Annotated in this window: 49 protein-coding genes and 1 tRNA gene (1 of these 50 cut by a window edge); 26 read left to right on the top strand and 24 right to left on the bottom strand. The window is 37.5% G+C overall.

What is annotated here, in order from left to right:
- Positions 1-30 precede the first annotated feature (30 nt).
- The 3 genes from KO521_RS16660 to cobA all read right to left on the bottom strand — a co-directional run bounded on the left by KO521_RS16660 (position 31) and on the right by cobA (position 3,261).
- Positions 31-750, bottom strand: coding sequence for a Crp/Fnr family transcriptional regulator (locus KO521_RS16660; protein WP_215941042.1), 720 nt, complete (start codon positions 748-750; stop codon positions 31-33).
- Between the two features lie 40 nt (positions 751-790).
- Positions 791-2,212: an MFS transporter gene (locus KO521_RS16655; RefSeq protein ID WP_215941041.1), complete on the bottom strand. Its 1,422-nt coding sequence runs from the start codon at positions 2,210-2,212 to the stop codon at positions 791-793.
- Positions 2,213-2,487: 275 nt separating this feature from the next.
- On the bottom strand, positions 2,488-3,261 hold the full coding sequence (gene cobA / locus KO521_RS16650) for a uroporphyrinogen-III C-methyltransferase (RefSeq protein WP_215941040.1): 774 nt from the start codon (positions 3,259-3,261) through the stop codon (positions 2,488-2,490).
- Positions 3,262-3,385: 124 nt separating this feature from the next.
- Here cobA and nirB point away from each other — a divergent pair, with 124 nt between their 5' ends.
- The 5 genes from nirB (at position 3,386) to KO521_RS16625 (ending at position 9,469) form a co-directional block, all read left to right on the top strand.
- Positions 3,386-5,902 carry a nitrite reductase large subunit NirB gene (nirB, locus tag KO521_RS16645; protein ID WP_215941039.1) on the top strand — a complete coding sequence of 839 codons (2,517 nt, stop codon included), beginning with the start codon at positions 3,386-3,388 and terminating at the stop codon, positions 5,900-5,902.
- A gap of 39 nt (positions 5,903-5,941) precedes the next feature.
- Positions 5,942-6,322 carry a nitrite reductase small subunit NirD gene (nirD, locus tag KO521_RS16640; RefSeq protein WP_215941038.1) on the top strand — a complete coding sequence of 127 codons (381 nt, stop codon included), beginning with the start codon at positions 5,942-5,944 and terminating at the stop codon, positions 6,320-6,322.
- Between the two features lie 99 nt (positions 6,323-6,421).
- A complete protein-coding gene (locus tag KO521_RS16635) occupies positions 6,422-7,012 on the top strand; it encodes a DUF4202 domain-containing protein (protein WP_215941037.1) in 591 nt (196 codons plus the stop codon).
- A gap of 29 nt (positions 7,013-7,041) precedes the next feature.
- Positions 7,042-8,895 carry an ATP-binding protein gene (locus KO521_RS16630; RefSeq protein ID WP_215941036.1) on the top strand — a complete coding sequence of 618 codons (1,854 nt, stop codon included), beginning with the start codon at positions 7,042-7,044 and terminating at the stop codon, positions 8,893-8,895.
- Positions 8,882-9,469 (top strand): precorrin-2 dehydrogenase/sirohydrochlorin ferrochelatase family protein, encoded by a 588-nt coding sequence (locus KO521_RS16625; RefSeq protein WP_215941035.1) that lies wholly within the window; start codon positions 8,882-8,884, stop codon positions 9,467-9,469. The genes KO521_RS16630 and KO521_RS16625 overlap by 14 nt, the downstream gene beginning before the upstream one ends.
- A gap of 33 nt (positions 9,470-9,502) precedes the next feature.
- Here KO521_RS16625 and KO521_RS16620 read toward each other — a convergent pair whose 3' ends face one another.
- The 12 genes from KO521_RS16620 to mce form a co-directional block, all read right to left on the bottom strand.
- Complete coding sequence (locus tag KO521_RS16620) at positions 9,503-10,504, bottom strand: LLM class flavin-dependent oxidoreductase (RefSeq protein ID WP_215941034.1); 1,002 nt, start codon at positions 10,502-10,504, stop codon at positions 9,503-9,505.
- Between the two features lie 210 nt (positions 10,505-10,714).
- Positions 10,715-11,740 carry a Gfo/Idh/MocA family protein gene (locus tag KO521_RS16615; RefSeq protein ID WP_215941033.1) on the bottom strand — a complete coding sequence of 342 codons (1,026 nt, stop codon included), beginning with the start codon at positions 11,738-11,740 and terminating at the stop codon, positions 10,715-10,717.
- Between the two features lie 9 nt (positions 11,741-11,749).
- A complete protein-coding gene (locus KO521_RS16610) occupies positions 11,750-13,018 on the bottom strand; it encodes an MFS transporter (protein WP_215941032.1) in 1,269 nt (422 codons plus the stop codon).
- Positions 13,019-13,022: 4 nt separating this feature from the next.
- Positions 13,023-14,408 carry a four-carbon acid sugar kinase family protein gene (locus KO521_RS16605; RefSeq protein WP_215941031.1) on the bottom strand — a complete coding sequence of 462 codons (1,386 nt, stop codon included), beginning with the start codon at positions 14,406-14,408 and terminating at the stop codon, positions 13,023-13,025.
- 6 nt (positions 14,409-14,414) lie between these two features.
- Positions 14,415-15,053, bottom strand: coding sequence for a cyclase family protein (locus KO521_RS16600; RefSeq protein ID WP_215941030.1), 639 nt, complete (start codon positions 15,051-15,053; stop codon positions 14,415-14,417).
- Positions 15,054-15,057: 4 nt separating this feature from the next.
- The gene (locus tag KO521_RS16595; RefSeq protein ID WP_215941029.1) at positions 15,058-16,137 is read right to left on the bottom strand and encodes an isocitrate/isopropylmalate dehydrogenase family protein; all 1,080 of its coding nucleotides are present in this window, start codon (positions 16,135-16,137) and stop codon (positions 15,058-15,060) included.
- 336 nt (positions 16,138-16,473) lie between these two features.
- Positions 16,474-17,499 (bottom strand): LacI family DNA-binding transcriptional regulator, encoded by a 1,026-nt coding sequence (locus tag KO521_RS16590; protein ID WP_215941028.1) that lies wholly within the window; start codon positions 17,497-17,499, stop codon positions 16,474-16,476.
- Positions 17,500-17,665: 166 nt separating this feature from the next.
- Positions 17,666-20,167: a heavy metal translocating P-type ATPase gene (locus KO521_RS16585; protein WP_215941027.1), complete on the bottom strand. Its 2,502-nt coding sequence runs from the start codon at positions 20,165-20,167 to the stop codon at positions 17,666-17,668.
- A 70-nt stretch (positions 20,168-20,237) separates the two neighbouring features.
- The gene (locus KO521_RS16580) at positions 20,238-20,795 is read right to left on the bottom strand and encodes a helix-turn-helix domain-containing protein (protein ID WP_215941026.1); all 558 of its coding nucleotides are present in this window, start codon (positions 20,793-20,795) and stop codon (positions 20,238-20,240) included.
- A 146-nt stretch (positions 20,796-20,941) separates the two neighbouring features.
- On the bottom strand, positions 20,942-21,520 hold the full coding sequence (locus KO521_RS16575; RefSeq protein WP_215941025.1) for a hypothetical protein: 579 nt from the start codon (positions 21,518-21,520) through the stop codon (positions 20,942-20,944).
- Positions 21,521-21,852: 332 nt separating this feature from the next.
- Positions 21,853-21,926: transfer RNA gene (locus KO521_RS16570), tRNA-Ile, on the bottom strand.
- Between the two features lie 110 nt (positions 21,927-22,036).
- Positions 22,037-22,441, bottom strand: a complete 405-nt coding sequence (gene mce, locus KO521_RS16565; protein WP_215941024.1) for a methylmalonyl-CoA epimerase — start codon at positions 22,439-22,441, stop codon at positions 22,037-22,039.
- Positions 22,442-22,512: 71 nt separating this feature from the next.
- Here mce and rbfA point away from each other — a divergent pair, with 71 nt between their 5' ends.
- Both rbfA and KO521_RS16555 read left to right on the top strand, forming a co-directional pair.
- A complete protein-coding gene (gene rbfA, locus KO521_RS16560; protein ID WP_215941023.1) occupies positions 22,513-22,905 on the top strand; it encodes a 30S ribosome-binding factor RbfA in 393 nt (130 codons plus the stop codon).
- A gap of 2 nt (positions 22,906-22,907) precedes the next feature.
- Positions 22,908-24,101, top strand: a complete 1,194-nt coding sequence (locus tag KO521_RS16555; RefSeq protein WP_215941022.1) for an ABC transporter permease — start codon at positions 22,908-22,910, stop codon at positions 24,099-24,101.
- 3 nt (positions 24,102-24,104) lie between these two features.
- On the opposite strand, the gene dusB is transcribed toward KO521_RS16555, so the two are convergent.
- Complete coding sequence (gene dusB / locus KO521_RS16550; RefSeq protein ID WP_215941021.1) at positions 24,105-25,109, bottom strand: tRNA dihydrouridine synthase DusB; 1,005 nt, start codon at positions 25,107-25,109, stop codon at positions 24,105-24,107.
- Between the two features lie 67 nt (positions 25,110-25,176).
- Here dusB and KO521_RS16545 point away from each other — a divergent pair, with 67 nt between their 5' ends.
- Together KO521_RS16545 and KO521_RS16540 are read left to right on the top strand one after the other, a co-directional pair.
- Positions 25,177-25,944, top strand: coding sequence for a prolipoprotein diacylglyceryl transferase family protein (locus tag KO521_RS16545; protein WP_252730091.1), 768 nt, complete (start codon positions 25,177-25,179; stop codon positions 25,942-25,944).
- On the top strand, positions 25,916-27,310 hold the full coding sequence (locus KO521_RS16540) for a radical SAM protein (RefSeq protein ID WP_215941020.1): 1,395 nt from the start codon (positions 25,916-25,918) through the stop codon (positions 27,308-27,310). Before KO521_RS16545 ends, KO521_RS16540 begins: the two co-directional genes overlap by 29 nt.
- A gap of 198 nt (positions 27,311-27,508) precedes the next feature.
- Here KO521_RS16540 and KO521_RS16535 read toward each other — a convergent pair whose 3' ends face one another.
- Together KO521_RS16535 and KO521_RS16530 are read right to left on the bottom strand one after the other, a co-directional pair.
- A complete protein-coding gene (locus KO521_RS16535) occupies positions 27,509-29,908 on the bottom strand; it encodes an outer membrane beta-barrel protein (protein ID WP_215941019.1) in 2,400 nt (799 codons plus the stop codon).
- 114 nt (positions 29,909-30,022) lie between these two features.
- Complete coding sequence (locus KO521_RS16530) at positions 30,023-30,394, bottom strand: hypothetical protein (RefSeq protein WP_215941018.1); 372 nt, start codon at positions 30,392-30,394, stop codon at positions 30,023-30,025.
- Positions 30,395-30,755: 361 nt separating this feature from the next.
- On the opposite strand from KO521_RS16530, the gene KO521_RS20650 reads away from it, so the two are divergent.
- Together KO521_RS20650 and lepA are read left to right on the top strand one after the other, a co-directional pair.
- On the top strand, positions 30,756-31,691 hold the full coding sequence (locus KO521_RS20650; RefSeq protein ID WP_215941017.1) for a helix-turn-helix domain-containing protein: 936 nt from the start codon (positions 30,756-30,758) through the stop codon (positions 31,689-31,691).
- Positions 31,692-31,792: 101 nt separating this feature from the next.
- The gene (gene lepA / locus KO521_RS16520) at positions 31,793-33,589 is read left to right on the top strand and encodes a translation elongation factor 4 (protein WP_215941016.1); all 1,797 of its coding nucleotides are present in this window, start codon (positions 31,793-31,795) and stop codon (positions 33,587-33,589) included.
- 53 nt (positions 33,590-33,642) lie between these two features.
- Here the strand turns inward: lepA and KO521_RS16515 are convergent, their stop codons facing one another.
- Positions 33,643-34,008, bottom strand: coding sequence for a hypothetical protein (locus tag KO521_RS16515; RefSeq protein ID WP_215941015.1), 366 nt, complete (start codon positions 34,006-34,008; stop codon positions 33,643-33,645).
- A gap of 254 nt (positions 34,009-34,262) precedes the next feature.
- Here KO521_RS16515 and KO521_RS16510 point away from each other — a divergent pair, with 254 nt between their 5' ends.
- Positions 34,263-34,496, top strand: a complete 234-nt coding sequence (locus KO521_RS16510) for a GTP-binding protein LepA (RefSeq protein ID WP_215941014.1) — start codon at positions 34,263-34,265, stop codon at positions 34,494-34,496.
- A 76-nt stretch (positions 34,497-34,572) separates the two neighbouring features.
- Here the strand turns inward: KO521_RS16510 and KO521_RS16505 are convergent, their stop codons facing one another.
- The gene (locus tag KO521_RS16505; RefSeq protein ID WP_215941013.1) at positions 34,573-36,441 is read right to left on the bottom strand and encodes a cation:proton antiporter; all 1,869 of its coding nucleotides are present in this window, start codon (positions 36,439-36,441) and stop codon (positions 34,573-34,575) included.
- Between the two features lie 112 nt (positions 36,442-36,553).
- Here KO521_RS16505 and KO521_RS16500 point away from each other — a divergent pair, with 112 nt between their 5' ends.
- The 3 genes from KO521_RS16500 to KO521_RS16490 are packed head-to-tail and all read left to right on the top strand — an operon-like array spanning position 36,554 to position 41,991.
- On the top strand, positions 36,554-37,417 hold the full coding sequence (locus KO521_RS16500; RefSeq protein ID WP_215941565.1) for a universal stress protein: 864 nt from the start codon (positions 36,554-36,556) through the stop codon (positions 37,415-37,417).
- Complete coding sequence (locus KO521_RS16495; protein WP_215941012.1) at positions 37,414-39,648, top strand: SulP family inorganic anion transporter; 2,235 nt, start codon at positions 37,414-37,416, stop codon at positions 39,646-39,648. The genes KO521_RS16500 and KO521_RS16495 overlap by 4 nt, the downstream gene beginning before the upstream one ends.
- Positions 39,649-39,681: 33 nt before the next feature.
- Positions 39,682-41,991 carry a type IA DNA topoisomerase gene (locus tag KO521_RS16490; RefSeq protein ID WP_215941011.1) on the top strand — a complete coding sequence of 770 codons (2,310 nt, stop codon included), beginning with the start codon at positions 39,682-39,684 and terminating at the stop codon, positions 41,989-41,991.
- 166 nt (positions 41,992-42,157) lie between these two features.
- On the opposite strand, the gene KO521_RS16485 is transcribed toward KO521_RS16490, so the two are convergent.
- Positions 42,158-42,961, bottom strand: a complete 804-nt coding sequence (locus tag KO521_RS16485; RefSeq protein ID WP_215941010.1) for a hypothetical protein — start codon at positions 42,959-42,961, stop codon at positions 42,158-42,160.
- A 174-nt stretch (positions 42,962-43,135) separates the two neighbouring features.
- Between KO521_RS16485 and KO521_RS16480 the strand changes: the two genes are divergently transcribed.
- From KO521_RS16480 to gloA2, 6 genes are all read left to right on the top strand, one after another.
- Positions 43,136-43,996 (top strand): MBL fold metallo-hydrolase, encoded by an 861-nt coding sequence (locus KO521_RS16480; RefSeq protein WP_215941009.1) that lies wholly within the window; start codon positions 43,136-43,138, stop codon positions 43,994-43,996.
- 382 nt (positions 43,997-44,378) lie between these two features.
- A complete protein-coding gene (locus KO521_RS16475) occupies positions 44,379-46,010 on the top strand; it encodes a S8 family peptidase (protein ID WP_215941008.1) in 1,632 nt (543 codons plus the stop codon).
- A gap of 6 nt (positions 46,011-46,016) precedes the next feature.
- Positions 46,017-47,879, top strand: coding sequence for a M1 family metallopeptidase (locus KO521_RS16470; protein ID WP_215941007.1), 1,863 nt, complete (start codon positions 46,017-46,019; stop codon positions 47,877-47,879).
- A gap of 85 nt (positions 47,880-47,964) precedes the next feature.
- Positions 47,965-48,354: a ribonuclease P protein component gene (gene rnpA / locus KO521_RS16465; protein ID WP_215941006.1), complete on the top strand. Its 390-nt coding sequence runs from the start codon at positions 47,965-47,967 to the stop codon at positions 48,352-48,354.
- Positions 48,355-48,410: 56 nt separating this feature from the next.
- Positions 48,411-50,042, top strand: coding sequence for a S41 family peptidase (locus tag KO521_RS16460; protein WP_215941005.1), 1,632 nt, complete (start codon positions 48,411-48,413; stop codon positions 50,040-50,042).
- A 17-nt stretch (positions 50,043-50,059) separates the two neighbouring features.
- Positions 50,060-50,446: an SMU1112c/YaeR family gloxylase I-like metalloprotein gene (gene gloA2 / locus KO521_RS16455; RefSeq protein WP_252730090.1), complete on the top strand. Its 387-nt coding sequence runs from the start codon at positions 50,060-50,062 to the stop codon at positions 50,444-50,446.
- A 7-nt stretch (positions 50,447-50,453) separates the two neighbouring features.
- On the opposite strand, the gene KO521_RS16450 is transcribed toward gloA2, so the two are convergent.
- Together KO521_RS16450 and KO521_RS16445 are read right to left on the bottom strand one after the other, a co-directional pair.
- Positions 50,454-51,248, bottom strand: coding sequence for a 3-keto-disaccharide hydrolase (locus tag KO521_RS16450; protein WP_215941004.1), 795 nt, complete (start codon positions 51,246-51,248; stop codon positions 50,454-50,456).
- Positions 51,249-51,287: 39 nt separating this feature from the next.
- Complete coding sequence (locus KO521_RS16445; protein ID WP_215941003.1) at positions 51,288-52,394, bottom strand: acyltransferase family protein; 1,107 nt, start codon at positions 52,392-52,394, stop codon at positions 51,288-51,290.
- Positions 52,395-52,487: 93 nt separating this feature from the next.
- Here KO521_RS16445 and KO521_RS16440 point away from each other — a divergent pair, with 93 nt between their 5' ends.
- Positions 52,488-53,354, top strand: coding sequence for a fructosamine kinase family protein (locus tag KO521_RS16440; protein WP_215941002.1), 867 nt, complete (start codon positions 52,488-52,490; stop codon positions 53,352-53,354).
- Positions 53,355-53,744: 390 nt separating this feature from the next.
- Positions 53,745-53,996 carry a hypothetical protein gene (locus KO521_RS16435; RefSeq protein ID WP_215941001.1) on the top strand — a complete coding sequence of 84 codons (252 nt, stop codon included), beginning with the start codon at positions 53,745-53,747 and terminating at the stop codon, positions 53,994-53,996.
- 131 nt (positions 53,997-54,127) lie between these two features.
- Here KO521_RS16435 and KO521_RS16430 read toward each other — a convergent pair whose 3' ends face one another.
- The gene (locus KO521_RS16430; RefSeq protein ID WP_215941000.1) at positions 54,128-55,324 is read right to left on the bottom strand and encodes a C40 family peptidase; all 1,197 of its coding nucleotides are present in this window, start codon (positions 55,322-55,324) and stop codon (positions 54,128-54,130) included.
- Positions 55,325-55,381: 57 nt separating this feature from the next.
- On the opposite strand from KO521_RS16430, the gene dcm reads away from it, so the two are divergent.
- The 3 genes from dcm to KO521_RS16415 all read left to right on the top strand — a co-directional run.
- The gene (gene dcm / locus KO521_RS16425) at positions 55,382-56,608 is read left to right on the top strand and encodes a DNA (cytosine-5-)-methyltransferase (RefSeq protein WP_215940999.1); all 1,227 of its coding nucleotides are present in this window, start codon (positions 55,382-55,384) and stop codon (positions 56,606-56,608) included.
- A 32-nt stretch (positions 56,609-56,640) separates the two neighbouring features.
- Complete coding sequence (locus tag KO521_RS16420) at positions 56,641-57,255, top strand: hypothetical protein (RefSeq protein WP_215940998.1); 615 nt, start codon at positions 56,641-56,643, stop codon at positions 57,253-57,255.
- 259 nt (positions 57,256-57,514) lie between these two features.
- Positions 57,515-57,671 carry the 5' end (the start) of a hypothetical protein gene (locus KO521_RS16415; protein WP_215940997.1) on the top strand. The gene runs 218 nt beyond the window's last position, so the window shows 157 of its 375 coding nt (coding positions 1-157); it begins with the start codon at positions 57,515-57,517; its stop codon lies off the right edge, out of view.

The raw sequence follows: 57,671 nt of genomic DNA, 5'->3' as shown, positions 1-57,671 counted from the left end.
CAGAAGCTAACAGAGCCAGCACAAAAAGTACTAGCTGTCTAAATAAAAGTTGTGTTCTGAAATTTCCTTTTGAAGCGATTCTAATTGCACTATGCCAATACGTTTGCCACGCGCCACAATTAGATTATCTTTTTTTAATGCGGAAAAAGCACGTATTACCTGTTCCTCAGTAGTTCCTGCATAATCAGCATATTCACGCCTACTCAGAATTAAAGAAATAAAACCATTGGTCTGGCCAAACTTTCTGTATACGTAGAGCAACGTATCTATAACTCTTTCGCGTACCGTCATTTGAGAAAGGGACTTTACTTTTACCTCGCTTTTACTCAACTCATTTGCGTAGAAAAGCATTAAATCGTAAGTAAATAATGGATCTGTTTTCAGGACCTCTTGCAATCTATCTTTTGCAAAATAACAAAGCGTGCAATCTTCCAGGGCTATCGCACTAATAGGGTATGATTCATCTGTAGTAAAACCCCGATGCCCAATAATTTCACCTTCTTTGGCAAAGCGAACAATTTGCTCTTTTCCGTGAAGACCTGTTCGTAATACCTTTACACTTCCTTTAAGAACAAAGAAGAGTCCGGTGACCGGTGCACCCTCCATTATAAATTGTTGTCCTTTTTTACACCTGATCTCTTTTCTATGTTCCGTAAAAGTTGATACGACTGGCGACTGGAAGTTTTTCTTTATTAAACACTCCATATTAAAGCAAGTCGCACAAGCAGTGCTAACCATGCTTTTGTTCATAGGATTTTTATTTGTCAAAGTAGAAATCACGCTATCTTTTTTACTTATCTCCTAAAACATATTTAGGTGTATTGGATTTATTCATTTCCAAAGCAGTAGCCTGCTCGTCCTCCGTAGAAAATTTGATGGCCAAGGATAGTCCGGCTGCAAGAATCACACAAATACCAATAACAAAATAGCCGGCAGATACGGCCGTAGATGCAGCGGAAGCTTGAGCAATTCTAACCGCTTCCTCACCTAGAGTGCTATTCAGAGAAATAGCCTGTGTTTCTGCTAAAGCGGATTTTGACTTAAGAAACATAGCGGCTATAAACGCCCCTACATTACCACCGGCCCCCACAATACCTGAGATGGAACCAATTGCTTTTTTATTAATAAACGGTACTACTGAAAAGGTAGCCCCTTCCGCCATTTGTACGGATAAACTAAAGGCTATCAAAAAGAAGATACCCAAACCTATACTTGTTGTGGTGGAAAAAACGGTAAGCATACAACCTTCTACAGCAAGAATCAAAGCAAGGAACATAACTCTTCCTCTGAGTCCTTTTAGCTTTCCAAATCTATCTCCAAAGAAACCACCAAGGGTTCTTGCAAAAATGTTCATCAAAGCAAATGACAATACTAAATTACCAGCTGTAGTACGCGTTAGCCCAAAAGTATTTTGTAAATAGTCGTCCATTGTACCATATACGGTAAGCTCCATTCCAAATGAAGCAGCATATATAATGAACAAAATCCACACTCTATAATCCTTTAAAACACTTACAAAACTTTCTTCGTCCTTCTTAAGAGTTGGCATTTTACCTTCTTTCTTAAGTTGAGCAAAATTACCCTCAGGTGTATCTTGCGTGAAAAAATAATACACTACTCCCATAAGCATTGCAATAACACCAGCTATCATCATAGAATAACGCCAAGCAACCTCATCTGCAACACCAAAACTAACAACAGCAGCAGCTATCAAAGGCATACCCAGACGGTTAGCTCCTCCCCCTAAGTTTCCCCATCCAGCGGAAGTGGCATTAGCAGTTCCCACTATATTAGGGGCGAACATAATTGATGTATGGAATTGAGTGATGACAAATGAAGCCCCAATAAACCCAATGAACAGGCGACAAATTAAAAACTGAGTAGGAGTCTGTACAAAACCAAGCAGTATAACCGGGATAGCGCCGATGATAAGTAAATAGGTATAGCACAACCTAGGACCATATTTATCACATAACTTTCCGATTAGCAAACGAGCAAACACTGTTCCGGTAACCGCTAGGATAATAGAATTCCATTTTTGATCTGGTGTAAGACCTAAGTCTTTAACCACGTCGGGCATGAAAGGTACAATACCAAACCAAGCAAAAAAGCAAATAAAGAATGCTACTGATGTAATCCAAAAAGTACGGATGGGCATACTTTTCAAATTCGTTAAATTTAACGTAGTCGATTTTTTAGATTGTGTTTCCATAATACTGATGTTTGAAGTTTAAGGATATTCAAAACTACGTATTAATATACGTATTACTACGTATTTCTTATTAAATCAGGATTTTACTACGTGTTTTTGCGAGTATAGGAACCTACAAGAAGAAAAAATTAGGAATTCTAAAAAAGGATAGACAGAATTTGATAAATTCGAATTTCAATAAAAAGAGAACGCTCTATATAATACATATTAAAAGCATCTCATAGAGCGGTTTTATTTTATGCCACTATAAATACGTGTTGAAGAAAGTATAAGTTTTAGAGACTGGAATGTAATACACGCTGCACTTCTTCTTCAAAGAATGAAGGGTGTTCTGTCACCACATCCCCTATCACAATAATACCAGGTTTAGAGGTATCAATAGAATCAAATCCCGAACCAAGACTTCCTAGGGTGCCTACATTACAAGATTCGTTCTGCATGGTGCCATTTTGAATTACCGCTATAGGTGTTAAAGAGCCCCTGTATTTAGAGACTTCAGCAGCTATTTCAGCCAGTTTCCTTACTCCCATCAATATAACCATTGTTGCAGATGACTGCGAAGCGAATTTCAAATCTTCAGAGAACGAACCATCTCTCTTCGTAGCGGTCATAACCCAAAAACTACTACTTACTCCTCTACGCGTCATAGGTATGCCTTGATTAGCAGGAACCGCTATTGCACTAGACACTCCGGGAACAACAGTAACAGGAATACCAAAAGATTCCACATAAGCTATTTCTTCATGAGCCCTCCCAAATACAAATGGGTCCCCTCCTTTTAACCGCACTACATGACCATGTTCGAATGCTTTTTCTGCAATTAATATGTTAATATCATCTTGATTGAAAGAATGTATTCCACACCGTTTTCCTACGTATATTTTTGGAATACTTGCACGAACCTCTAATAGTAGGTTTTCATCTATCAGGGCATCGTACAATACTACATCTGCGGCCTTCAAAGCTTTCAAACCCCTAACCGTAATAAGGTCCGAACTACCAGGACCTGCACCAATTAATGTAACCTTTGGCTCTTTCATTGTTTTCATAACTTACATTTTTAGGGGGTTGTTTTAGTAATTCCACAACAAAACTACGTAATTATTTCGATAAAAAGAGAAGTTATATACGTATTTATACGTAATATTGCTAAGTAGTTTAAAATCGAAGCCTATGAAAACTATTATTGTTGTCGGAAACGGCATGGTCGGATATAAGTTCTGTGAAAAAATCACAGCAAAAGAAGAATCTAAGAATTTTAAGATAATTGTTTTTGGCGAAGAGCCAAGACCAGCTTATGATCGTGTTCATTTAAGTGAATTTTTTGAAAATCAAGATGCCAAAGCCTTAGAGATGGCTCCTGCGGATTGGTATTCTGAAAATAATATTGATTTAATTGTTGGTGAGCGCGTTTCTGACATCAATAGAACAGACAAAAAAATAATTACAGCTAAAGATCGTGAGTTTTCATATGACTACTTAGTACTAGCTACTGGTTCTTCAGCTTTTGTCCCACCTATTAAAGGGGTCGAGAAAGAAGGTGTTTTTGTATATAGAACCATAGAAGATTTAGAAGGTATGCTTGCCTATGCCGCTAAAATCAAAGAAAAGAACCCTAATGCAAAAGCAGCTGTTCTTGGTGGTGGTTTATTGGGGCTAGAAGCAGGGAAGGCCGTTATGGATATGGGCTTAGAACCTCATATTGTGGAATTTGCCCCCAAACTTATGCCAAGACAATTAGATTCTAGGAGTAGCCAAGTACTACAACTTAAATTAGAATCTATTGGATTAAATATTCATTTAAGTAAAGCTACCAACCAAATATTAGGTGATAAAGCTATAACAGGAATGGAGTTTGGCGAAGATGATGTTTTAGATGTTGAAATGTTAGTTGTATCTGCCGGTATTCGCCCTAGAGACGAATTAGGAAAGTATTCTGGTTTAGAAATGGGTAATCGTGGCGGTATTGTTGTAGATAACAAAATGCAAACTTCAGACCCAAATATATATGCCATAGGAGAAATTGCTCTTTATAACCAAATGATATATGGTTTAGTTGCTCCTGGTTATGATATGGCAGGCGTTGCTGTAGATCAAATATTGGGATATACGGAAACCCTAATGCCAGACGAAATAGATATGTCTACCAAACTAAAACTTATTGGGGTAGATGTGGCTAGTTTTGGAGAACCTTTTATGCCTGCATCAAAAGGACATTCTATAATTTTCGAAAACAAGACACAACACTTATATAAAAGAATTAACGTAAGCCTAGATGGCAAAAAACTATTAGGTGGTATTCTAGTTGGTGATGCAACCGATTATAGTATGTTACACCAGATATTCTTAAATGGAATGGCTATTCCCGAAGATCCGGCACAATTGATTCTACCGGCAATAGAAGGAGGTGCGTCATTTGGTGATGTAATGGATTTACCGGACGAGGCACAAATCTGTTCATGTGAGAATGTTACAAAAGGCCAAATCTGTGGCACTATAGAAAGCGGAGAGTCTAATGACCTTGCCGATGTTGTTAGTTGTACTAAAGCGGGAACTGGTTGTGGCGGTTGTAAACCAATGGTAAAAGACCTTACTGAGGCAACTTTAAAATCTTTGGGGATTGAAGTTAAAGACTCTATTTGTGAACACTTTGATTTCAATAGACAGGATTTGTATAAAATAATTCAAGTAAAAGAATATAAAACTTTTAATGACGTACTGGATAACCACGGTAATGGTGGTCATGGTTGCGAACTATGTAAACCTGTAGTTGCCTCATTAATGGCAAGTATAAATGCGGATACCGCTAATAAAGAATATGCAATACAGGATTCTAACGATAGGTATTTGGCAAACATTCAACGTAATGGTACGTATTCTGTAGTTCCACGTGTTCCTGGTGGAGAAATTACACCAGATAAGTTGATCGCTTTAGGGGAAATTGCCAAAAAATATGACTTATATACCAAAGTAACCGGTGGTGTTCGTATTGATCTATTCGGTGCAACCCTAAATCAATTACCATTGATCTGGAAAGAATTAATTGCTCACGGCTTTGAAAGCGGACATGCGTACGGAAAATCTTTGCGTACCGTAAAAACCTGTGTTGGTTCAACATGGTGCCGTTACGGAATGGCAGAAAGTGTAAGTTTTGGTATTGAACTAGAAAATAGATACAGAGGTATACGCGCACCGCATAAAATTAAAGGTGGTGTTTCCGGTTGTATTCGTGAATGTGCAGAAGCAAGGGGTAAGGATTTTGGTTTAATTGCTGTTGAAGGTGGTTGGAACTTATACCTTGGTGGAAATGGTGGAGCAACACCACGACACGCAGAATTATTTGCGGAACAAATTGATAATGAAACTGTCATTAAATATATAGATCGTTATCTGATGTTGTACATGCGTACCGCAAAACCTTTGCAGAGAACCGCTGCATGGCAAGAACGTTTAGAGGGTGGTCTAGATTATTTAAAAGAAGTGATAATTGAAGACAAATTAGGCATTGCCGAAGACTTAGACCATGAAATGCAAACATTGGTCAATAAGTTTGAATGTGAATGGACACAAGCTATTAACAACCCTGAAACGATGAAACGTTTCAATCACTTCGTTAATAGCGAAGAAGACGATGATAATTTAGTGTTTGTTCCATTAAGAGAACAGAAAATGCCTGAAAAGTGGGTCTAACTAAGTTTTAAAGTAACCTATTTCTAAATTAGAATTAAAATGATAAATATAGTTTCCGATAAATATAAGACCGTTAAACCAGAAGATGTAAAAGTTTGGTTTAAAGCTGCTAGCACAGATTTATTCCCTATAGATGGTGGTGCATGTGTTAAGTACAAAGATTTACAAATCGCAGTATTTAATTTTACTAGATTAAACAAATGGTACGCCTGCCAAAATCTTTCTCCTGAAAAACAAGAGATGGTTTTAAGTAGAGGAATGATAGGTGACCACAAAGGAATCCCTATGGTTGCTTGTCCATTACACAAAAAGACATTTTCATTGGAAAATGGAGAAAATTTAAATGGCGATTTGGATGCAATTGCAACCTATCCCGTTAAAGTAGAAAATGGCTTTGTATGTATTGGATTTTCAGAATAATCGGTATTTAAGCTTGATCTTCAAAAAAGATTGCATTAGCTATAGCCAAGAATCTGTACAGGTCTTAAGGTATTTGTATCTTAGGCCAAAATTAGACCTATGGCAACTCCCGATAAACTAGCATTGGCCTTTCAACAATTTGACAAAGCGAACGAGCAAGACCCTAATACAGAAAACCTTAACGGAAAGGCATATCCTAAAGAGCTGCTCTATGCTTCTAGAATGACAGAAAAACTGAATGATTTTGCACCTAATGCATCTGAAGCTCTGCAATTAACCGCTAGATGTCAACATATCTGCCGTTGGGAAATTCCAAGGAATTCATACGAAATGAATCGTGCAGGATACCTAAAATGGCGTCAAGATCTAAAAAAGTTCCATGCAGAGAAAGCCGCTTCCATTTTAGAGGAAGTTGGTTATGAAAAAGAAACCATTGATAAGGTGGCTTTCTTGCTTGAGAAAAAACAATTAAAGAAAAACGAAGACACCCAGACACTGGAAGATGTAATCTGTTTGGTGTTTTTAGAGCATTATTTTGAGCCTTTTGCTTCCGACCATGAAGAGGCCAAGGTTATTGATATACTTCAAAAAACTTGGCGTAAAATGTCCGAAGCGGGACATGAGGCTGCATTAAAATTACCCCTTTCTAAAAATTCACTTGATTTGGTCTCTAAGGCTTTAGCAGGTTAATTTAAGGGCAGTAACTTATTACGTGTAACATGCCAAAAGACAAAACCCAATTACCACTTGATTCCGAAACTTTCCTTAGCATCAGAAAGTGGTACCTGTGGGCGTTAGCGGGTATTGCCGTAACCATTATTGTTTCCCAAATTTTAATTCAATATCACCTTGACTCCCAATTAAGTGATTCCCGAGTAATTAATGTTGCGGGTTTTCAAAGAGCTTATAGCCAAAAATTGACCAAAGAATTGTTACTCATTAAAAGTGAGTTTCCCAATGGTGAAATTGAGACAAAGGTAGAAGCGCTCTCAAAGACCATTGAAATATGGAAACACTCCCATAAAGCACTGCAAAATGGAGATATAGCCAAGGGACTTCCCAAAGAAGATGATAGCGAAATCCTAAACCTATTTCACAAACTTGAGCCTCATCATTCTGCTATGGTAAAAGCAGCTGAATTCATAATTTTTTCCTATCATAACAACGGTCTTTCCGAAAAAAATCTAGATCAACATGTTGCTGTGGTTTTGAAAAATGAAGATCGGTTTCTACATCTGATGGACGATATCGTAAATCTATATGATGAGCGCAGCAAATCGAAACTTAAGAATCTAAAACAAAAAGAATACGTACTTCTTGGTATTTCCCTCCTTATATTGCTACTAGAGATTGTGTTCATCTTCAAGCCTCTTTCTTTACAAATAAGGAAGACCATTGGGGAGCTGATGCAGAATCAAGAAAATTCAGATGCCCGTGCGCAGGAAGTACAACAACTGTATTCGGAAAAAGAAAAATCCCTACAAGAATTACAAGAGTTGAATTTTGTAATAGACAATGCTGCCCTATTCGCAAGTGCCAGAAAAGACGGTAGCGTTGTTTTTATAAGTAAAAAATTTCTCGACTTGTTAGGTATTACTGAAAATCAGCTAAATAAACCCTTGGCAGAAATTTTAACATCGGACTCCGGCCAACAAGAATACCTTAGAGAAGTCCTAAAAAGTAATAGAAAAAACGTAATCCGTACGGAGGAAATTAAAATTACCACCGTAGAAGGAAAAGATTTCTATCTGGATATGTCCATAGTGCCTATGCATCAATCCAGTAGGCAGCAGAGTATTCTAATTCTGTGTTCGGACATTACGGAACGGAAGGAGAACAGCATAAAGGTTGAGCAACTTACGCAACAGAATTTTGAGGCTCGTATGCTTCAGAAAAAAGTCCAAGCCAGCCAAATTGTAGAAGGTCAAGAAGAAGAGCGCAAACGTATTGCCAAAGATATTCACGATGGTATTGGCCAAATGTTGACTGCGTTAAAATTCAATATTGAGTCTATTGATCCCGAGAACCAAGAAAAAACGAAAGAAAAAATAGCGTATCTAAAATCGTTAACATCGGATTTAATCAAGGGTGTACGTACGGCTACTTTTAATTTGACCCCACCTGAACTTAGTGACCATGGTATTTTTCCGGCGCTTCAAAAAATGACTGCCGAGCTTTCAAAATTGACAGGTAAAACAATTCTTTTCGACAATAAGACAGACGAGCATATTAGGTTTGATTCGTTAGCCGAAACCAATGTTTACAGAGTTGTACAAGAAGCGGTAAACAACGCCATTAAATATGCCGAAGCCAGTTATATATTGGTCACCATTAATTATAAAAATGATATCCTAAGTATTGTTATTGATGATGATGGTAAGGGTTTTGACGATTCTATTTTAGGGAAAGTTCCTAAAAATAATAGCGAAGGCGGTATGGGGCTCTTCTTTATGAAAGAGCGAATAGATTATATAAATGGACGGTTATTCATAAACTCCATTCTAGGGGAAGGAACACGGGTTACCATTAATTATAAAACAGAAAAACAAGAAGAAGAGCATGGAACGGAATGAACTGTACCCGGTATTTCTTAAAGTATCGAATCTAAATATTTTAATTGTGGGTGGTGGAAACGTGGCCTTAGAAAAATTGACTTTTCTACTAAAATCAAGCCCTAATGCACAGGTAGAAATGGTATCTCCTATGTTCAGGGAGGAAACTATTGCATTGGCCAATGAATTTGGGATTAAAATGCACCTAGGTAATTATGACCCTTCATTTCTCTCAGGAAAGCATATGGTTGTTGCCACGACAGATAAAGTACCGGTAAACGAACAAGTATACCATGATTGCAGGGCGCAGAGCATCTTGGTAAACGTAGCGGACAACCCCCCTTTTTGTGATTTTTACATGGGCGGAATCGTTACCAAGGGAAATGTAAAAGTGGCTATTTCCACAAACGGAAAATCACCAACAACCGCTAAACGTTTACGTCAGTTTTTTGAAGATGTTATTCCTGAAAATATAGATGACCTTGTAAAAAACCTCAATGAATTCAGAAAAACCATTAAAGGAGATTTTGAAGAAAAAGTAGAGACACTAAACGAGTTCACCAAAGGCTTGGTAAACAAAAAAAACGAAAATTAGGCTACCTTTTAAGCAACCTAATCTATAGTTATTTTACATTTCGTTCATAGCCTCGGAAAAGAGCCGGAATGAGTTGATTCTATCTTCTTGATTGTAAATGTGAGAAACCGCAATTACTTCATTTACCCCCGTTTGTTTTATAAATTCTTCGGTTTTTTCTTTAACTGTGGCTTTACTTCCTACGAATGCATATTTCAGCATACGTTGAAATGAAGGGTCAACAGAAATTTGCCTAAGCTCCGGAGTCATTTTTATGGGCGGTTGCATATAATCAATATTACCGGTCATAACACCAAGCATCAAGCGCAGCATAGAAGTAGATATGGTATCTGCCTCTTCATCGGTATCAGCAGCAATTATATTTATTCCTGCCATAGCATATGGTTCCTTCAAATATTTTGAAGGCTGAAAATTATTGTAATATATATTCAACGCTTCTAATAGATGCCCTGGTGCAAAATGGCTCGCAAACACATATGGCAGCCCTTCTTTTGCAGCTAAATAGGCACTATCCGTACTAGAACCTAAAATATAAATAGGCACATCTACGCCCTCTGCTATAGGTGCTCTAACTTTTGCATCTTTATTATCCTTTGAAAAATACTTTTGAATATTATGCATTTCTTCGGGAAAACGATATACCGCTTGCATTCTATCGGGACGAATTGCATTTGCAGTAGTTTGGTCCGTTCCGGGCGCTCTTCCCAAACCTAAATCTATACGGTCAGGATAGAGTGATGCCAAGGTACCAAACTGCTCCGCTATGAGCAATGAGGAATGGTTGGGTAACATAATACCACCAGAACCTACACGTATTTTTTTGGTACCCCCGGCTATATAACCCATGAGTACAGAAGTGGCTGAACTAGCAATACTTAACATATTATGATGTTCTGCCAGCCAAAAACGATTGTATCCAAACTCTTCGGCCTTTTGTGCCAATTCAAGACTGTTATCGAAAACTTCTTTTGGTTTAAAACCAGCACCTACTGTTGCCAATTCTAATATGGAATATGGTATTTTCATTTCTTTCATGTTCGATCTAGCTTCAAAATTATAGAATATTCACCTTTCCAACTCAAAAAAGAACACACCAAAAACTAAGGCCATATAGAATAGCACGTTCTAAAAAGTTCATTTGAAAAGGGAAATATAAGTCGGCACAATGCCGTAAACCTTACACCGTAAACAATGTACGATGCAGCATGCAATTCGGAATCAAAATGTATTTTTAAAAATTTTACATTAGACTTTTATCGGCGCACTCCTTTTGCTGGATTCATAGATTTTTTCCAGCACCAAAATATTAGGGATGTAACTGGAAACGTTAGTTTCAAAAGGGGTTTGAGAGACCAGACTAGAGACAAAATGTTGTTGTGTAGCAAAAACACAGTCGCCCGCAAAATTCTTCTTTATAAACCTATAGTTGTGTTCGTGCTCTTGCTTACCTAAAAGTTGCACAGTAATCTTGCCGTCATCATAAAGGCGTAAACTTCCCTTATCTCCTTCAATAAGTACGGTTCCAAAAGTTAGCCGAGGATTTTCGGACGTGTTTTCGTTGTATCTATTGGCATCTAAAAAACCTAATCCGCCATTGGCAAAATCAAAATTTACCCAAGCAAAATCTTCACCTTTAATATTATTGTTAAGCGTTTTAAGCTTGGCATAAACCTCTGTAATTTCACCTCCCAAATACCGAAATACATCTATAAAATGAATTCCTGTTTCATAGATGAGCAACCGCTCCATTTCTCTAAAATAAGGCTGTCTATTCATATATGCATCAGTCTGCCAACCATCTCCCATACGCATACGAAGATTTATAGTGTGCAACTTCTCACCTATGATATTTAACTCTAAAAGCTTTTTAAGTTCTCGGTGCCACGGCTGGAACCTAAAGTTTTCATGCACCATCATCCTAACGCTCGATGCTGCGACAAGGGATTCGATTTCTATTGCTTCTTTCAAGGTGGGCGCTAAAGGCTTTTGGCAAATGATATGAACATTACGAGTTACCGCCAATTTACACAGCTCTAGATGGCTTTCTGGAGGAGTTATGATATCTACGAAATCTGGTTTTTCACTTAGAAACATTTCCTCAACGCTAGTATACGCTTTCTTAAAACCATAGGTAATTACAATCTGCTCCGCACGTTCTTGTACAGAATCGCAAACCCCAACAATTTCAACCTCATCTATTCTTTGCCATGCTTCAAAATGAAACTGACTAAAATATCCCGCTCCTATACAAACGCCCTTTAATTTTGCCATGTTTCCTATTTAATACGTACTAAAATGCCGTTGAGGCTTCATATTGTACCAGATTACGATTGCAATAGTATTCAATAATGCTCCTACTACAAAAAACGGGGTGGTAGATTCTGTCCATGACTGTAGATAGGGAAATGCCAATGCGGTCAAAAACGCGCCTATATTTCCGGCCATATTCATTGTTCCGGATACTGCTCCGGAATGCTCTTTACCAATATCTACACAGAACGCCCATGATGACGGCAAGGTCATATCCGCACCAAAAATAGCAATGCTCAAAAATAGAATAGCACCTTCTACGCTATCCATATAAATACTTCCAATAAGCCCAACAGCGGCTAGAAAAAATCCTATGGATGCAGGAAGGATTCTGGACCGGTCCCAATTCCCCTTTTTATAAATAACATCACTTAGGGCTCCGGAAGTCCAATTTCCAAAAGCACCAAAAATTAAAGGAATTGCGGTGTAAATACCAGCCTCCATAGTATTTAGGCCATACTCAGTTTTCACATGTGGAAAAAGCCAAGTGAGCGCAAAGAAAAAGGTAAAATTACTACAGAAATATTGCCCCATGGCAAGCCATATATTTTTTGACTTCAACAGGTCGCCCATATTTATTTTCTCTGTCTTAACATTCATATCTTGCTGCTGTCTTGTAGATAGGATAAACTCCTTTTCATGTTCCGAAACATATGGATGTTGCTCTGGCTTATCTCTAAAAAACAAAAACCAAACGACCGCCCAAACTACACCTACAAACCCAAGAATAACAAAGGAAAATCTCCATCCAAAATCATCTATCATCCAAGCTACCACAGGAAGAGCGAATGCGGCCCCCAATCTAGACCCTGAAAAATTAATACCAGTAACAAGACCCCTTTCTTGCAAGGGAATCCAAGTGTAAATAGCTCTTGACATTCCTGGAAAAGCGCCGGCTTCTCCCGCTCCAAAAAGGAAGCGAACTACTAAAAGAGATATAAAATTAAACGCCGCACCGGTCAGAGCTGTAAAGACAGACCAAATAGCTACAATAGCCGAAAGCACTTTACGAGGCCCGAGAGTATCTGACAACATACCTGACGGAGTCTGAAAAAGGGCATACCCCAAGGAAAAAGCCGCCAAAACCCATCCCATTTGTTTATCGCTCAGCGCTAACATTTCGGAAATAGGCTCTTTAGCCACGGAAATACAAACACGATCTACATAAAGCAGTAAGGCCAACAAAAACGTGCCTAAAACCATAAAATACCGCTTCGGAAAATAGCCTTGTGTCTTCATTTTTTTACTTCAATACAGATACTAACTCATGTAAAGCCATATCATCTCCCACATTCCCGGGAAATACGATGTACGGCATATTCGGGAACTTTGCTTCTTGGCCCAATTGCCAAACAGGTACGCCTTTAAGAACCTGCCCAAGTACCTTCGCCTTTCGTACATTCAACCCTTTAGTAGCTACATCACTAGAGGTAATCCCTCCTTTTGCCAGAATATATTTAGGACTTACCCATAGCTTTTTAACGATGGATATAAGTGCATTCGAAACCCGATTTACAATTTCTAAACTCTCACTTTTTGTGGAACCTTTTAAAACCTTTCTACTGGTATACAGCACTACGTCTTCACCCTTGCTAAGATAGTCATCAATTTTTTCTACTAATACAACTAATTCTTTGCAGAAAACACCAATATCAAAAATATTAGTTACCTCTAATTCTAAAAAATTAGCATCTCCATGCTCTTTAATATGAGCTAATTGGGCCGTAGTTTTTGGCACATAGGAACCCACTATAATCAATGCCCCGTTTGGAGATGGATTCTTTAAAATATCACTTTTTGACAAACAGGATTTTATCGAAATACCGGAAATTGCATTCACAAAAGAGGCCGCGGTTCTAAGCACCACTGTAGTATTACTTTTTAAAATAGCTAATGCCATAACCTGTAAGTCCGAATAACAAGTAGCATTAACTACAATATGGCTAGAATTAGGTGCCTCTATCGTATTTCTGATTTCTTTTAATGAGGTGTTTCTTAACGCTTTCACCGAAATACTTGTAATATGCTCCTGAGTAACTTTGCCTTCTGATTTTTCAACTATCCAATCCTTTAAGTTCGATGCCCTGTACCCAAAGGTATTATCTTTTGCAAAGGGGGTTTCTGCCGCAGGAATAAAGCTGTTTCCTTCCTTTACATAATGAACATCATCAAATGTATAGCGGCCTCCTTCAAAAAAAGAAGGTGCCAGTATTTGTGTAGCCCCTTCCAAACCCATTCCCTTTGCCAATGCATTAACCTCATTGGGATAATGCCCTCTTAAAGTAGAATCGCTTCGGCTTATGACAATTAGTTTTTTCTGATGTTTGTCAGCTAGTTTTTGTAAACGTTCTCCCAGTAATTCACCTAAAGCATCTGCTTCATCAACCTGCAAACTTCTAGAATTGGTAAGAATAAAAAATACGGGGCTTAACAAAAGTTCGTTCTCTAATATTTCTTCTGTCCATTCCGTAATAACCGGAACACCATATACCGTTTGTGTTCCTGTTGGGTCATCATCTAAAATTACAACAGACTTCGGATTTTTAGCTAACTCTTCACGAATTTCACTTTCGTAGCCAGTTAGACTATCTCCATCCTCAATCGATTTTAAAAGTGCTTTCTGCAACATAAAACACTAATTTTCTATTGCAATGATACGTGCAGGGGCCCCATCACCATTCTTTACCTTTAAAGGCAATGCTACAAGGGTGATTTGGGGTTGGGACAGCGCTTCTAAATTGGTGAGTCCTTCCGCTATAATAATATCATTTTTCATAAGTATATTATGTACCTCAGTTACTTCTTGAATATTATTGACATCGGCAACGGAAGGCGGTTCTACCCCTAGAATATTTATGGCTTTAGCACCCAACCAATGGGCAAGCTCCACACTTATTCCTGGTAAGGCATCACGATACTCATCTGTACCTAGTTTTTTGCTCCATCCCGTACGTAAAAGAAGACTTTGACCCTTTTGCACTTTATCTGCAACTGCTCCCAAATGGGCAATTGTAATTGATTCCTTCGGCTTAATATTCGTAAGGTCTACCACCCATGCCTGGGAAACAAAACGCGCAACCGGAAGTTGGTCTATAGTCTGATCATTGACCTCAAAATGTACCGGAGCATCCATGTGGGTTCCACTATGCGAATACAAGTGTAGCGTAGTTGCGTTCCAGCCATCTTCAACCAATGTTTTAGCCTGTTCTATGGAAACGCCCTTGGCGCCCGATTGAATGGGCAAGGTAAGGTCAATGACTTTTTTATCTATCATTATATTATATGGTTGATAATTTTTTTGTCTGAATAAACTGCACGACACTCTGTGCAACTTCAGAAGTTGAAGCTGTACCACGCAGGTCTTTTGTTAAGTTACCTTTCCCGGTTGTGGCTTCAATACCGTCCATTATTTCTTTTGCTGCCTCGGCTTCACCTAAATGGTCCAGCATTATTGCAGCAGACCAAATTTGGCCAATTGGGTTTGCGATATTCTTTCCTGCAATATCTGGTGCAGAACCATGAATGGGCTCGAACATAGACGGGAAATCCTTCTCAGGATTAATATTTCCACTACCCCCAAGACCTAAACTACCCATAATTGCACCACCAAGGTCGGATAAAATATCTCCAAAAAGGTTCGTAGTCAAAATAACATCAAAAATCTCTGGACGCAAGACAAAACTCGCCGATGCGTTATCAATATACATTTTATTGTATTCAACATCAGGGTATTCTTGTGCTACTTCTGCAATTACGCTGTCCCAATACGCTAAGCTATTGATAAGCGTATTAGATTTGGTTACGTTAGTGACTTTATGGTTTCTTTTACGTGCCAATTTAAAAGAATAATGTGCAATACGCTCAATACCGAACCTAGTAAAAATACTGGTATCCATTGCCATTCCTCCAGGTTTATCACCATGCATTATTTTTCCGCTCTGAACGAACTCGCCTTCATTGTTTTCCCGAACCACAACAAAGTCAATATCCTCTTCCGTTTTATAACGCAAGGGACTTTCCACTCCTGGAAATAATTTTACAGGACGATAGTTCACATATTGTTGAAAAGAGGTTCTTACCCTAAACGTATAATCCCTAGCTGGCAAGGTATCGTCAACCTCCGGCAGACCCACTGCACCAAAAAATATAGCATCGAATTTCTTTAATGTTTCTAAGGCATCATCTGACATGAACTTGCCATGTTGCTTAAAGTATCCCGCTCCAAAGGGAAATTCCTGCTTATCTAGTTTAAATCCGTATTTATCGGCAACGGCATCAAGCACGGAAACACCGGCAGGAACTATTTCTGACCCAATTCCATCTCCATTAACTACTGCTATTTTGTATGTTTTTTCCATTTTACTGATTTCTAATGATAGTTATAGTTTCATTTGCGCAATGTTTGCGCAAATATCTCATTTACTTGCTACATCAACGAATATAGCTAAAAATGCAACATAACTCCGAAAAACCGCAATCTAGTTTGAGCAATAAATATTATATGAACAATAATTTGCACTATTACTATTATTTTTGAGTAGAGGTAATTTTTTTAGTTAAACAATAGAAAACCCGCCAACTTGAATGAATTTAATAGGCCAAAAAAACAATATAAATAGAAGATATGAAGTGGCATTCCCTGATAGAGGAGAAAGAGCTTTAAAAGCTTTATCACTATTTTTTGCGGTAGTATATTATAAAGCTTTATTCTTATTCGTAGAATTACGAATCACCAATTCCGATTTCAAGACTTTGCGTGATACTTCTTTCTCGAAGTTTTCTATTCGGTCTATAATCAGTTTGGCGGACTCTACTCCCATTTGGTAACTAGGTTGGTCAATACTGGTAAGTGAAGGCTCTAAAAGCTCATCTATAGGCTCATTATTAAAGCCGATAATTGCTAAGTCTTCTGCCATTTTCAGACCTCGTTCTTTGGCTGCTAGCATTACTCCTATGGCTACTTGGTCACTAAAGGCCAAAACACCGTCCGGGTGTTCAGGTGAATACAACAATTTTCTTGCGGTACTTAAATTTCCTTCCCGCGTAAAATTGGTGCTTTCAATAAGTTTCTCCTCCACGGGTAAATTGGCGTCCACTAGGGCTTTCTTATAACCCAAAAGTCGTGTTGAGCTAATTTGTAAAATCTTTGGTCCGCCAATATACGCTATACGTTTACAGCCTACTGATATTAAATGCTGCGTGGCATCGTAAGCTGCTTTAAAATTGTCAATGATAACTTTATCAGACTCAACCTCATCACAAAGGCGATTGAAAAACACTAATGGAATCTTCCTTTTCTTAGCTTCTAAAAAATGGTCGAATTCCTTGGTTTCACTTGCTAAAGACACAATTAGTCCTGATACACCAATATCCAAAAGCTCTTTCACCAATATTTTCTCCCTCTCATAGGACTCGTTGGATTGGCAAATAATGATTTGCATTTGGTGTTTCTCCAAGATTTCTTCTATACCGGAAATGGCCATAGCATACAGGTGGTACTTTATGCTAGGAACAATAACACCCACCGCCTGTATTTTCTTTTTAGCAAAAGGATTTATGTGTTTGGTCTGGAAATAATTGTACTCTTTTGCCAACTCAAGTACTTTCTCCCTCGTTTGAATGCTAATGCGGGGGTTACCTTGTAATGCTCTGGAAACAGTAGAAATAGAAACATTAAGTTTCGAGGCAATATCCTTTAAGGTCGTTTGTTTTTTGTCCAAATCACTAATAATGAGAGCGACAAATATAACTTAAATTTACCATCGTATAGCTCCTGAGCTAAATTCTGTTTTTCCAAACCACTATTTATTTAGCACAAAATAGGGTGCTCATAGACAGTTTAGTATCATTTTCATACAAACAATCCTTTAATTATACCACCTTGTGCTACTCAATTTTAACCGTTCGCAGCCTTAGTGCATTCGCAATTACGGATACCGAACTAAAACTCATGGCCAATGCGGCAATCATTGGAGATAATAAAAGTCCAAAAACGGGATACAGAATTCCCGCCGCAATGGGTATTCCAATAGTATTATATATGAGCGCGAAAAACAAATTTTGCCTGATGTTCTTCATTACGGCTTCACTTAGGTTTCTTGCTTTTACAATACCGTGCAAATCACCTTTTACCAAGGTTATCATGGCGCTTTCTATGGCTACATCCGTTCCGGTTCCCATGGCAATACCTACATCACTTTTGGCCAATGCAGGTGCGTCATTAATACCATCTCCTGCCATTGCTACTACATGTCGTTGTTCCTGCAGTTTTTTAACCTCTGCTAATTTATCTTCAGGAAGCATTCCCGCTTTAAAGTCGGCAAGACCGAGTTCTTTGGCGACTGCTTGAGCTGTATCGTGATTATCCCCAGTAAGCATAACAACCGCTATACCTTTATCTTGAAGTGCTTTAATAGCTTTGGCACTTGTTTCTTTTATTTTATCGCCAATAACAACAAAGCCAACAACCGCTTCATCAATAGCTAAATAGGATACCGTTTTGCCTTTCTTTTGATGCTCATTGGCCTCGTTTTGAAAGTCGGTACTTATAGTCGCATTAACATGTTCCATCATTTTGATGTTACCCAATGCCACTTTTTTGCCATTAATCTTTCCCTCTACTCCTTTTCCTGTTACAGCATTAAAGTTTTCTGTTTTCAATACTTCAACATCTTGTTCTTTTCCGTATTTAACCGTTGCCTCAGCAAGTGGGTGCTCACTAGAACTATTTAAGGAGGCTATGTATTGTAATACTTCGTTTTCGGAATAATCTTTTCTTGAGGTGCCAATAGCTTCCACTGTTGGTTTTCCTTCGGTGATAGTTCCTGTTTTATCTACAATTAACGTATCTAACTTATACATTTTCTCAAGGGCTTCGGCATTTTTCACCAATACACCGTTTTGAGCTCCTTTACCAACCCCAACCATAATAGACATAGGTGTTGCAAGACCTAAAGCACAGGGACACGCAATTATTAAAACAGCAATGGCATTAACTAATGCAAATACATACGCAGGCTCTGGACCCCAAATGGCCCAAACCGCAAATGTGATTACTGAAATAACGACCACAACAGGCACAAAATAACTAGAAACCGTATCTGCCAACTTTTGAATAGGAGCACGACTGCGACTGGCGTCGTTCACCATTTGTATAATTTGGGACAATAAGGTTTCATTACCTACTTTTTCCGCCTTCATTAAGAAAGACTGATTTCCGTTTATCGTACCACTACTTACTTTATCATCTTCCTCTTTATTAACCGGAATAGGTTCTCCCGAAATCATAGATTCATCAACGGTGGTCTGCCCTTCCGTAATAACGCCATCCATAGGAATTTTTTCGCCTGGTTTCACACGTAGCGTATCCCCTTTTTGTATTTTATCAATGGAAACCTCTTCTTCAACTCCATCTACAACACGGACTGCTTTATTAGGTGCAAGTTTCAACAATTCCTTTACTGCAGAATTGGTCTTACTATGTGCTCGTGCTTCCAGTACTTGCCCCATTAATACCAACGTAAGAATAACTGTTGCGGCCTCAAAATAAACGTGTACCGCGCCAGATTCCGTTTTAAATTCCTGAGGGAAAAAGTCTGGAAACAACATTCCAAAAACACTGAACAACCAAGCTACCCCAGCACCAATACCGATGAGGGTAAACATATTTAGGTTCCATGTTTTGATACTTCGGTAGGCGCGCTCAAAGAACATCCACGTGGCATAAAAAACAACAGGAATAGAAAGCCCAAACTGAATCCAATTCCACCATTTCTGCTCCATTATATCGTACAGCGGATTGTTAGGAATCATCTCGCTCATGGCAATGAGGAAGATGGGCAAGGTTAAAGCAAGCGCTAACCAGAATTTTTTTGAAAGTTTTTTATACGTTTTCTCTTCCGCGGAAAGACTTGGCTTCATAGGTACTAAATCCATTCCGCAAATAGGGCAACTTCCCGGTTCATCGTGAATCACTTCGGGGTGCATTGGGCAGGTCCATTGCTCGGAAGAAGTGGGCGTTAAGTTTTGCTCTTCCACCAAATCCATTCCACAAACGGGGCAATCACCAGCCTCATCATACGTTTTATCGTCCTCACAATGCATTGGGCAATAGAAAACACCGGTTCCCTTACCTTTTGGCTTTTGGGCTTTCTCTACTGGATGATGTTGATGTTCTCCTGCATTATGAATACTGTATGAACCCCCATCCTCTAACAGCGCTTTTTGAAAAGTTTCAATAGGGATATGAGATCCCATCTCAATAGTAGCCTCTGCCTTCTCTAAATTTACCGAAGCATTGGTTACACCAGCAACCTTAGAAAGCGTCTGTTCTACATGACTGCGACATCCGTTGCAAGTCATTCCGTGTATATGATAGGTATGTGTCATTTCCTCATAATTTTAGGGTGTAAAATTACTAAGAGGTAACGCAAATCGTTTATATAATTACGATTCTTATTTATACAATTTTGTCCAGCGTTTTTCTATTCCAGCTTTTTAGGTTTTTATACTCGGTCATAGACATGCCTGTACTGGTTTTGAACTGCCGCGCTAAGTGACTGCTGTTTTTATAATTTAAGGAATATGCAATTTCGGAGAAGTTAAGCTGCCCTAATTGTATATATTCTTTTACTTTTTCAATCTTTAGATTGATGGTGTATTTCTCTAGAGTCATTCCTTCCGATTTACTGAACAACTTGCTCAGCGCTGTTTCGGTCTTATTAAATTCTTCCGCTAACGATAGAAAAAGGTGCTCCGTTTCACCTGATTTGATCTTGCTTATCAATTTCACTTTTATTTGCTCTACCAGTGTTTCGGTTTCGTTGTCTATAAGCTCAAAACCTTTTTCTTTTAATTTCCTGTCTAAGGCAGACTTATTGGTTTTTTTACCTGCCGCCGCACTTACTTTACCTAGTTCTACAGACTCTACAGTATAATCTTCCTTGCCAAAAATATCTAGAACCGAGGCGATACAACGGTTACAGACCATGTTTTTTATGTAGAATGTTTCACTCATCTTCTTTCTTTTCTGTTACTTAATACAACTATGTACCAAGGTTTTTACAAGGTAGATTTTGATGTCTAGTTTGTCGGGGTTTGAGGTGAAAAATTTCAATTTATCCCCGTGATAAGGAAGTAAAATCACTCAAAAATTTTTGATGCTCAATTAATATCAATCCCCACAGAAAGTCCCACATTTTCAAAATTATAGGTATCATACAACCTTTGTGAGTTGTCAAAGGATTGTTCTAAATTCTGATAAGTATAAATTATTGAAACATCAGAAAATACAGTCTTATAAACCCGAAACCGATACCCCAGTAAAAACCTATGAAAACCGCCTCTTTTACTACTATTTGTAAAGTGCCCTCCTATTTGGAGCTCCGTATGAAAACTACTTCTTTCTACACCTCCGTTGAGAGCTATTCTTGTATATAATGGTACATAGTTAAAATTGGGTTGCGTAAATTTTTCGATGCCACTTCCAACACCTACAGAAAGACCATTTATAATATTGTAGTTGACTGAAATATTTAACCCGGTAAGCTTGGTACCGTCAGTAAAATCATAAGGATTGTCTACCTCTAATTCTGATTTTTCTCCATAATTGCTAATAAATGCCAAAAAACGTGTCCCTATAGTAATACGCTTAAATTTAAAATCTTGCTCTTCTTCTTGTGATTTTTGCGAATGGCTATGGGTTGCAGTAAACAGTAAAGCGACAAATAAAAATTTACTCAAAAATAATTTTAACGCTACACCTTTTGATTGGATGTTTGTTATACTTAAAATGGATAAGTAGGTGCTGTACATCTGTCGCTGTATATTACATTCATTTTGTACTTGGGTATTTAAATATCGCTATTCGTAATAAAAATTAAATTTACTTTAAGCTGAATTTAACATTAAAGCCTTCAATATGAATGAAATAGTCCGTGTTCATAAGAGAGAAGTACCCAACTAAATCTAAAAGTTTTATCTTAATTCCTATACGACCTATCGCAATTGAACATTTGTTTTGAGTAACTAACTAAAAAAACCTCTCAAGAACGGTTGTTCTGAGAGGTTTTTTGTGGTCCCACCTGGACTCGAACCAGGGACCACCTGATTATGAGTCAGGTGCTCTAACCAGCTGAGCTATAGGACCGGTTATAAAATTCAATATTTCAATTTTTTCTTGTAGCAACTAAGCTACAGGAGCGAAAATTGGACTGCAATATTACTACTTATTTTTTGGTGGTGCAAGCTATTTTATTCCTACTTAATTATTTCTTGACATAATTCTATCAGGACCCCATTACTGCTCTTGGGATGCAGAAAAGCAACTAGCTTATTGTCAGCTCCTTTTTTAGGTTTTTCATTGATCAAAGTAAAACCTTCCGCCTTCAATCTTATCAATTCTTTTTTAATATCATCTACGGCAAAAGCAATGTGATGCATGCCTTCACCATTCCTATTTAAAAACTTGGCGATTGGGCCCGTTGAATCCGTAGCTTCTAGAAGTTCGATCTTGCTGTCCCCTGTCATGAAGAATGATGTGCGTACGCCCTCTGTAGGCACTTCTTCAATCTTATAATGTGGCTTACCTAATAGCTTGGCGTAGCGTTCATTGGCCGCTTCTAAATCGGTTACGGCAATACCTATGTGTTCTATTTTTTCCAAATGAAGGGTGAATTTTGTCCGTTACAGTGTTTATCCCCCTAAATTACGCTATTTCTCCGTATTTTTGCGGTATGGAAACACAACGACAGAAAAAGATTGCGGGGGTTATACAGGAAGATATCGTAGATATCTTACAGCGTGCCGCCATTGACGGAGGACTAAAAGGTACGTTGATTTCGGTTTCGAAAGTTTCGGTTACTACAGACCTCTCTATTGCCAAAGTATATATTAGCATTTTTCCGAACAAAGATGCTAAAGAGCTTATGGAAGGTATAAAATCTAATCAGCCTCTAATTAAGCACGAACTTTCTCAGCGTACAAAGAATCAATTACGCAGGGTTCCTGAGCTTTTGTTCTTTTTGGATGATTCTCTGGATTATATCGAAAACATAGAGAAATCCCTGAAACGCGTAGAAAATCCAATAGAGAACAGAGATCTTTTGGACAAAAGAAAAAAGATGTAAGATTGAATTTTCCATTCTACATCGCCAAGCGCTATGTTCGTTCTAAAAGCAGCCAAAATGCAGTAAACGTCATCAACTTCATTACCTTTTTGGTAACGGTTATAGGTTCTGCAGCTCTTTTTGTGGTGCTTTCCGGTTTTGCGGGTTTAAAGACCTTCAGCTTATCTTTCAGTAATACATTTGACCCGGATTTAAAGGCCTTACCTGCATCCGGCAAATTCTTTTCTATTTCTCCGGACCAAGAAAAACAACTCGCTAATATTGAGGGTCTCGCCTTTTATTCTAAAGAATTAGAAGAAAAAGTCTATTTAAAACATAGAGAAAAAGGGCATATTGCTTTTATAAAGGGAATCGATAGCAATTATACCAATGTTATGGGGATTGATAGCATGCTATTATACGGCACATGGCGCATTAACAGCCAAGAAGCTGTGGCCGGTATAGGTGTAACGAACATTCTTGGGTTAACAATTAATCAGTATCGAAATCCACTTGTAGTTCTGGCCCTTAAGCCAGGAAAAGGCTCGCTCACCCAAAAATCCTTAAAGACCAAATCATTAGTTCTTACCGGGGTTTATTCCGTGGAAGAAAACCTAGATAAAAAGTATGTTTTTACTCAGCTCTCCGAGGTTCAACATTTACTGGAGAAAAAGACAAATGAGGTTTCCGGCGTGAATTTTAAAGTGAAGGACAAAGAGCGTATCCCGGATGTAAAACGTAAAATTGCTACGGTTCTAGGTAACGCTGTTATTTTAAAAAATAGGCAGGAACTTAATAGTACGTTACACCGCATGCTAAATACAGAAAATTTAGCAACTTACCTCGTTTTTACCTTAGTCTTGATCATCGCCCTTTTTAATGTAGTAGGTGCCATTATCATGATGATATTGGATAAACTACAAAACCTGAAAACGCTTTATAGTTTAGGTACAACCTTGAAAGAATTGCGACGTATTTATTTTGTACAAGGAGTATTGGTTACAGGTCTTGGCGGACTTATGGGTATAGGATTAGCTTCGCTTTTAATATGGTCTCAAATAGCCTTTGGATGGCTAAAAATTATACCTAGTCTTCCGTATCCAGTAGAATATCAATTTATAAATGTTTTGATAGTTTTTGGTACCATATTTATTTTAGGGGTAATTGCCTCTAAAATAGCTAGTAGTAGAATTACTAAAAAAATGATTTCGATCTAAACCTTAGTTCGTAGCGGAAGCAAAATCATAATCGCCAAACTTCTCAAGCACCTCATCAAAAGCAGAAAATACATCTACGGAATCATCGCTAGTTACCATTTTCATACGATACTCCTTAAAATTAGGTATACCTTTAAAGTAGTTGGTGTAATGCCTACGGGTTTCAAAAACACCTAGTTTTTCACCTTTCCAATCTATTGACATCTGTAAGTGACGACGAGCAGCATCTACACGTTCTTGCATAGTTGGCGGGGCCTTATGCGTTCCGGTCTCAAAAAAATGTTTTACCTCATTAAAAAACCATGGGTAACCAATACTGGCGCGACCGATCATAGCGCCATCCAACCCAAATTCATCCCGCATTTTCACGGCTGCCTCTGGTGTATTTACATCACCATTACCAAAAACGGGTATATGCATGCGCTGGTTGTTCTTTACATCGGCAATGGGTTTCCAATTTGCATCACCCTTGTACATTTGTGCGCGGGTTCTACCATGAATTGCGATAGCTTTACAACCTACATCCTGTAAACGTTCTGCCACCTCAACTATTTTAATAGAATCATCGTCCCAACCCAATCGGGTCTTTACCGTTATAGGAAGTTTAGTGTGCTCCACCATAGCTTTGGTAAGAGATACCATTAAATCAATATCTTTCAAAATACCGGCCCCAGCACCTTTACTGACCACTTTTTTAACGGGACAACCAAAATTAATATCTATGATATCCGGTTTTGATTTTTCTACAATCTCTACAGATTGCAACATTGAATCCAAATTGGCGCCAAAAATCTGAATTCCTACCGGTCTTTCCTTTTCGTAAATATCCAACTTCATGACACTCTTGGCGGCATCTCGAATCAATCCTTCCGAAGAAATGAATTCCGTGTACACCACATCCGCACCTTGCTCTTTACAGAGAGCACGAAATGGTGGGTCGCTTACATCTTCCATTGGCGCAAGAAGCAACGGAAAATCAGGCAGTTGTATGTCTCCTATTTTTGGCATGGCCGCAAATTTACAATATATCTACAAGCCATTAAAATGTAGAACCTAACTATCTTTGTTAAGACCTATGGATATAACCCTGCCTTTTGAACCTATACTCTTTGGTATAAAATGGAATATGCACCTTATTCTAGAGTATCTGGCGTTTTTTACTGCCTTTAGGTATTATGTCTTTCTACGAAACCGAAGTGCGGATTCTATTTCTTCTACCAATAGGCTTTCCATAATCATCGGGGCAATTTTTGGTGCATTGTTGCTTTCTAGAATTGTAGCTTTTTTAGAAAATCCTATACTACATTCCCAAGAAGGCTGGATGGCCCTAATGAACAATAAAACCATCATGGGCGGCCTTTTTGGAGGACTGCTGGGAGTAGAATTGGCAAAGTTGATGATTGACGAAAAAGAGTCTTCTGGAGACCTTTTCTCCTTCCCTATCCTACTAGGTATAATCCTAGGAAGAGTAGGGTGCTTTTTAGCGGGTACAAACGAATTCACTTATGGTAAAGAGACTTCATTTTTTATGGGAATGAACCTAGGTGATGGTCTAAACAGACACCCCATTGCCCTTTACGAAGTATTTTTCCTGTTACTTTTATTTATTCTTTTGAAGCGAATTCAAAAATTTTCACAACCCTTGGAAAGTGGAATGCTTTTCAAGATTTTTATGATTTTATACTTTACGTTTCGATTCTTAATTGAGTTCTTGAAACCTAATACCTATTTCACCTTGGGCTTAAGTAGCATTCAGATATTATGCTTAATTTGTCTCTTATATTACCAACAAACCATTCGCCAAGCAACTGCCTATGCCCTCAAAAAACTACACCTATTATGATTTTACGCTTAGTCTTTGCCCAGAATGTTTACGACGTGTAGATGCTAAAATCGTCTTTGAGAACGATAAAGTATATATGCTAAAAAACTGCAAGGAGCACGGCAAAAGTAAAGTGCTTATTGCAGATGATGTTGAATATTACAAGAACATTAGAAACTACAACAAGGCTTCTGAATACCCAAAGACCTTTAATACCAAAACCCATTACGGATGCCCGTATGATTGCGGTCTTTGCCCAGATCATGAGCAACATTCCTGTTTAACCGTTGTTGAACTAACGGACCGCTGTAACCTTACCTGTCCTACGTGTTACGCGTCTTCCTCTTCAAATTATGGGAGGCATCGTACTTTGGAGGAAATTAAAAAGATGCTTGATGTTATTGTAAGGAACGAAGGTGAGCCCGATGTTGTGCAGTTAAGTGGTGGCGAACCTACCATACATCCACAGTTTTTTGAAATAATGGATTATGCCAAAACTTTGCCCATTAGACATTTGATGGTCAATACCAATGGCATTAAAATTGCCAAAGATTTTGCCTTTGCAGAGAGGTTGGCAACCTACGCTCCCGATTTTGAAATTTACCTGCAGTTTGATTCACTTGACAATAAAGTACTTCAAACACTACGAGGAGCCGATTTAGCTGAAATCCGCTTAAAAGCGTTGGAAAACCTTAATAAACTGAACCTTTCTACAACACTCGTAATCACCTTGCGAAAAGGATTGAACGACCATGAAATGGGAGAGACAATAGACTTTGCGATAAAACAAAAATGCGTTCGCGGTGTAACTTTTCAACCTACTCAGGTTGCTGGGCGTTTAGAAAATTTTGAGGTAGATGATAACAGAATTACCCTTACCGAGGTACGAAGAAAAATACTTGAACAATCCCCAATTTTTGAGAGTGATGATCTTATTCCCGTACCCTGTAATCCGGATGCATTGGTAATGGCCTATGCCCTAAAATTAGGAGATGAGGTGAGTCCGCTTACGCGATATATTAATCCTGACGATTTATTGAACGAGGGCAAGAATACTATAATCTATGAGCAAGACGAGGCTTTACACGGTAAGATGATTGAACTCTTTAGCACAGGAAATTCCGTTGAAAAGGCTTCGGAAAACCTGAAGAGTATTATGTGCTGTTTGCCTGAAATTGATGCTCCAGAACTTGGGTATGACAATCTGTTCCGGATTATCATCATGCAGTTTATAGACGCTCATAATTTTGATGTTCGCGCCATTAAAAAATCATGTGTGCACATTGTGAATAAAGACTATAAAATCATTCCTTTTGAAACAATGAACTTGTTTTATAGAGATGATAAAGTGAATCATTTAGAACAACTGCAAAACGAACTGGCATGATCACACTTGTATTTTTAATGATAGGCCCGCCCATAATTTTTCTAATTCTAGCTATAGTTGGCCTAATTAGAAAAAATAATAAAATGGCAAAGATTTTCTTTATTCTTACCGGTGTTTACCTCCTCATTAGCTTTGGGACTTGCGGTATTATGCTGAGTAATTTTTCGTTGGACACAAAGTAGATAGTATTGAATATGCCTAGATACGATTACGTTCATCTACTCTTTTTGACTTTTGGTTGTCACGTATTTTGGAGTTGCCGAATTTGTAGCGTAGCCCCATGACTAACAAACGATTTTCACCTTTCTTTAGTGAGGTTCCGTTTTGATCTTCGTAATTTCTGGTATTGAATTGGTTGCCTTGGTTAAAAATGTCGTCAACACCTAGCGATACGCTTAGCTTTTTATTGTAAAAAGTCTTACGCATCATGAAGTTCACCGCTCCAAACGCATCAAATTTAGAGTTACCTGAGAGCAATGCAGAAGTATAAATTATATTTATGTCAGCAGAAAGCGTCCTGTCACTTAAAAGTGAAAAGCTGTTACTGTTTCTTAACATCCAACTAAATTGATTTAGCTCTACTAGAGAATTAGTGCTGACATTGGTGAAGTCTATCATTTCTCTGTAAAAACTTGTCAATACGTAGCAATTGTAAAAATTACCAAAGTCTTTGCTGATAGAAAAGTCCAAACCATAAGATTCTTCCTGGTCAAGATTTGACGATATGAACTGAAGTAAATTGTTATCGTTATTTTGAAAAATTAACTCTGATAATCCGTTTTTTTCTTTTTTATAAAACAACTCTATCGTATAGCTTTTATCAAATGTATACCCACCTGCTATATAAAAGCGGGTTGCCGCCAACAATTTCGGGTTACCTTCAATTGTGGAAAAAGTACTTTGAAAGGTTTGAAAAGGATTAACATCATAATACCTTGGTCTACTGATTTTTCTAAAATAGTAGAGATTAAATTCGTGTTTCTTATTTGGTGTGTATTGAATTGAAAAAGACGGGAACAACTCAAAATTCTTTCGTTCATTAAAGAGTTCTACCGCAGAGGATTCTCCTTCTACTTCAGCATATTCTGCGCGTAGACCAGTTTTTAGATTCCAACGATTCCAGTTATTACTATAAGAAATATATGCTGCATATATGGATTCATCATAATCAAAATCTCCCACTTCAGACGGGTCAATTCCTGGTTGGTCCCTGTCAAAACCTTGCTGAACAATACTACTATTAGACGCTATACCCGCATACCGAAGACCGGACTCTATTCTACCGGACTCTCCCAAGGGTGATTCATAATCTCCCTGAATACTGTATAGATTTATTCGCTGATTGGAATTGGTTGTAAAATCATTATTTCCATAGGCCTTATTACTGTTGTCAAAAAAAACAGACTCAAGCAATTGATCTTTATCCTCATTGTAATGGGTAAAATGACCATTAAAAGATATTTGAGATCCCTCTTTATTTAAATCTTGTATATAGTCTATATAATAAGATGTATTTAACTTTTGTTGGTTAGAATTGTTCAGAGTTGAAAAACGCGACAACAGCTCATTTCCAGCAACTTGGGTTTCTGTATCATAAGACCGATCTCTACCTGGTTGCCAAAGTGTTATTGAACTAAAGCTTATTCTGCTTTTCGCACTCAGGTCATAATCAAAAAACAACGATAAATTGTGTTTTCTGCTATTATTAAGATACTCTTGCTCTGCAGACCATTTGGAGCTATTATCATCATTAGGGAAGTTGGTGATGTCCGTATAATATGTAACATCTCTATCATGGTTGAAGTTATAATTAAGAGATAGTTGAACTTTTTTTCCTTTAAAAAAATGATCTGTGCCAATGGTGTGTTTTGGAAGAATTCCTTGCGCATATTTATTGTAAATGGCGCCATTGTAACCTGCAATTACATTTTTTTTCATTACAATATTTATCAACACACTTTCCTCCGCGCTGTATTTTGCTGGAGGATTGGTTATCACTTCAATCTTTTGAACATTTGCAGCAGAGGTACCAGAAAGTAGATTTACAATATCATCATGAGGTATGTTCACTTTTCGACCGTTAATTAGTATTCCTACTTCTGTGCTTCCCTTTACACTTAGGTTATCGCTAATAACCATTACACTAGGGGTAATTTTAAGTACATCCCAAACATCTCCATCAGCATAGGCCGTATTTTCAATATTAAAAACCAATCGGTCTATTTTTCGTTCCAACCTTGGTTTAAGAGAAGTTACGACTACCTCATCTAGTCTCTGGTCCGTATCGTTTACAATTATGGGCGATAGTTTTATATCGGCATCAAGATTTAGAGCCATTACTTTACTTTCATTACCAATAAAACTGGCTTTTAGTAAGTAATTTCCCTTAGTAAGATTTGTGATTCTATAGGTGCCATCTTCATTGGTAGAAGCACCCTTAACTAATGCAGAATCTAACGCCTTCAACAAAAGAACGTTGGCATAAGCAATAACCTCATTTCCTTGATTTTGGACTGTACCGGTTATGGTTAAGTCTTGAGAATATAGCACGACATTACAGCTAAAAAATAAAATTAGGGGACAAATATAGTTTTTCACAGCGTATTAGGTTCTGTTTCAAAACTAACATATTTTAAGTAAAATCCTACATAATGAACAGAAATATTATGCGCGCATAATTATTAGGTAGCTAATTATTGAGATTTAGTGCGTTTATTCCTTCTTTTTCTTGTTCATCAAGATTTTGTGGTCACCTTCAGAGCTTTTGTTCTGAGATGTATTGGACTCTACAACAACATACTTAACTTTAATGTTATCTTCATAATTTACTTCTATAATACTTTCTTCATCGGTATGGGTTACACTGTACTTATCAACTTTTCCAAAAAACTTTAACCAGCCCAATTTCTGAGTGAACTCTAAATATTCCCGAACCATTATAATCACTGAAAAATGATACGGTATAACCTCTTTCATCTCTTTTGTATGGTCTGTATACATGAGCAAACGAATATCCGGGTTTAATTCTCCCCATTTCTTTACTTTATAAAGAAACTTGTCATTATCATAGTCTGGAATTAACATAAATTATGCTTGTTTGCTCATTAAATTAGCTTTAAATTTAATAGCACATGCTATCACAGATGTTACTATTCCAGAAATGGTAACAACCCGAACACCTTTATCGAAATCGATTCTTATGCTCAAAGACCTTCTTCAATTTACCGGAGTCCTTTTTTGTCTTTTCACAGCATTTCTTATCCATTTTCGACTAAATAAAAACAATTCATTTTCTGGTCATTTATTGACCGCTTTACTTTTTCTGATTGCCTTTTGTAATAGTTTCCACCTTTTTATTGTACTTGGAACTATTAATTACTTTCCCTTCTTATACAAAATACAGGTACCTTTTCTTTTTCTAGTTTTCCCATTAACCTATTTATACGTGCGTGCACTTCTGAACGGAGAAAGTTTATTCAGAAAAACAGATATGGTACATCTTATTCCCTTTCTGCTTTTTACAATAAACTATTTGCCTTTTTATCTCATGAACTTAGAAGATAAATCCCAATTAGTTCTAGAGGTAACTAAAGATTTTTCTAAAAGTTATTTAGATCAAGAAGGGCTGCTTCCTGAGTGGGTGAACATGGTCTGCAGATTGCTATCTCCCATTGTTTATCTGATTATGCAATGGCGTCTAATTTTATCGTTTTTTAAGAATATTCAGCGTCCTGCTTCTAAACAATTTGTCCTGGTTAAAAAATGGGTATATGATTTGACAACAATACAAGTGGTTTATACCGTTTTAATAGTTTTGATGCATCTTTCCAACCGTTTAATGATCAATGGTTTTATTTCAAAGGCGCATATTTCAGAAACCGTCCTAAGTCTTTTGGTTTGTATCAGTTTTTTATTTATTTCCTGCTATCTACTCTGGAATCCTCGCCTATTGATTGGTCTTCCCCACCTATCGTTTAATAATCAAGATGCTTCTTATCATTGTTCGATTCAAGACAATGAATCCCTATTCTACGAGCTAGAAAATTACCTGAACAAGACAAAATGCTTTTTAAATCCTAACCTAAAAGTAGATACTCTTTCTAGAGCTATGGACATGCCGGCCAGGAGAATATCACAAATTATTAGTGAGTCTAGCTACAACAATTTTAACGATTACATCAATCAAATGCGTATTACATATGCAGTTAAAAAAATAGAGAACAATTATCTTAGCACCTATTCCGTTGAAGCTTTATCACATACATGCGGCTTTAATTCAAAAAACGCATTTTACAGAGCTTTTAAAAAAGCCCATAACTGTACCCCGGGACAGTATTGTACGAACTATTTTAATTCCCCCAATAACACAAACAAACCCTAAACCACCTTGAGCCTTCTCTGTTTGAGGAAACAGGATTAAAATAACGTATCTTTGCCAACTTAATGTAAAAGAATTTGCTTGCCTAAATGAGCTCACCATCAATGAAGAACATTAGAAACTTTTGTATCATAGCCCATATTGACCATGGTAAAAGTACCTTGGCAGACCGTTTGTTGGACTTTACCGGATCGGTAACGGACCGAGAGAAAAAAGAGCAGCTACTAGACAGTATGGACTTAGAGCGAGAACGGGGCATTACTATAAAAAGCCACGCCATACAGATGGACTACACCTACAAAGGTGAACAGTACATTCTAAACCTAATAGACACTCCAGGCCACGTAGATTTCTCTTATGAGGTTTCTAGGTCTATAGCCGCTTGCGAAGGCGCCTTATTGGTAGTAGATGCAGCACAGAGTATTCAAGCTCAAACTATATCAAACCTTTATCTTGCCCTAGAGAACGACTTAGAAATTATACCGGTTTTGAACAAGGTAGATTTACCGAGTGCAAACCCTGAAGAAGTTACAGATGATATTGTAGACCTTTTGGGTTGCAAAGCCGAAGATGTAATTCCTGCAAGTGCTAAAACAGGTATTGGTATCGAAGAAATTCTTGCAGCGATTATTGAACATGTGCCTGCACCAAAAGGTAACCCGGATGAAGCCTTACAAGCTTTGGTATTTGACTCCGTATACAATCCTTTTCGTGGTGTTGAAACCTATTTTAGGGTAATTAACGGCGAAATCAAAAAAGGACAAAAAATAAAATTTGTAGCTACTGACAAAGACTATTATGCAGATGAAGTAGGAACTTTAAAGTTGACACAAGAAATCAAACAAAGCGTAAAAGCCGGAGATGTAGGTTATTTAATAACAGGGATAAAGGATGCCCGTGAGGTGAAAGTGGGTGATACCATTACTGATGCTGCAAACCCTACTAAAAATCCAATTGAAGGCTTTGAGGATGTAAAACCCATGGTTTTTGCCGGAATTTATCCTGTAGATACTGATGAGTTTGAAGAATTACGTTCATCAATGGAAAAATTACAGCTTAATGATGCCTCTTTGGTATTTGCTCCAGAAAGCAGTGCTGCCCTTGGTTTTGGATTTAGATGTGGTTTCTTGGGAATGCTTCATATGGAGATTATTCAAGAACGTTTGGAGCGGGAGTTCAATATGACCGTAATTACTACAGTACCCAACGTTAGCTACCACGCATTTACACGAAAGGACCCGGACAAGCCATTAATCGTAAATAACCCTACGGATCTTCCCGACCCGTCTACTATAGACCGTGTTGAAGAACCTTATATTAAAGCAACCATCATTACAAAAGCGGATTTCGTTGGTAATGTAATGTCTTTATGTATTGAGAAAAGAGGACAAATTACCAATCAAACTTATTTGACAACAGAGCGTGTTGAACTGAATTTTGATATGCCATTAGCTGAAATTGTTTTCGATTTTTATGATCGATTAAAAACGGTTTCTAAAGGATATGCTTCTTTTGATTATGCGCCTATTGGCATGCGAACCTCTAAACTGGTTCGTGTTGATATTTTGCTAAACTCCCAGCCGGTAGATGCTCTTTCTGCCCTAATTCATGCTGATAATGCGGTGAACATTGGTAAGAAAATGTGCGAAAAGCTGAAAGAATTAATACCAAGACAGCAATTTGATATTCCTATTCAAGCTGCTATTGGTGCAAAAATCATCTCTAGAGAAACTACGAAGGCTTTACGTAAAGATGTAACGGCCAAATGTTATGGTGGTGATATTTCCCGTAAACGTAAACTTTTGGAGAAACAAAAGAAAGGTAAAAAACGGATGCGCCAAGTTGGTAATGTTGAAGTGCCACAAGAAGCCTTTATGGCTGTGTTAAAACTAAACGATTAAAAAAACCCCTTGCTAAAGAGAACAAGGGGTTTTATATATAAAATTCTGTAATGCTATTCCTTAATAGCAATAGTATAGCCATCTTCTTCAAGGGTATTCTTTCCCAATAGTTCTCCTATTGTAAAGGTTTCATCTGAATATTCTTCTTGCGCATAGTTCACTAAATATCCTTCATCAGACTTAGACCAACTAAAGGCGCTTTCATCCGTAACATCCCCATTTGTTGCATCTTTATAATTACCGGTTGCATCATTTCTAAACACCCATTCTTCTCTATTACTCGTAGTGTTATCGCCAATAGTAAAACTTGATTCCATTACCCAAGTACCCACAATGGCATCAGTATCATCATTGTCTTTTGAACAACTTGTAAATGCTACTGTGCTGGCTAATGCAAAAAATAAAAATAGTTTCTTCATAATAGATTTGGTTTAAGAATATTACACTTTAAGTAGGAATAAAACGGTTCAGGGCTAAATATATTGCCACGCTTTCACTACTCTATACTAAAGAGAAGTTTTTAAAATATACCATCAAAATCATAAATTATTCGAAATCAATTACTTCTGATATTCTTACAAGAAAATACTGTTTTTCTTACAAATATTTAATTTTCTGGACAATTTTTAAGCGTTGTGTCTGTTTTAGTACTGTATAACTATTTCGCAAAAAGATGACCACGTACATTGCCCATTTTAACGCCAAACACCGCATGATCCCTATGGAACAGAATTCAATTTTCATCTGGCAGCAAGAGAGTGGCGATATAGATATAAATCTTTTGGAAGATAAAATAAAAAGGGAGTCATCTATACATTTTTATAGTCTTGTAGCAAACGACCCTATAGAGGTAAAGCAAGATGATATAGATATTTTTGTGTTCAAGACCGTTCCGTTTTCTGGCTAATTACGAGGTTTAATTTCTTTATATGATGTTGTAGAGCAGTTATAGTGATTGGCTGCAATACTGGAAGCCACAGTAACTATTCCTCCTCATTTTGTTTTATTTCAACTTCATCCTGAGTATCATCCACTTCAAATACTTTACCTAAATAAACTAATCGGTATTTATCTGTAATATCCTCAAAATCCGTGCTGAAGCTTGATATAATCTGTAAATCGCCTTTTGGCGTCTTAAGAAAAATAGGAACGATATTCTCGTCTGCTTTGGTAATCTCTATCAATGCGTCATAATGCTCTTTATCCTTTAATTCAATCTCATGAACCGCAGGATATTTACGAGCGGTTTCAGTCAATTTTATAAAGTCATCCGTATGGGAAAAAAGACCTTCCTTGGGGTTGTTCTCTGGGTTGTTCATCTCATCGGCATTTACTAGCCTAAAAGAACCGTTAGCTCCAAAATCCTTACTAAAGTTATTTACAGCGTACTTGTTGATCTCGGAGTTACCGGTCAACGCCATAAGATACCCTACATCATTAAGTTCTATATTATCTGTTAATGAATCAGAATAAATATTGGCGGTAAAAGCTTCAAGCCCTAATTTCTTAGCCTTACTTATATTCGTCTGGTTATTATCTATTAGGACTACATGACGATTATTTTTATTTAGGTAATCTGCAATAAGACGAGATGCTTTGGAGGCACCAATGATTAGTATTCCCTCCGATTTCGTCAAAAATACTCCGATAGCCTTGGCAAAAAGACGTGCAGTGGTAGCGTTTAGGAGTACTGTGCCCAAAACAATTACGAATACCAAAGGTGTAATGAAATCAGCTCCTGGCTCACCTTTTGCCAAGAGTTTTGATCCAAAAAGCGAAGCAATACCAGCGGCCACAATACCTCTTGGCCCAACCCAACCTATAAATAGTTTTTCATTAAACTTGAGGTTAGAGCCTGCCGAGCTTAAAAAGACCCCCAGTGGCCGGATTACAAATACGATTATAGCGAACAACGCTGCAGTTTTCCAATTGAATATCAATTCAAGGTCGGAAATATTTATGTTCGCGGCCAATAGGATAAACAAGATAGAAATCAATAAAATACTTAATGATTCTTTAAAGTAGAGTAGCTCTTTAATATTGGGAAGGTCCGTATTCCCCATAACCATACCCATAACTACTACTGCCAAAAGACCGGATTCATGTGCAAAAGAATCCGACATGACAAATACCAGAAGAACGGTTGAAAGAGAGACTACGTTTAGCAGATAATGCGGAATAAAATTCTTTTTTATAACGAATGTCAGCGCATGGGCAAAAGTAAAACCAAACGTAAAGCCAAAGAGTAAGATCTTACCAAACTCCACCAAAGCAGTTATTGTGTAGGCCTGCCCTTCTCCAACACTAATAAACTCAAACACCAATACAGCGGCTAAAGCTCCAATAGGATCAATTAAAATACCTTCCCATTTCAGTACTGCCGAAACATCTTTCTTTAGAGGAATGTTTCTTAAGATAGGGGTTATTACGGTAGGTCCTGTAACAATAATCAAAGCCGAAAATAAAAAAGAAATCTGCCAGCTAAGCCCAAATATGTAATGTGCGGCAATACCCGCACTCAAAAAGGTTACCAATGATCCTATCGTAATAAGTTTGGTTATTACCGGCCCAACATTTCTAATTTCCGAGCGTTTTAGCGTTAGTCCGCCTTCAAAAAGAATAATACTTATGGCAAGTGACACAAAAAAGTAGAGCGATTCCCCAGGAAAAAGCCCTTTTTCACCGTTCCAAATAGGTTGAATAAGTTTTTGTCCATCTTCCGTATATAGCGATGCTATTGGCCCCACTAACAGACCAATAAGAATCAATGGGAGAATTGCAGGTAACTTTAAACGCCATGCAAACCATTGCGCTAATATTCCTAAAATGATAATTCCTGCAAGTTCTACCATAGCTTTTTCATTAAGATTGAAAAATAACTATTTTATCTGTAATACTATAATTGAATAAGTCAAGATATTCCTTTTTTTAAATTATACTATCTTGGGCTCCCATTACCCAGATATGGCATCAGAATTACAACCGTTCGAAACAATTTTATTTGGCTTCGCTTTCTCCCCTTCTTTGAAGGCAAATGTGATTGAAACTGCGCGTATTGCGCATTTTTTTAAGGCAAAGCTGATATTATTGCACGTTGGAGAAAAATCACAGAAAAAATCAAATCAGATCAATGCAATTCTTGGGGACATAGATTGTCATAATTTAGAAGTAGAAATTAAATGGAAAAGTGGGGATCCATATGGCATAATATCTAATGTTTGTACCAATTCTAAAATTGATTTATTGATTCTTGGAGCACTGCAACAGGAAAATAAATTTAAATTTTATGTGGGTTCCATCGCAAGAAAACTAACTCGCAAAGTATGTTGTTCCGTATTGCTTCTTATAAAACCATCTGCAGAAAGAGTGCCTTGTAAACATATTGTGGTGAATGGTCTTGATGCTCCTGAAACCCATTTTGCCATAAGCAATGCTTTTTATGCCGCCAATGCCTTTGGTGCTCAAAAATTAACCATTGTAGAAGAGATATTACAAAAGGAAATTCATGTTACGGTAGAAGATGACCGATCACTAAAAAAAGCAAATTTAGTTAAAGAGCGTTTAAAGCATAGGGAGGAGTCTAGGGTACGCAAAATCATTACTGGCCTACCTGACTATTTAACGGAAACTATTACGGTAAAAACTCAGAGTATTTTTGGCAAAAGAGGTTATTCTATTGGGCATTATGCCCAAGTGGTCCGGGCGGATCTTTTGATTATGAACGCACCTTCTAAAACCGGATTTTTGGATCGTTTGTTTCCACATGACATTGAATATATACTTTCAGACCTACCAACAGATCTTTTAATCATAAGAAAATCTATTTGACGCCAAAAACCAGCCGTTCCAAATCTTTTGTAAAAGCATTGCCCAAAAATTTATTTTCCGGTTTTGTAGTGTCTCTTATTGCCCTGCCACTAGGTTTAGGGCTAGCTTTGGCAAGTGAAGCTCCGCCTATATCGGGTATAATTGCAGCTGTAGTTGGTGGTTTGGTAGTTTCTATTTTGGGCGGCTCCAACGTCACCATCACCGGACCCGGTAATGGTTTGGTCATTGTGCTTTTGGGAGCTATTACAACACTTGGCGAAGGCGATATGTATCAAGGCTATTTATTTACACTTGCAGCCATTGTTATATCCGGTATTTTAATGTTGCTCTTAGGGTTTCTTAAAATGGGCAGGTTAGCCGACTTTTTTCCTGCCTCGGCCATTGAGGGAATGCTTGCCGCCATAGGGCTCGGAATCTTATCGAAACAGTTCCACATCATGGTCGGGAACAATGAGGCTTCCGGGAGTATTATTGCACTCTTGGGAAAAATACCTTTAGCTATTTTTACCCTATTTCAGAATCCGGACAACAGTATGCTTGTTGCAGCGGCTATTGGTATTATCAGTTTGTTAATCATGGTTTTTTATTCTAAAATAAGAAACCCCTATTTCCACTTGGTACCAGCCCCAATGTGGATTTTAATCTTATCTATAGGCTTTAGCTACTTCTTTGTCTGGACGGATTCGCCTTATCCGATGAGTTCGGAATATTTGGTTAATATCCCAGACGATGCCATTAGCAATATGGCTTTCCCTGATTTTTCCAAAGTTTTGGAACAAGATTTTATCCTAGTGGTTTTGGCAATAACACTCATTGCCAGTATTGAGTCTTTACTAAGTATTAAAGCGGTTGATAAGCTTGACCCCCTTAGTAGACGTTCCAACGTAAATAAAGACCTTAAAGCTCTTGGATTAGCAACAACTTTAAGTGGTTTAGTGGGTGGTTTAAATGTAGTAACCGTAATTGCAAGAAGCTCGGTAAACGTAAATAATGGGGCTACAAATAGATCTGCAAATTCTTTTCACGCACTTTTTTTGGTTCTTTTTGTTTTACTGTTTCAAGACCAATTACGGCGTATTCCCCTTGCAGCATTAGCGGCAATTTTAGTGTTTACGGGTTATAAACTGGCAACACCTAAAACCCTTCAAAAAGTTGCTAAAATCGGGAAAGAACAGATTGTCATATTCTTGGCCACCCTTTTAACCACTTTATTCACCAATTTAATTACGGGTATTACCGTCGGTATTTTTACAACGTTTGCTATTCATGTATTCATGAACAAAAGTATATCCTTGTTTCTTAGCCATATTTCCAAACCAAATGTACTTATGTTCAAGGAACAGGGCAATGTTGGAGGAAATTTCTACGTGAGCGTTAAATACTTCTGTAACTTCTTGAATTTTTATAAACTGAAGAATAAATTAGACGTAATTCCAGAAAAGGAGAATGTAATTTTGGATTTCTCTTTATGCTCTTTTGTAGATCATACTGCAATGGAAGGATTGGAGAACTACACTGATACTTTTGCCAAAAAAGGAGGCACTATAGAGATTATTGGTCTTGATAAACATGGCGCGGATTCAATACACCCTTTTGCTATTAGAAAAGTACTCCCAATTAATAAACTGAAACAAATTGGCAGGTATTTTACCAAAAGGCAAGGACTGTTGGAAAGTACTGCGAAAGAACTTAAATGGACCTATAACGCCAAGAAAAACAAAAAAACGGAATTTCTAACAAGCTTTGTTTTCTTTAAAAGACGTCAAATTCCTTATATCTACAATACCCTTTCCGATAAAAAAGGGAAGTACAATCTATTTGACATAGAGTTTACAGAGGGTGCTTTTATTGCCCGAGAGGTAGTAAAAACCACTGTGGTGCACATGCAATTAGAAACAGAAATTCCTGTTTTTACCTTAGATAAAGAAGGTCTTTTAGATTTTAAATATAATCTAGCTGGTTTTAAGGATATAGACATTGAGCATCATCCTGATTTCAACAAAAGATTTTACTTGAGCGGTGAGAAGGCAGAAGACATAAAAATGTTATTTACAGATGAGCTAATTTTGTTTTTAGAAAGTCACCCTTACTATCACATAGAATCTAACGGCTCTTCTCTTCTTATTCTAAAAAAAGAAAGGCTGCTTAGTGTTACGGAAATAAAAGCAATGCTATATTTTAGTAAGCAACTTTGTGAGTTGGTAAGTAGTAAGGTTCTTGTCCACTTATAACTAACTTAGCATTATAAAATTCTAACCCACTCAATGAAAGTCTGTATTGCCGAAAAACCATCTGTAGCAAGAGAAATTGCTTCCGTACTTGGTGCAACCACCAAACGAGATGGATATTATGAAGGCAATGGCTATGCGGTAACCTATACTTTTGGACACCTTTGCACACTTAAAGAACCCGCCGACTATAAACCACATTGGAAAAGTTGGGACCTAAACAATTTACCTATGCTACCGGAACGCTTTGAAACCAAGGTGTCCAAAGATTCTGGTATTAAAAAGCAATTCAACATTATAAAACAGTTATTTGATACAGCAGATGTTGTTATAAACTGTGGTGATGCGGGCCAAGAAGGAGAACTAATTCAGCGTTGGGTTTTAAACCAGGCCAATTATAAAGGTAAAGTTGAACGGCTGTGGATTTCTTCGCTTACAACAGAAGCCATAAAAGAAGGTTTTAAAAACTTAAAGCCGTCCGAGGATTATGACAATCTTTATTATGCAGGTTTCTCTCGTGCCATAGGAGATTGGCTTTTGGGCATGAACGCAACGCGTTTATATACTGTAAAACATGGTGGCTATAAACAAATGTTATCTGTTGGTAGGGTACAAACACCAACGTTAGCTATGTTGGTAAACCGTTTTAACGAGATTGAAAATTTTAAACCGCAACCGTATTGGGAATTACAAACACGCTATCGCGACACTTTATTTAGCTATGAAGAAGGGCGTTTTCTTAAGGTTGAAGATGGAGAAAAACTGGCAAAAATCGTGAAAGAACATGATTTTGAAATTGTTTCTATTACAAAAAAGACGGGAAACGAGTATGCACCAAAGCTATTTGACCTCACCGGTTTACAGGTATATTGTAACACAAAATTTGGTTTTAGTGCTGATGAAACATTAAAAATCGTTCAGAAACTGTACGAACTAAAAGTAGTTACCTACCCTAGAGTTGATACCACATTTTTACCAAATGACGTTTATCCTAAAGTGCCTGGTATCCTTAAAAATCTTACAAATTACGCCGCGTTAACAGCACCTTTGCACGAAAAAAAATTAAAGAAAACCAAAAAGGTTTTTGATGATAGTAAAGTAACAGACCACCACGCAATCATACCAACGGGTCAGCAAATGAATTTGCAATACAACCAACAGCAGGTATACAATATTATTGTGCGTCGTTTTATTGCGGTATTCTATCCGGATTGTAGAGTTTCTAACACCACGGTGATTGGTAAAGCCGAAACCGTAAATTTCAAAACCACAGGGAAAGAGATTTTAGAAAAAGGCTGGCGTGTTGTTTTTGAAAACCCTAATTCCCCAGCTAAAGAATCAGGAATACTACCAACCTTCGTAAAAGGCGAAAAAGGACCTCATGAACCTTCGTTTTTAGAAAAACAAACCAAACCACCAAAACAATTTACTGAAGCTTCTCTCCTTCGCGCTATGGAAACTGCTGGTAAACAGGTTGATGATGACGAGCTTCGGGAGATTATGAAAGAAAACGGTATTGGCCGTCCTTCTACACGTGCCAATATTATTGAAACCTTATTCCGAAGAAAATATATAAAAAGAAATAAGAAACAAGTAATTCCAACAGTTACTGGCATTCAGTTAATAGGTACCATTCAAAATGAATTATTAAAATCTGCCGAGCTTACAGGTAAATGGGAAAAGCAACTAAAAGACATTGAAAAAGGAACTTTTAGCGCCGGTAGTTTCATTAAGCAGATGAAAACAATGGTAGATCATTTGGTCTACGAAGTAAGAAGTGAAACCAAAAAAGCTAATATATCGGCAATCCATAATAGGCCTGTTACCGCAAAGAAAAAGCCTGCTAGGAAAACTTCGGAAATAACCTCGGAAAAATGTCCTAAATGTAACAAAGGCTCTATTCTTAAAGGAAAGACAGCCTTTGGTTGTTCCGAGTTTAAACAAGGATGCGATTTTGTCATTCCATTTAAATTTAAAGGGAAAACCATTTCCGAAAAACAATATATTAGATTACTTCAAAAAGGGTCTACCGTAAATTTAAAAGGCTTTAAGGTAAATAATGTTGCTACAGAAGGACTAGTTAGATTCGATGATGATTTTAAACTAAAATTAGAGCCTAAAAAGAAATTTACCGAAAATACCATTCGGTCTCCTGAGAGGCCTTCGGAAGAAAATCGTTGTCCAAAATGTCACAAAGGAACTATTGTAAAAGGGAAAACAGCCTACGGTTGCAGTCTCTATAAAACGGGCTGCGATTTTAGGTTTAGTTATGAATCTATTCGCGAAAAAGCTAAAGGACAAGAACTGACCAAGGATTTGGTATATAAAATACTTCGGTTAGCGTAAAATAACGTAGGGAAGAGGATAAGTGCCACATTTAAATTTTACACTAAGCAAAAGATAAATACTTGGTATTTGCCTTCTTAACCAAAAATGCCAAACTCTATATTTGGCGATTTTAAAAGAAAACAATACCTTTTTTAATTAAACTTCTTTAAACGCTTTATGTTTTTTAAACAGATTTAGGCAGCATTTTTTTTTCGGATTTGTAATCAAAGAAGTATTCGTTTAATTTATTTACTATTTCTCTTGCTCTGGTTATATTCTTGTGTTTCAAAGAAAGTTTATATCCCTTAACGATACCTGTAATTGTGTTGTCTGTTGGAATTTCTGGATTCCGTTTAACAGTAAATGTTTTTCTTATATTTTTAGTTGTTTTCTTTTTTTCAAAAGTAGCAATGTATCTTCTTATTCTTCCATCTTCTATTTGGAATGGAGCTGTAGGGGCTTTAATTTTTCTTTTGCCATTACCCCAGTTCTCACCAGTTTTAATTCTGTTTATTTGCATTTCAGAAACAGAAAATAAAGATGCTATTCTATTTAAGGGAATTCCTTTTCTAATATGCTTTTTAATGTGCTTTACATCTTCTAAGGTCAATTTACTGTTAAGGTTTCTTTTTTCGATCAAAAGTAAATTGGAGTAGTGTAGGTTTTTTTTATTTCCGTCCTTATAACCGATTGTTAGTCTTTTTGTTTTAAGTTGTTTTGGTGTAGCGATACCAAAAGTAATTGCCATTATTGGGGCCACGACTACGCTATGGAGTTTTCCCTTGGAATCAGTTAAACTTGCATAACCTTGACGAAGTTTGTTATTGCTAAACTTAAAATGAATTTTATTTTCACTGATATATATTCTCCCTTTGGTTCTCCAAGTTCTTTTCTTGCCACTTTCAGTTCTGTATATTCGTCCAGATTCACTTATGTGGTATCTTTCAAAACCCACTATCTGATGACATTTTTCATCATTAATTACCATACATTCCATAATTAAAACAAAGATAAAAATAATTATATTGTTCTATAAATTAGCGATTTTTATGATGGCTAACAAAGAAAACAAGTGTATTGGCTTTGCTTATAAAAGCATACATTTAGATAATTATAACAGTACATTTTACCATAACCCTAATCCATTTTCTAATTTTAAACCATGCAACTATACCCTGTAGAAACCGGAAATTTTAAATTAGATGGTGGCGCCATGTTCGGTGTTGTACCAAAAGGTATTTGGCAACGCACGAATCCTGCTGATAGCAATAACCAGATAGACATAGCTGCACGAAGTCTGCTGATTGAAGACGGAGATAGATTGATTTTGATCGATACCGGTATGGGTAATAAACAGTCGGATAAGTTCTTTGGTTATTATAACAGGTGGGGTAACCACACCATAGACGGTTCCTTAAATAAAATTGGTTTTACGCGTGATGATATTACCGATGTGTTCCTTACTCATCTACATTTTGACCATTGTGGAGGATGCATTCAATGGAACAAAGACCGAACAGGCTATGAACCAGCTTTTAAAAACGCTAAATTTTGGACGAATGAAGACCATTGGAAATGGGCCACCAAACCCAATGCTCGCGAAAAAGCTTCTTTTTTAAAGGAAAACTTGTTGCCTATGCAGGAAAGTGGTCAATTAAATTTTATCAAAAGAAAATCAGACCATTTTCAAAGCGATTCGGAATTAGGTTTTGGCATTCACTTTGTTGATGGCCATACGGATAAGCAAATGCTTCCACAACTCTCCTATAAAGGACAAGACCTTGTATTCATGGCGGATCTTTTACCTACCGTTGGCCATATTCCATTACCCTATGTCATGGGGTACGATACCCGCCCTCTATTGACCCTTACCGAAAAAGAATTGTTCTTAAATAAAGCGGTTTCCGAAGAGTTTTACCTGTTTTTTGAGCATGATGCGCATAATGAACTATGTACGCTTAAAGAAACAGAAAAAGGAGTAAGATTAGAGGACACCTACACTTTTGACCGAATTTTTAATTAGCGAACGAGAACTCTGAACCAAGATGATGGTCAAAAAAGATTTGTAATATCGTATACGAAAATAGTCGTATTGCTATATTTAGCATTGTTTTGTAGATATAAATTTTTTTCCTAAACCACCAATTACCGGGACACCATAAACTCAAACATACTAGACATTTGTATACAACGGAGTGAAGAGATTTCTCAAAATTTAGAGTAATTTATGTTATTTCACAGATAAAAAAATCATAAAAACATTACGATTTGGTTAAAAAATTGTGCCAAATCTTACCTTTGCAGCCATTTATGTTAAACAATAAGGGCTATAGAAGTAGATTTTAAACCCTTTTCTTAGCATTACTTTTAAGATAAGAAACAAACACTAAACTCAATTTCAATATATGACTTCATTTTTTCCGAAACCTTTATTAGGTTTATCCGCCGCTCTTGTTCTTATGGGTTGTGGCTCTACAGCATTGGTATCTACTCCTATTGAAAGTATTGATACTACTCCTTTAAAAATATCCGATTTATCAGACGCCCAGAAAAAGAACTGGGGTCATTTGGATCTTGTTTCTGACACTATTCCGGGAATGAGCGTTGATAAAGCGTATTCTGAAATTATTAAAAACAGAAAAGGCGAAACCGTAATTGTTGCGGTTCTTGATTCAGGAATGGATTTAAAGCATGAAGATTTAGACGATGTACTTTGGACCAATAAAGGTGAAAAGGCCGGCGATGGTATAGATAACGATAAGAATGGTTATGTTGATGATATTCACGGATACAACTTCTTGGGCGAATCATACAATGAGCAATTAGAGGCTACCCGTATTGTTAGATTAAAGTTAGGTGATGCTGCTTTGCAAGCAAAAGCCAAATCAAAAGTAGACACAGAATATGCAAAAGCTGGTCAACAAAAACAGCAGTATGAGCAAATCTACCAAACCGTTAAAAATGCCGATGATGCCGTTAAAAAGGAATTAGGCAAAGATACTTACACCGCAAAAGATCTAGCTGGCATTAAAACAACAGATGAAGGCATGCTCCAGAACATTGCCATATTAACGCAGATGTTGAGTTATGAAGACTCTATTCCCGAGGTTTTAGAACAAGTTGAAGGAGGTATAAAACACTTCTCTGATCAATTGAATTACAACTATAATGTAGACTTCAATGGTAGAAAAGATGTGGGCGACAACCCATATGACATTACGGACTTGGGCTATGGTAATGGAAACCCACAGAATCGCCAAGAAGATGAAAGTCATGGTACTCATGTTGCCGGCATTATTGGTGCAGAACGTAACAACGGTAAAGGAGCAAACGGTGTGGCCAATAATGTTGCAATTATGAGCATACGTGCCGTTCCCAATGGCGATGAATACGACAAAGATATTGCTTTGGGCATTCGTTATGCGGTAGATAATGGGGCTAAAGTTATTAATGGTAGCTTCGGAAAATCTTTTTCTCCAGAAGCTAAATGGGTTTATGATGCCATTAAATATGCAGCAGACAAAGATGTTCTTTTTGTGCATGCAGCGGGCAATGAAGGAGCGGACTTAGATGACCCTGCCAACCCTAACTTTCCAAATGACCAAGTAGACAATGGTCCTGAAATTGCAGATAACGTTCTTACCGTAGGCGCATTATCTTCTAAATATGGTTCTGAAATGGTTGCTTCATTTAGTAACTATGGAGATGTAAACGTTGATGTTTTTGCTCCAGGTGATGAAATATACTCCTCAATGCCAGGTAACGAATATGATTTTCAGGGAGGTACTTCAATGGCCGCTCCTGCTGTTGCCGGTGTTGCCGCATTAATACGCTCTTACTATCCTAAATTAACGGCTTCTCAAGTAAAGCATATTATTATGGAATCTGGTCTTGCCCCAATAACTAAAGTTATTTTATCCGGTGATACTTCCAAAACCGCTACTTTGGAAGAAGTTTCAACTTCAGGGAAAATCGTAAATGCCTACAACGCCTTGATAATGGCGGACAATGTATCTAGAGGAAAAATAAAACTATAATATACCATGAAGTATTTTTTTAAATCAATCGCTGTCGCTATTGTCCTAATGGGCCAACTAGCAGTTGCTCAGAACACACCATATTGGCAACAGCACGTAGATTATACTATGGAGGTAGATATGGATGTGGAGAGTTTTCTGTACACCGGTACCCAGAAGCTGGTATACACCAACAACTCTCCTGATGAGATTACCCGCGTTTACTATCACTTGTTTTTTAATGCCTTTCAACCCGGTAGTGAGATGGATATGCGCTTGCAGAGCATTCCTGATCCAGACGGCAGAATGACTGATGAGCAAAAGAACAGTAGAATTGCAACACTCAAAGAAAATGAAATTGGTTATTTGCACGCTACATCACTTACCCAAGATGGTGTTAAAGTAGATTTTGTTGAAGAGGAAACTATACTTGTTGTAGAGTTGGCTAAGCCTATTCCTCCTAGTGGGAAGACTACTTTTGAGATGGAGTTTAAAGGTCAAGTACCTATTCAAATCCGTCGTTCAGGAAGAAACAGTGCCGAAGGCGTTGCGCTATCTATGAGCCAGTGGTATCCAAAACTTGCAGAATACGATTTTGAAGGCTGGCATGCCGACCCATACATAGCTCGTGAATTTCAGGGCGTATGGGGTGATTTTGATGTAAAATTGACTATTGATAAGGGTTACACCGTGGGAGGTTCTGGGTACCTTCAGAACCCTCAGGAAATTGGTCATGGGTATGAAGCGCCGGGCACCAAAGTCAAAAAACAAAAAGGCAAGACGCTTACATGGCACTTTAAAGCACCCATGGTTCATGACTTTATGTGGGCCGCAGATCCTGAATATTTGCATGACACGTTGCAAGTGGAAAACGGACCTATGCTTCACTTCTTGTACAAGGATAACAAAGAAATCATAGAGAACTGGAAAAAACTTCAGCCTAAAACAGCTGAGTTTATGAAGTTCTTTAGTAAGAATATTGGTGAATATCCCTACGAGCAGTATTCTGTAATTCAAGGTGGTGATGGTGGTATGGAATATGCCATGGCTACTTTAATCACCGGAGAACGCAAATTTGAAAGTCTGGCAGGGGTAACAGCTCACGAGCTTGCTCATTCTTGGTTTCAGCATATCTTAGCGACTAATGAATCTAAGCACGAGTGGATGGATGAAGGTTTCACAACGTTCATTTCTACATTAGCCATGAACGAGGTGATGCAAGAAAATAAAGAAAACCCTCTTGAGGGCACATACAAAGGATATTACAGTTTAGTGAACTCTGGCAAGGAGCAACCACAAACTACTCATGCAGACCGTTACGACCTTAATTTTGCTTATGGAATTGCTGCATACAGTAAAGGTTCTATTTTCTTATCGCAGTTGGGTTATATCATCGGACAAGATAAGTTAATGGAAACCATTCGTAAGTATTACGAAGACTTCAAGTTCAAGCATCCTATTCCAAACGATATTAAGCGTACCGCTGAGAAGGTTTCCGGTATGGAGCTGGATTGGTACTTAACCGATTGGACACAAACTACAAACACTATAGATTACGGCATTAAAGATGTTAAAGACAATAACGGAAAAACAGAAGTTTCCATGGTACGTACCGGTGCAATGCCAATGCCCTTAGATATTTTAGTAATTTATGAAGACGGTACAAAAGAAACTTTTTACGCTCCTTTACGCATGATGCGAGGCGAAAAAGAAAACCCCTACCCACAAATAAACCGAACGGTATTAGGAGATTGGCCATGGGCACAATCCAATTACAACTTTACCATTAACAAACCTGTTAATAGCATTAAAGCGGTAGTTATAGACCCTTCTCAATTAATGGCAGATATCAATCAAGAAGACAATGTTTGGCAAAAAACAGCGGAATAAATAACTAAAAAGTGTTTATTTTTTCTTCAATGATTAGATTTGTAATTGCCCCCGTTAACCGGGGGCAATTTTTTAAATAACGTTTATGTCCGACCTCACTTTCCCGAAAAAAGAAAAGCTAAAAAGCAAAAAGCTTATAGAGCAATTGTTTGCCGAGGGGAAGTCGGTTTCCGTATTTCCGATAAAACTAATTTATCTTCCTGTTCAATTTACAGAAGACACACGCTTAAAGGCTGGAGTTACCGCTCCCAAAAAGAATTTTAAAAGTGCAGTAAAACGAAATCGTATTAAGCGTTTAATGCGAGAAGGTTATAGACATAACAAACACCTTGTTTTCAACAATAGAGAAGGCTCTTTTGCGTTTCTATTTTTATACCTTGGCAAAGAGATGCCTTCTCAAAGCAATGTTAAAAAAACGATGAAAGAAGTTATAAAGCGTTTTTTGGACAAAAACACTTCAGATATAGGCATTTAGGATTAAAAATATAGGGGCGGTCCATGACCAAAAAACTATCAAAAATATAAAAGAAGATGAAAAAGATGCTCGGCAAAAAAATACTGATTCCCGCCTTCGCAATTGTCATTCTAATAGCGGGCAGTAGTTTTGTAAAAAGTGATTTCTTTGAAATTGCCAAGCAAATTGAAATCTTCACTACCCTATTCAAGGAATTGAACATGAATTATGTAGATGAGACCAACCCTGCAGAACTCATGGATACCGCCATAAAGAACATGTTGGATGACCTTGACCCGTACACGAAATTCTTAAATGAACAAGATGTAGAAACCTACCGCATAAACAATGCCGGGGAATATTCGGGTATTGGTGCGTTGGTACGTTCCTTTAAAGACCGGTTATTGATTGTAGAACCGTACAAAGATTACCCTGCGGACAAAGCCGGACTAAAAGCAGGGGACGAGATCATTAAAATTGGTGCCATTAGTGTTTCCGATTTTGATAACAACGCAAGTGAACTCTTAAAAGGAGCCAATAATACAGCTGTTGAAGTCACTTTTAAAAGACAGGGCGAAACTAAAGTTGCCACTATTACCCGTGCCGCCGTAGAAGTAGATGCCGTACCGTTTTATAAAATGGTAGATAACAAAACAGGCTACATTGTTCTTTCCAGATTCAACGCCAAAGCTTCTGCACAAACTAAAGAAGCGCTTGTAGATTTAAAGGAAAAAGGTGCCGAGAAAATTATATTGGATTTAAGGAACAACCCAGGCGGATTGCTATCTGAAGCCATAAACGTTACCAATCTATTTGTAGACAAGGGCGAATTGATTGTAACCACAAAATCCAAGGTTAAAAAATTCAATACCGAGTACAAGACCAGAAACAAACCTGTTGATATGGAAATTCCATTGGTGGTTTTAGTAAACGGTAGCAGTGCTTCAGCAAGTGAAATTGTTTCCGGTGGATTACAAGATTTGGACCGTGCCGTGGTAATGGGTGCGCGTAGCTTCGGAAAAGGACTTGTACAGCGCCCTTTAAAGCTTACTTATGGCACACAGCTAAAAGTTACCATAAGTCGCTATTACACCCCTTCTGGAAGATGTATTCAGTCATTGGACTACTGGAACCGCGATGAAGATGGAAATGCGGTGCAAAAGACCGCTTTTAAGGACTTTAAAACACGTAACGGTAGAAAAGTGCAAGATGGTGGCGGCGTGTTGCCCGATATTGAAGTAGCCTCGGCAAAAGCGAATGAGCTTACCACTGCCCTTTTGAACAATAATGTGATTTTTGATTACGCAACGAACTATTTCTACAAGCATCAACTACAGGAGGTGTCTAACTTTAAATTTTCCGATACCGATTACAAAGAATTTAAGACCTTTGTTTCCAAAAGCGACTTCTCATACGAGACTAAAACGGAAAAGACCCTCAAAGCAGCTATGACAGACCGTGAGGAAGTGATTTTTAATGATGCCATCGAAAATGATTTCAGGACGTTATTATTGGATATTGAAAAGAGCAAAATTGCTGCTTTAGACGATTACCAAAGGGAAATAAAAAGCAAGCTGGAAGATGAAATCGTAAAACGTTATTTCTATCGTGAAGGTCTTTACGACTACTATCTTAAAAATGATGATGCCATTTTAGCGGCTACCGAACTTTTGGACAACGAAAACAAATACTGGGATATTCTAAAATAAGAGTTTTCACTTTAATTATGGCCTTCAATAAAATTCATCATATTGCCATTATTTGCTCAGACTATCAAAAGTCCAAGCACTTTTATGTTGAAATTCTCGGCTTGGAAATCTTGAACGAAGTTTTTAGAAAAGAACGCCAGTCATATAAATTGGACCTTGCTCTTAACGGGAAATATATAATTGAACTCTTTTCATTTCCTAATCCACCGCAACGGCCTTCACGGCCAGAAGCTCAAGGTCTGCGCCATTTAGCTTTTGAAGTGGACAATGTTTCCGAAGAAAGAGAAAGACTTATTAAAAAAGGTGTGGATGTTGAACCCATCAGAACCGATGAATTCACGGGCCGCAAATTTACTTTCTTTGCGGACCCAGATGACCTTCCTCTTGAACTCTACGAAAAATAGAAGTTTCTTAAGGTTTTAAATTTTTGATTTTTACATTTCTAAAGTCGATAGGCTGCCCTTCGCTCTGCAAAGCGATCATACCTTCTTTCAACAGTTTGCCATCTTCTTTTTGTTTGGGGTCATAACCAACAACGGTGCCTCCACCAACTTGGGGTTTAGCATATTCCAAAACCACTTCCCCATTAATAATTTGCGTTACCAAAGAATCTCCTCTAACAATCAATTCGGCTTTTACCCATTGGTCGCCATAATAGGTTTTGGAAGAAGATCGTAAACAATGGCTTGGGTATATCTTGCCCTCATATTCAATTTCAGTTGCTGGGGAGCACATATTACCTGTAGGCCTAGCTTCGCCTTCCTTTATTCCGCCAAGAAACTGCATTTCTACGGAAATGGGCCAGTTCTGCTCTTTCAACATGGTTCTTGGGTCTTGAGAATGGTACATGACACCACTATTCATCTCTGTAAAAACCGGCGCACCCTGATGAAGGTCTCCCACAAATCTGTATTCCATGGACAAATGGAAACTAGAGTACGGCTTATTAAAATATAAATGTCCAAACCTATCGTTGAAATCGCCGTCATATTGATCATAACGCACTTTGATCATACCATCTTCAGCACGGAAGGTATCCCCAAAATTATCTCCTGTTTCGTAATGATGAATTTTTGTGGTCCAACCGTCTAAATTCTTACCGTTGAACATATCTTCCCAACCGGTTTCAGTAACCGTAGTTTTGGTTGAATTACAAGCCACAAGGGCGATGGAAGAAATAAAAAGGGCAATTTTTGAGAATTTCATAATATGCGTGTTGAGAGAAATTTGATTGAGTATGTTATTTTAAACTTTGAAATATACTTTGTGTTTATCTAAAAAGTAAGTGATATACCAAAAGATGAAAAGTACGAACAAAGCATTAATAACCATAATTAGTTTTTCCGGAATACCAAGCGGAGACAAAAGTCCTTCGGTCCAAATTTGGCCAAAACCCCTAAACCATTGTACTCCTACCGTTTCGGCAAATAGATAAATAAAAATAGAATTTGTGCCAACAACGGAAAAAATCTTCAACCACTTCATTTGGTTTCCTTTTACGTCAATTGCCCAATAGAAAAGCGTCAGCGTCAAAATAGCCAATCCACCGGAGGCCAAAGTAAAGGAGCTGGTTGCAATACGTTTTATTATAGGTGTGATTCCTGCAAAATCCATAACAATACCAAGTACAAGTAAAACAGTTCCATAAATTAAAAAAGGTTTCAGTTTTTCTTTTACCGATATATGAGATAGTAAAATCCGTCCACAGACAACACCCCAAATGGTATGGGCCGCTGTTGGAATAAAGTTTACAAAGACCCAATACCCATCATTTACCTGCCCCATTACCAACATATCTATATACGAACCGAAACTTTCGTGACCTTGTGCATAAGGTGCTTCCGGGTTGTAGGCGCGATACAATATCTCTGTAAGAATAAGCAAACCTAATGATATACCGATTTGTATTTTATTTGGAAGGTTCATAATCGCATAGGCGATAAGAATGGTAAAGGCCAATTGTACCAGTACGTTCCAAAGCTCCCAAACTAAAGCATGGCTATAGACGCAATGCAACAACACACCAAATGAGAAGAGTAAAAAACATCTACGTAAAATATGTTTGGTAACCCCTTTTCTATCTCCCGAAGCAAGGCGCTTCCTTAAAGAAAAAGGCATGGCAACCCCAACAATAAACATAAAGAAAGGTTGAATCAAATCCCAAAACCGGAGTCCATTCCACGGGTGATGATGTAATTGATGTGCAAGACCGGAAAACATAGTTCCTTCGGTCAGTTCCGAAAAATTATGGTGAAATCCCGCCGCTTCGGCAATAAGTAAAAACATGGTAAGCCCTCTAAAAACGTCCAAAGAAAAAAGACGTTTTGAAACATTTTCTGCTAATTGAGACATTTTCGGTAATGCGTTGGTTGATTCTTCTAAAGTAGGGAAAATATTAGATTTATAGGCTCTTCATAATTTTCAATCATTATACTTATCTTGGTAATGATGGATATCAATCTGAAGAAACATATAGAATATTTGCTTTGTATAAAGATTCAAACAATGCAATCGGTTTCCGGCGGTGATATTTCGGAGGCCTACCATTTACAATCGGAAACAGAACGATTCTTCTGTAAAGTCAATCATGGAAGCAATGCGCATGATATGTTCAAGGCCGAAAAAGCCGGCCTTGTTGCCATTGCCAATACTAAAACTATTGCGGTGCCTAGAGTGTTTCTATGTGAGGCGCTTGATACAGGTGCCTTTTTAGTTATGGAATATATTGAGCCCAAAAGACCCATGGAACCAGATTTTGAACAATTGGGTCACCAACTAGCAGGTTTACATCTGAATGGCACCTCCGATGCTTTTGGTTTTTCTATCCCTAATTTTATTGGTAGCCTTCCACAATCAAACTCTGCTCATTCCAATTGGCCCGCATTTTATGTTCAAGAGCGACTGGTGCCTCAGCTTAAATTGGCAAAAGAATCTGGAAAGCTAGACGATAGTGAAATTCCTGTGGAAGACAAACTTTTGAAAACGTGCCAAAATCTATTTCCGAACACAAAACCATCTTTAGTACATGGCGATTTATGGAGCGGAAATTATCTGATATCAACAAACGGCACTCCCTATTTAATAGACCCAGCAGTGTATTATGGCCATCATGAAGTAGATTTGGCCATGACCCGGCTCTTTGGAGGTTTTGGTGCTTCTTTCTATAATGCTTATCAAGAACATTTTGCGCCAATTGGTAATGAAAAAGAACGAACGGATATCTATCAACTTTACTATCTCTTAGTGCATTTGAACCTTTTTGGTAATTCTTACAAAGCTTCGATTACTGAAATATTGCAGCGGTATTTTTAAGATTCTTCTGTCATTTCCCTTGAAGTATCTTGAAACAGAAAGAAGCGTGATGCTTGCGGTAGCAGGGTCAATAAAGAAGTTTAATCTACAATATATCACCTGATTTAGAAACGATTTTTTATATTTTTCTTATAGAATAACAGGCTTGTATTTATGTCTTGAGCTTAAACTAAAGAAAACTTTGATGGAATTAAAAGACGCATTTGACGAAATTTAAAACCATACTCATCTATGGAATTGGGGACCGGATTGGATAGTACTTAAAAAGTTTACCTGTCTTTTTCGGAGTCCTATTCTATATTAACTCCTTTTGCGTATTCATATTTAGAAGAACTAATTAGGTCGACAACAAGTGAATATGGCAGAGAATTAGTCAATACAAACGGAAAATTGAAAAAATATAGAAAAGTCGGTACTAAATTAATCTATTTAGCGATTGAGGAAAATAAAGATAGTAACCCAGAATTTGTTGAGATTTTACCAGAAATAAAGTCCTATTTCTCACAATCTCACCCAACCGATAAAGGAGATAATCGAAATAGCGTTGCTCACGGATTTATGCATCCTAGATTTTGGAATCAGGATTCATTTGAAAAGTTAATTCTCGATATTGCAAAACTCTCAAAACATGCGAGATTCTAAATGAACAAATATTAATTGAATAAATAAAAACATCCCTGGAAAGCAACGATAAGGGCTCTTTTACTGATTCCTTAAAGGTACAATAAATCCCTTTTGGAAAGCGCACCTTACTAAAGACGAATAGATTTACCCTAATCCTTAAAAACAGGGTTTTTAACCAAACTGATCAAAGCGTCGTCATTTTCCTTTAAGATGCGTTTTGAGCGCAGATAGCGGTTATGGTTGTGCTCATCATAATTATCTGCATTGGGATCCATACTGTTTATACGTACCATCTCTGAGGCGTGTATAAATTCATTGTTTCCGATCCACATTCCTACGTGTACTACTTTTTCTGCGGTAGAGTCCGTGGCTTTTCTTCCAAAGAACAACAAATCTCCTTTTTGCAATTTATCAAAATTCTTCACAGAATCAATGGCTTTGCCTGTATGTACCTGTTGTGAGGCATCTCTGGGAATGACCATTCCGTTCAGGAAAAAGATAGTTTTGGTAAATCCGCTACAATCCATGCCTTTTGTTGAAGTGCCTCCCCATAAATATGGAACTCCCATAAGTGTTTTTGAAGTTTTTACAAGGCTCTCTTGGGTAGGTTCTAATTTTTCTAACCACGCATCGTAGGGTTCTGACTCTTCCTTTCTAACCACCGCTTTACGGCCATCTGGGTACTGCACTTCAAAAAAATCATCGGTCTCGCCCGTCATTTCAATAATATCTCCTGCAACCAAGTCAGAAACACGCTGCGTTGCCTGAGTATCTTGATATGAATATCCCGCAGTTTGTGTGTAGATGAGTTTTGTTGTGCTTTTCCAATTCTGGGCTTGAGTGTCATCCATTAAAACAATTCCACCTACATTAACCCAGGAAAGGTATTTATCGGGCGTTTGAATGTAATACCAATTTTCTTCTTTCTTAAATACTTTAACCGGCGTACCTAACGTAGCCTGTGTTGCCAATTCTGCGGAATGTTTTGGATTGCTCCTGAGATTCGCCACAGAAATATTGATTACCGCATGAGTCTTACCATCTAACGATTTTGAGGGTAGAACTTCAATTTCGTTTACATATTCTAAATCTGTTTTACTGTCCAAAACTTGCTTAAGAGCCTGTACAGCCTCAGGCATGTTACTTTCTCCCTTTATAATATACTTTTCGGTATTTGTAAAAACATGTACGTCAAAAAGCGCAGTTCTTTTGTCCGGTGCATATTGTTTTTTCACCTCAGAAATACTCTCCAAAAGCATCGCTTCCTTCTTACTTTTCTCAGTACAGGAAACCAAAAGCAGTATTAAAATTCCAGTGAGCAGATGCTCTATCTTATATCTTTTCATCCTTAATGTTGTATCATCTTTACTTTGCATTAGTGAAATTATGTAATTTTATCGCAAATGAGCAAACTCAAAGCAATAGAACTTTTTGCAGGTGTCGGAGGATTTCGCCTAGGGCTGGAAAAAATAGGAAAATATAAGGTAGTTTGGAGTAACCAATGGGAGCCCTCTACCAAGGCTCAACACGCCTCTTTAGTGTACGAGGCCAATTTTGGAAAAGAAAACCACAGTAACCAAGATATTGCTGAAGTCCCCACTGATACTATTCCCGATGCAGATGTGCTCGTAGGGGGATTTCCATGCCAAGATTACTCCGTAGCAACCACCTTACATAATTCTAAAGGTCTAATCGGCAAAAAAGGAGTGCTCTGGTGGACTATACATCGTATTCTATCTGAAAAGAAAAACCCTCCTAAATACCTATTTCTTGAAAATGTAGACCGTTTGTTGAAATCACCTTCTGCCCAACGTGGGCGTGATTTTGCTATTATGTTAAAAAGTCTTGATGATTTGGGTTATGCCGTAGAATGGCGGGTTATTAATGCCGCAGATTACGGTATGCCACAACGGCGAAGACGCATCTTTTTCTTGGGATATCATAAATCAACTCCCCTTTATAAATCTTTGAAAAAGGCCAACCCTGCTGATTGGGTGTTATCCTTGGGGACTATTGCTTCAGCATTACCTGTACAGCAAACCACTCAAAAACCTAGTTCTTTTAAGATTGAAGGTGATTTAGTTCATATCTCCGATAACTTTAATTTAGGTGAAAAGTTATCTCCGTTTCAAAACTCTGGTGTGTTTATAAATGGTAAGGTATTCACCGTAAAAACAGAATCCAGTTATGCAGGGAAACGTGCTGTTTTAGGCGATGTGCTTCAAAACGGCGAGGTAACCGAAGAATTTTATATTCCTGAAGAGGATTTTCATAAATGGGAATATTTAAAGGGTGCTAAGAAAGAAGTGCGAACCGCAAAAACGGGATTCACTTATAATTACAGTGAGGGTGGAATGATATTCCCTGATGCCTTGGACAACGCTTCAAGAACCATTATTACTGGTGAAGGTGGAAAATCTCCTTCTCGATTTAAACATGTGGTACAAACAAATAAGGGATTACGGCGATTAACTCCGGTAGAATTAGAGCGTTTGAATATGTTTCCCGATAATCATACGTTATTAGAAGGTATAAGTGACACCAAACGTGCGTTTTTTATGGGAAATGCCCTTGTTGTTGGTGTTGTTGAGAAGATTGCTCAAGCTCTGGCCGCTAAAATTGAAGTATAAATACTTAAAAATCTTTCATTAATAATCTCAATATGCCTCTTCAGAGTAATTTTAAATCGGATTTGGAGAGGGAAAAAGAGCTTTGCTTGCTATTGGATCGCTATTACAATCAATACTTAAACCACTATACTTTTGAGCGCATTTCTGACATGAAGCAGCAAATGGCAGGTATAGATCTGATTTTTACGCATAAAACTAGTGGGAAGCAATATCATATAGACGAAAAGGCACAACTAGATTATGTGAATGAAAACCTACCTACTTTTGCCTTTGAACTAAGTTATGAAAAGAACGGAATTTTAAAAGAAGGTTGGTTATTTGATACCTCTAAAACAACAGAGTTTTATGCCTTAATAACCTCCATTTATGCTGATGCTCCAAACGTGTTTACTTCCTGTAAAATTACTTTAGTGAATAGACAAAAATTAGTACACCTTTTAACCGAACGAAATCTTAACTCAGCTATCTTAAAAAGATATACTTTACCTGGGGAGAATATTCATGGTAAAATTAAGATTGAAGAATTACATCATAGGAGTGAAGGTTACCTCTATGCTTCTACAAAAAACAAGGTTGAAAAACCATTAAACCTCATTTTAAAACTAGATTTTTTAGAAGAAATTGGTGTTGCCAAAAGGTTGGCTTAAATTACTTTACAGACCAAATAGTCTGTAAATCTTAAAATTATTATTACTACTTGACCAACATACACTTACAGCGATGAAAATGCGCCTATTGTTTTTTAGAAAGAGGATCTATTCTTAGAATCTATACTAGGCGACAGACTATTCAGTCGGTTTTCATATAAACGGATAAACAAGGTTTGAAATACATTTTAGATCATAAAATGCTGTTAATCAACTCTCAAAATTTGTTTATGTGCTTAGTTTTAGTATATTATCTGTTATGGTAACAACAGAAAAGTCAGAAAATCACGAGTTTTTAGAAAAGTCAATCAACCATCTTGAGGCCACTGGTTTCGAAGATATAAAAGCAGATATCGATGGGTATGAAACACCAAAATCGTATGTTAGAAAAGGAACGGATTTTAAGATTACACCAG

It is taken from the genome of Zobellia uliginosa (assembly GCF_018860745.1).
In the GTDB taxonomy this organism is placed as follows: domain Bacteria; phylum Bacteroidota; class Bacteroidia; order Flavobacteriales; family Flavobacteriaceae; genus Zobellia; species Zobellia uliginosa_B.
This window is presented reverse-complemented; position numbering and strand designations above follow the sequence as displayed.

Bases quoted from the DNA above. Each gene is read 5' to 3' on its own strand.
- KO521_RS16660 (WP_215941042.1), bottom strand. From the start codon at position 750: ATGAACAAAAGCATGGTTAGCACTGCTTGTGCGACTTGCTTTAATATG.
- KO521_RS16655 (WP_215941041.1), bottom strand. From the start codon at position 2,212: ATGGAAACACAATCTAAAAAATCGACTACGTTAAATTTAACGAATTTG.
- cobA (WP_215941040.1), bottom strand. From the start codon at position 3,261: ATGAAAACAATGAAAGAGCCAAAGGTTACATTAATTGGTGCAGGTCCT.
- nirB (WP_215941039.1), top strand. From the start codon at position 3,386: ATGAAAACTATTATTGTTGTCGGAAACGGCATGGTCGGATATAAGTTC.
- nirD (WP_215941038.1), top strand. From the start codon at position 5,942: ATGATAAATATAGTTTCCGATAAATATAAGACCGTTAAACCAGAAGAT.
- KO521_RS16635 (WP_215941037.1), top strand. From the start codon at position 6,422: ATGGCAACTCCCGATAAACTAGCATTGGCCTTTCAACAATTTGACAAA.
- KO521_RS16630 (WP_215941036.1), top strand. From the start codon at position 7,042: ATGCCAAAAGACAAAACCCAATTACCACTTGATTCCGAAACTTTCCTT.
- KO521_RS16625 (WP_215941035.1), top strand. From the start codon at position 8,882: ATGGAACGGAATGAACTGTACCCGGTATTTCTTAAAGTATCGAATCTA.
- KO521_RS16620 (WP_215941034.1), bottom strand. From the start codon at position 10,504: ATGAAAGAAATGAAAATACCATATTCCATATTAGAATTGGCAACAGTA.
- KO521_RS16615 (WP_215941033.1), bottom strand. From the start codon at position 11,740: ATGGCAAAATTAAAGGGCGTTTGTATAGGAGCGGGATATTTTAGTCAG.
- KO521_RS16610 (WP_215941032.1), bottom strand. From the start codon at position 13,018: ATGAAGACACAAGGCTATTTTCCGAAGCGGTATTTTATGGTTTTAGGC.
- KO521_RS16605 (WP_215941031.1), bottom strand. From the start codon at position 14,408: ATGTTGCAGAAAGCACTTTTAAAATCGATTGAGGATGGAGATAGTCTA.
- KO521_RS16600 (WP_215941030.1), bottom strand. From the start codon at position 15,053: ATGATAGATAAAAAAGTCATTGACCTTACCTTGCCCATTCAATCGGGC.
- KO521_RS16595 (WP_215941029.1), bottom strand. From the start codon at position 16,137: ATGGAAAAAACATACAAAATAGCAGTAGTTAATGGAGATGGAATTGGG.
- KO521_RS16585 (WP_215941027.1), bottom strand. From the start codon at position 20,167: ATGACACATACCTATCATATACACGGAATGACTTGCAACGGATGTCGC.
- KO521_RS16580 (WP_215941026.1), bottom strand. From the start codon at position 20,795: ATGAGTGAAACATTCTACATAAAAAACATGGTCTGTAACCGTTGTATC.
- rbfA (WP_215941023.1), top strand. From the start codon at position 22,513: ATGGAAACACAACGACAGAAAAAGATTGCGGGGGTTATACAGGAAGAT.
- dusB (WP_215941021.1), bottom strand. From the start codon at position 25,109: ATGCCAAAAATAGGAGACATACAACTGCCTGATTTTCCGTTGCTTCTT.
- KO521_RS16545 (WP_252730091.1), top strand. From the start codon at position 25,177: ATGGATATAACCCTGCCTTTTGAACCTATACTCTTTGGTATAAAATGG.
- KO521_RS16540 (WP_215941020.1), top strand. From the start codon at position 25,916: ATGCCCTCAAAAAACTACACCTATTATGATTTTACGCTTAGTCTTTGC.
- KO521_RS16530 (WP_215941018.1), bottom strand. From the start codon at position 30,394: ATGTTAATTCCAGACTATGATAATGACAAGTTTCTTTATAAAGTAAAG.
- lepA (WP_215941016.1), top strand. From the start codon at position 31,793: ATGAAGAACATTAGAAACTTTTGTATCATAGCCCATATTGACCATGGT.
- KO521_RS16515 (WP_215941015.1), bottom strand. From the start codon at position 34,008: ATGAAGAAACTATTTTTATTTTTTGCATTAGCCAGCACAGTAGCATTT.
- KO521_RS16510 (WP_215941014.1), top strand. From the start codon at position 34,263: ATGACCACGTACATTGCCCATTTTAACGCCAAACACCGCATGATCCCT.
- KO521_RS16505 (WP_215941013.1), bottom strand. From the start codon at position 36,441: ATGGTAGAACTTGCAGGAATTATCATTTTAGGAATATTAGCGCAATGG.
- KO521_RS16500 (WP_215941565.1), top strand. From the start codon at position 36,554: ATGGCATCAGAATTACAACCGTTCGAAACAATTTTATTTGGCTTCGCT.
- KO521_RS16490 (WP_215941011.1), top strand. From the start codon at position 39,682: ATGAAAGTCTGTATTGCCGAAAAACCATCTGTAGCAAGAGAAATTGCT.
- KO521_RS16485 (WP_215941010.1), bottom strand. From the start codon at position 42,961: ATGGTAATTAATGATGAAAAATGTCATCAGATAGTGGGTTTTGAAAGA.
- KO521_RS16480 (WP_215941009.1), top strand. From the start codon at position 43,136: ATGCAACTATACCCTGTAGAAACCGGAAATTTTAAATTAGATGGTGGC.
- KO521_RS16475 (WP_215941008.1), top strand. From the start codon at position 44,379: ATGACTTCATTTTTTCCGAAACCTTTATTAGGTTTATCCGCCGCTCTT.
- KO521_RS16470 (WP_215941007.1), top strand. From the start codon at position 46,017: ATGAAGTATTTTTTTAAATCAATCGCTGTCGCTATTGTCCTAATGGGC.
- rnpA (WP_215941006.1), top strand. From the start codon at position 47,965: ATGTCCGACCTCACTTTCCCGAAAAAAGAAAAGCTAAAAAGCAAAAAG.
- KO521_RS16460 (WP_215941005.1), top strand. From the start codon at position 48,411: ATGAAAAAGATGCTCGGCAAAAAAATACTGATTCCCGCCTTCGCAATT.
- gloA2 (WP_252730090.1), top strand. From the start codon at position 50,060: ATGGCCTTCAATAAAATTCATCATATTGCCATTATTTGCTCAGACTAT.
- KO521_RS16450 (WP_215941004.1), bottom strand. From the start codon at position 51,248: ATGAAATTCTCAAAAATTGCCCTTTTTATTTCTTCCATCGCCCTTGTG.
- KO521_RS16445 (WP_215941003.1), bottom strand. From the start codon at position 52,394: ATGTCTCAATTAGCAGAAAATGTTTCAAAACGTCTTTTTTCTTTGGAC.
- KO521_RS16440 (WP_215941002.1), top strand. From the start codon at position 52,488: ATGATGGATATCAATCTGAAGAAACATATAGAATATTTGCTTTGTATA.
- KO521_RS16430 (WP_215941000.1), bottom strand. From the start codon at position 55,324: ATGAAAAGATATAAGATAGAGCATCTGCTCACTGGAATTTTAATACTG.
- dcm (WP_215940999.1), top strand. From the start codon at position 55,382: ATGAGCAAACTCAAAGCAATAGAACTTTTTGCAGGTGTCGGAGGATTT.
- KO521_RS16420 (WP_215940998.1), top strand. From the start codon at position 56,641: ATGCCTCTTCAGAGTAATTTTAAATCGGATTTGGAGAGGGAAAAAGAG.